53 protein-coding genes, 1 pseudogene and 1 riboswitch (2 of these 55 only partly in view) are annotated in these 57,671 nt (G+C 36.1%); of the genes and pseudogenes, 31 read left to right on the top strand and 23 right to left on the bottom strand.

Going from position 1 to position 57,671, the window contains the following annotated elements; translation table 11 throughout:
- The 4 genes from G551_RS0104290 to G551_RS0104275 form a co-directional block, all read right to left on the bottom strand.
- Positions 1-105 carry the start of a NupC/NupG family nucleoside CNT transporter gene (locus G551_RS0104290; protein WP_027884400.1) on the bottom strand. The gene continues 1,575 nt to the left of window position 1, outside the view, so only the first 105 of its 1,680 coding nucleotides appear in the window; its start codon is at positions 103-105; the stop codon falls past the left edge of the window.
- Between the two features lie 7 nt (positions 106-112).
- On the bottom strand, positions 113-751 hold the full coding sequence (locus G551_RS0104285) for a bifunctional nuclease family protein (protein WP_027884399.1): 639 nt from the start codon (positions 749-751) through the stop codon (positions 113-115).
- 99 nt (positions 752-850) lie between these two features.
- A complete protein-coding gene (locus G551_RS0104280) occupies positions 851-1,819 on the bottom strand; it encodes an electron transfer flavoprotein subunit alpha/FixB family protein (protein WP_027884398.1) in 969 nt (322 codons plus the stop codon).
- 42 nt (positions 1,820-1,861) lie between these two features.
- On the bottom strand, positions 1,862-2,608 hold the full coding sequence (locus G551_RS0104275) for an electron transfer flavoprotein subunit beta/FixA family protein (protein WP_027884397.1): 747 nt from the start codon (positions 2,606-2,608) through the stop codon (positions 1,862-1,864).
- A gap of 175 nt (positions 2,609-2,783) precedes the next feature.
- On the opposite strand from G551_RS0104275, the gene G551_RS0104270 reads away from it, so the two are divergent.
- From G551_RS0104270 to G551_RS0104255, 4 genes are all read left to right on the top strand, one after another.
- A complete protein-coding gene (locus G551_RS0104270) occupies positions 2,784-3,767 on the top strand; it encodes a pyruvate dehydrogenase complex E1 component subunit beta (RefSeq protein ID WP_027884396.1) in 984 nt (327 codons plus the stop codon).
- 62 nt (positions 3,768-3,829) lie between these two features.
- Positions 3,830-6,325, top strand: coding sequence for a DUF5686 and carboxypeptidase-like regulatory domain-containing protein (locus G551_RS0104265; protein WP_027884395.1), 2,496 nt, complete (start codon positions 3,830-3,832; stop codon positions 6,323-6,325).
- Positions 6,326-6,403: 78 nt separating this feature from the next.
- Entirely contained in the window at positions 6,404-6,913 is a 510-nt protein-coding gene (locus G551_RS0104260; RefSeq protein WP_027884394.1) for an inorganic diphosphatase, read from the top strand.
- Positions 6,914-7,079: 166 nt separating this feature from the next.
- A complete protein-coding gene (locus G551_RS0104255) occupies positions 7,080-8,117 on the top strand; it encodes an App1 family protein (protein WP_027884393.1) in 1,038 nt (345 codons plus the stop codon).
- Position 8,118: 1 nt separating this feature from the next.
- On the opposite strand, the gene G551_RS0104250 is transcribed toward G551_RS0104255, so the two are convergent.
- From G551_RS0104250 to G551_RS16170, 9 genes are all read right to left on the bottom strand, one after another.
- The gene (locus tag G551_RS0104250; RefSeq protein ID WP_027884392.1) at positions 8,119-8,784 is read right to left on the bottom strand and encodes a sterol desaturase family protein; all 666 of its coding nucleotides are present in this window, start codon (positions 8,782-8,784) and stop codon (positions 8,119-8,121) included.
- Between the two features lie 13 nt (positions 8,785-8,797).
- Entirely contained in the window at positions 8,798-9,412 is a 615-nt protein-coding gene (locus G551_RS0104245) for a deoxynucleoside kinase (RefSeq protein WP_027884391.1), read from the bottom strand.
- 5 nt (positions 9,413-9,417) lie between these two features.
- Positions 9,418-10,203, bottom strand: coding sequence for a hypothetical protein (locus G551_RS0104240; RefSeq protein WP_027884390.1), 786 nt, complete (start codon positions 10,201-10,203; stop codon positions 9,418-9,420).
- 9 nt (positions 10,204-10,212) lie between these two features.
- Complete coding sequence (locus G551_RS0104235) at positions 10,213-10,539, bottom strand: DUF6122 family protein (RefSeq protein WP_027884389.1); 327 nt, start codon at positions 10,537-10,539, stop codon at positions 10,213-10,215.
- On the bottom strand, positions 10,540-10,878 hold the full coding sequence (locus G551_RS15410; protein WP_036243265.1) for a DUF202 domain-containing protein: 339 nt from the start codon (positions 10,876-10,878) through the stop codon (positions 10,540-10,542).
- A gap of 1 nt (position 10,879) precedes the next feature.
- The gene (locus G551_RS0104225; RefSeq protein WP_027884388.1) at positions 10,880-12,640 is read right to left on the bottom strand and encodes an SLC13 family permease; all 1,761 of its coding nucleotides are present in this window, start codon (positions 12,638-12,640) and stop codon (positions 10,880-10,882) included.
- A gap of 21 nt (positions 12,641-12,661) precedes the next feature.
- Positions 12,662-13,591 (bottom strand): 2-hydroxyacid dehydrogenase, encoded by a 930-nt coding sequence (locus G551_RS0104220; protein WP_051191255.1) that lies wholly within the window; start codon positions 13,589-13,591, stop codon positions 12,662-12,664.
- Positions 13,592-13,597: 6 nt separating this feature from the next.
- Complete coding sequence (locus G551_RS0104215) at positions 13,598-14,959, bottom strand: acyl-CoA dehydrogenase family protein (RefSeq protein ID WP_027884386.1); 1,362 nt, start codon at positions 14,957-14,959, stop codon at positions 13,598-13,600.
- Between the two features lie 129 nt (positions 14,960-15,088).
- Positions 15,089-20,515 carry an HYR domain-containing protein gene (locus tag G551_RS16170; RefSeq protein WP_027884385.1) on the bottom strand — a complete coding sequence of 1,809 codons (5,427 nt, stop codon included), beginning with the start codon at positions 20,513-20,515 and terminating at the stop codon, positions 15,089-15,091.
- A 176-nt stretch (positions 20,516-20,691) separates the two neighbouring features.
- On the opposite strand from G551_RS16170, the gene G551_RS0104205 reads away from it, so the two are divergent.
- The 3 genes from G551_RS0104205 to G551_RS0104195 all read left to right on the top strand — a co-directional run bounded on the left by G551_RS0104205 (position 20,692) and on the right by G551_RS0104195 (position 24,886).
- Positions 20,692-22,815: a Tex family protein gene (locus G551_RS0104205; protein ID WP_027884384.1), complete on the top strand. Its 2,124-nt coding sequence runs from the start codon at positions 20,692-20,694 to the stop codon at positions 22,813-22,815.
- A 61-nt stretch (positions 22,816-22,876) separates the two neighbouring features.
- The gene (locus tag G551_RS0104200; RefSeq protein ID WP_027884383.1) at positions 22,877-23,308 is read left to right on the top strand and encodes a hypothetical protein; all 432 of its coding nucleotides are present in this window, start codon (positions 22,877-22,879) and stop codon (positions 23,306-23,308) included.
- Between the two features lie 306 nt (positions 23,309-23,614).
- A complete protein-coding gene (locus G551_RS0104195; protein WP_027884382.1) occupies positions 23,615-24,886 on the top strand; it encodes an NAD(P)/FAD-dependent oxidoreductase in 1,272 nt (423 codons plus the stop codon).
- A 1-nt stretch (position 24,887) separates the two neighbouring features.
- Here the strand turns inward: G551_RS0104195 and G551_RS0104190 are convergent, their stop codons facing one another.
- The 7 genes and pseudogenes from G551_RS0104190 to metK all read right to left on the bottom strand — a co-directional run bounded on the left by G551_RS0104190 (position 24,888) and on the right by metK (position 28,943).
- Positions 24,888-25,529, bottom strand: a complete 642-nt coding sequence (locus G551_RS0104190) for a MarC family protein (protein ID WP_027884381.1) — start codon at positions 25,527-25,529, stop codon at positions 24,888-24,890.
- A 65-nt stretch (positions 25,530-25,594) separates the two neighbouring features.
- A pseudogene (locus G551_RS16165) lies at positions 25,595-25,828 on the bottom strand (response regulator); the annotation flags it as partial.
- 134 nt (positions 25,829-25,962) lie between these two features.
- On the bottom strand, positions 25,963-26,340 hold the full coding sequence (locus G551_RS0104180; RefSeq protein ID WP_027884380.1) for a hypothetical protein: 378 nt from the start codon (positions 26,338-26,340) through the stop codon (positions 25,963-25,965).
- 94 nt (positions 26,341-26,434) lie between these two features.
- Positions 26,435-26,764 (bottom strand): hypothetical protein, encoded by a 330-nt coding sequence (locus tag G551_RS0104175; RefSeq protein WP_027884379.1) that lies wholly within the window; start codon positions 26,762-26,764, stop codon positions 26,435-26,437.
- 237 nt (positions 26,765-27,001) lie between these two features.
- Positions 27,002-27,205, bottom strand: coding sequence for a hypothetical protein (locus tag G551_RS16800; RefSeq protein WP_027884378.1), 204 nt, complete (start codon positions 27,203-27,205; stop codon positions 27,002-27,004).
- Positions 27,206-27,241: 36 nt separating this feature from the next.
- Complete coding sequence (locus tag G551_RS16795; protein WP_229797305.1) at positions 27,242-27,394, bottom strand: hypothetical protein; 153 nt, start codon at positions 27,392-27,394, stop codon at positions 27,242-27,244.
- Positions 27,395-27,686: 292 nt separating this feature from the next.
- A complete protein-coding gene (gene metK / locus G551_RS0104150; protein ID WP_027884377.1) occupies positions 27,687-28,943 on the bottom strand; it encodes a methionine adenosyltransferase in 1,257 nt (418 codons plus the stop codon).
- 766 nt (positions 28,944-29,709) lie between these two features.
- Here metK and G551_RS0104145 point away from each other — a divergent pair.
- The 10 genes from G551_RS0104145 (at position 29,710) to G551_RS0104100 (ending at position 41,887) form a co-directional block, all read left to right on the top strand.
- Positions 29,710-31,002 carry an O-acetylhomoserine aminocarboxypropyltransferase/cysteine synthase family protein gene (locus G551_RS0104145; protein WP_027884376.1) on the top strand — a complete coding sequence of 431 codons (1,293 nt, stop codon included), beginning with the start codon at positions 29,710-29,712 and terminating at the stop codon, positions 31,000-31,002.
- 3 nt (positions 31,003-31,005) lie between these two features.
- Positions 31,006-32,019, top strand: coding sequence for an alpha/beta fold hydrolase (locus G551_RS16790; protein WP_027884375.1), 1,014 nt, complete (start codon positions 31,006-31,008; stop codon positions 32,017-32,019).
- Positions 31,982-33,061: a homoserine dehydrogenase family protein gene (locus G551_RS16785; protein ID WP_027884374.1), complete on the top strand. Its 1,080-nt coding sequence runs from the start codon at positions 31,982-31,984 to the stop codon at positions 33,059-33,061. Before G551_RS16790 ends, G551_RS16785 begins: the two co-directional genes overlap by 38 nt.
- 9 nt (positions 33,062-33,070) lie before the next feature.
- The gene (locus G551_RS0104130) at positions 33,071-34,240 is read left to right on the top strand and encodes a trans-sulfuration enzyme family protein (RefSeq protein ID WP_027884373.1); all 1,170 of its coding nucleotides are present in this window, start codon (positions 33,071-33,073) and stop codon (positions 34,238-34,240) included.
- 31 nt (positions 34,241-34,271) lie between these two features.
- Entirely contained in the window at positions 34,272-34,691 is a 420-nt protein-coding gene (locus G551_RS0104125) for an OsmC family protein (RefSeq protein WP_027884372.1), read from the top strand.
- A gap of 69 nt (positions 34,692-34,760) precedes the next feature.
- A riboswitch (SAM riboswitch) is annotated at positions 34,761-34,873 on the top strand.
- Between the two features lie 55 nt (positions 34,874-34,928).
- Positions 34,929-35,936, top strand: coding sequence for a homocysteine S-methyltransferase family protein (locus G551_RS0104120; RefSeq protein WP_027884371.1), 1,008 nt, complete (start codon positions 34,929-34,931; stop codon positions 35,934-35,936).
- A 7-nt stretch (positions 35,937-35,943) separates the two neighbouring features.
- Entirely contained in the window at positions 35,944-38,682 is a 2,739-nt protein-coding gene (gene metH, locus G551_RS0104115; protein WP_027884370.1) for a methionine synthase, read from the top strand.
- 376 nt (positions 38,683-39,058) lie between these two features.
- A complete protein-coding gene (gene metF, locus G551_RS0104110; RefSeq protein WP_027884369.1) occupies positions 39,059-40,015 on the top strand; it encodes a methylenetetrahydrofolate reductase [NAD(P)H] in 957 nt (318 codons plus the stop codon).
- A gap of 22 nt (positions 40,016-40,037) precedes the next feature.
- Positions 40,038-41,141, top strand: a complete 1,104-nt coding sequence (locus G551_RS0104105; protein WP_036243261.1) for an acyloxyacyl hydrolase — start codon at positions 40,038-40,040, stop codon at positions 41,139-41,141.
- Entirely contained in the window at positions 41,138-41,887 is a 750-nt protein-coding gene (locus tag G551_RS0104100; protein WP_027884367.1) for a head GIN domain-containing protein, read from the top strand. Before G551_RS0104105 ends, G551_RS0104100 begins: the two co-directional genes overlap by 4 nt.
- An 88-nt stretch (positions 41,888-41,975) precedes the next feature.
- Here G551_RS0104100 and gldA read toward each other — a convergent pair whose 3' ends face one another.
- Positions 41,976-42,878 carry a gliding motility-associated ABC transporter ATP-binding subunit GldA gene (gldA, locus tag G551_RS0104095; protein WP_027884366.1) on the bottom strand — a complete coding sequence of 301 codons (903 nt, stop codon included), beginning with the start codon at positions 42,876-42,878 and terminating at the stop codon, positions 41,976-41,978.
- Between the two features lie 410 nt (positions 42,879-43,288).
- Here gldA and G551_RS0104090 point away from each other — a divergent pair, with 410 nt between their 5' ends.
- From G551_RS0104090 to rlmN, 11 genes are all read left to right on the top strand, one after another.
- A complete protein-coding gene (locus tag G551_RS0104090; protein WP_027884365.1) occupies positions 43,289-44,125 on the top strand; it encodes a prephenate dehydratase in 837 nt (278 codons plus the stop codon).
- Positions 44,109-45,260, top strand: coding sequence for a pyridoxal phosphate-dependent aminotransferase (locus G551_RS0104085; protein WP_027884364.1), 1,152 nt, complete (start codon positions 44,109-44,111; stop codon positions 45,258-45,260). Before G551_RS0104090 ends, G551_RS0104085 begins: the two co-directional genes overlap by 17 nt.
- Positions 45,257-46,105: a prephenate dehydrogenase gene (locus G551_RS0104080; RefSeq protein WP_027884363.1), complete on the top strand. Its 849-nt coding sequence runs from the start codon at positions 45,257-45,259 to the stop codon at positions 46,103-46,105. Before G551_RS0104085 ends, G551_RS0104080 begins: the two co-directional genes overlap by 4 nt.
- A 285-nt stretch (positions 46,106-46,390) precedes the next feature.
- Positions 46,391-47,473, top strand: coding sequence for a bifunctional 3-deoxy-7-phosphoheptulonate synthase/chorismate mutase type II (locus tag G551_RS0104075; RefSeq protein ID WP_027884362.1), 1,083 nt, complete (start codon positions 46,391-46,393; stop codon positions 47,471-47,473).
- A gap of 93 nt (positions 47,474-47,566) precedes the next feature.
- Complete coding sequence (rsgA, locus tag G551_RS0104070) at positions 47,567-48,514, top strand: ribosome small subunit-dependent GTPase A (protein ID WP_027884361.1); 948 nt, start codon at positions 47,567-47,569, stop codon at positions 48,512-48,514.
- 5 nt (positions 48,515-48,519) lie between these two features.
- On the top strand, positions 48,520-48,972 hold the full coding sequence (dtd, locus tag G551_RS0104065; protein ID WP_027884360.1) for a D-aminoacyl-tRNA deacylase: 453 nt from the start codon (positions 48,520-48,522) through the stop codon (positions 48,970-48,972).
- 1 nt (position 48,973) lies between these two features.
- Positions 48,974-49,303, top strand: coding sequence for a nucleotide pyrophosphohydrolase (locus G551_RS0104060; protein WP_027884359.1), 330 nt, complete (start codon positions 48,974-48,976; stop codon positions 49,301-49,303).
- On the top strand, positions 49,300-49,563 hold the full coding sequence (locus tag G551_RS0104055) for a hypothetical protein (protein WP_027884358.1): 264 nt from the start codon (positions 49,300-49,302) through the stop codon (positions 49,561-49,563). The genes G551_RS0104060 and G551_RS0104055 overlap by 4 nt, the downstream gene beginning before the upstream one ends.
- Complete coding sequence (aroA, locus tag G551_RS0104050) at positions 49,560-50,786, top strand: 3-phosphoshikimate 1-carboxyvinyltransferase (RefSeq protein WP_027884357.1); 1,227 nt, start codon at positions 49,560-49,562, stop codon at positions 50,784-50,786. Before G551_RS0104055 ends, aroA begins: the two co-directional genes overlap by 4 nt.
- A gap of 113 nt (positions 50,787-50,899) precedes the next feature.
- Positions 50,900-51,949, top strand: coding sequence for a tRNA preQ1(34) S-adenosylmethionine ribosyltransferase-isomerase QueA (gene queA / locus G551_RS0104045; protein WP_036243302.1), 1,050 nt, complete (start codon positions 50,900-50,902; stop codon positions 51,947-51,949).
- 236 nt (positions 51,950-52,185) lie between these two features.
- Positions 52,186-53,238, top strand: coding sequence for a 23S rRNA (adenine(2503)-C(2))-methyltransferase RlmN (gene rlmN, locus G551_RS0104040; RefSeq protein WP_027884355.1), 1,053 nt, complete (start codon positions 52,186-52,188; stop codon positions 53,236-53,238).
- A gap of 76 nt (positions 53,239-53,314) precedes the next feature.
- Here the strand turns inward: rlmN and G551_RS0104035 are convergent, their stop codons facing one another.
- Both G551_RS0104035 and G551_RS0104030 read right to left on the bottom strand, forming a co-directional pair.
- On the bottom strand, positions 53,315-54,322 hold the full coding sequence (locus G551_RS0104035; protein WP_169558808.1) for a T9SS type A sorting domain-containing protein: 1,008 nt from the start codon (positions 54,320-54,322) through the stop codon (positions 53,315-53,317).
- Between the two features lie 179 nt (positions 54,323-54,501).
- Positions 54,502-55,389: a T9SS-dependent choice-of-anchor J family protein gene (locus G551_RS0104030; RefSeq protein WP_027884353.1), complete on the bottom strand. Its 888-nt coding sequence runs from the start codon at positions 55,387-55,389 to the stop codon at positions 54,502-54,504.
- A gap of 102 nt (positions 55,390-55,491) precedes the next feature.
- On the opposite strand from G551_RS0104030, the gene G551_RS0104025 reads away from it, so the two are divergent.
- From G551_RS0104025 to G551_RS0104010, 3 genes are all read left to right on the top strand, one after another.
- Positions 55,492-56,469, top strand: a complete 978-nt coding sequence (locus G551_RS0104025) for a polyprenyl synthetase family protein (protein ID WP_027884352.1) — start codon at positions 55,492-55,494, stop codon at positions 56,467-56,469.
- 292 nt (positions 56,470-56,761) lie between these two features.
- The gene (locus G551_RS0104015) at positions 56,762-57,328 is read left to right on the top strand and encodes an RNA polymerase sigma factor (protein WP_027884351.1); all 567 of its coding nucleotides are present in this window, start codon (positions 56,762-56,764) and stop codon (positions 57,326-57,328) included.
- On the top strand, positions 57,315-57,671 hold the beginning of the coding sequence (locus G551_RS0104010; RefSeq protein WP_027884350.1) for a hypothetical protein. The gene runs 390 nt beyond the window's last position; the window shows 357 of its 747 coding nt (coding positions 1-357); it begins with the start codon at positions 57,315-57,317; its stop codon lies beyond the right edge, outside the window. The genes G551_RS0104015 and G551_RS0104010 overlap by 14 nt, the downstream gene beginning before the upstream one ends.

The raw sequence follows: 57,671 nt of genomic DNA, 5'->3' as shown, positions 1-57,671 counted from the left end.
ATTAGAATTTAGGGGAGTGGTTATTTTCCATTTTTGCTCGATCTCTTGAGCTTGAGTAAACGGGATAATTGCTAAAAAAGCAAGTAGGGTAAACAAGTTTTTCATAGCTTGTTTATTTACGTTTAGAAATTTCATCTCTTAATTGAGCAGCTTTTTCGTAATCTTCATTTTTAACTGCTTCATCTAACTCTTCTTCAAGTTGTTTAAGCGATTTTTTTGTTGAAGGATTACTCGTTTCGGTTTCTTCTGAAGCGTCTTTAAGAACATCTTCGATAATTAATTCTGTTCGTTTAATTTCTTCAGCTTCTTCTTTTGAAGTAGAAGATTCGGTTTCAGAATTTTTTAGGTAGATGCCTGCTTTGTCTAAAATATTTTGATAAGTAAAAATTGGCGCGTTAAAACGTAGTGCTAAAGCAATAGCATCGCTTGTTCTCGCGTCTATAATTTCTTCAATTTTATCTCTTTCACAGATAAGACTCGAATAGAAAACACCATCGACCAATTTGTGAATGATCACTTGTTTAACGATGATCGAAAATCTTTCTGAAAAACTTTTGAATAGATCGTGGGTAAGCGGGCGCGGCGGTCTTATGTCTTTTTCTAAAGCAATCGCAATAGATTGTGCTTCGAATGCTCCTATAACGATAGGTAATTGTTTTTCGCCGTCGACTTCACTTAAAAGAAGTGCATAAGCTCCATTTTGGGTTTGACTATAAGAAATTCCTTTGATGGTTAAACGCACTAAACTCATACTACAAATTAATCAAAATAGATAAAATAAAAAAGCGACCTAAATAAGAGCTTTTCATATTTAGGTCGCCCTAATTTCAGGGGCACAATTTATAAAAAATTATGCGTTATTCGCTTTAAATTCTTTTAATTTTTCGTTGAGCTGCGGAACCACTTCAAAAGCATCGCCAACAATACCATAATCTGCTGCTTTAAAGAAAGGAGCTTCAGGATCGTTATTGATCACGACTTTATATTTAGAAGCATTAATTCCTGCTAAGTGCTGAATAGCTCCAGAAATACCTACTGCAATGTATAAATTTGCAGCTACAGGTTTACCGGTTTGCCCAACGTGCTCGCTGTGTGGTCTCCAACCCATATCACTCACCGGCTTAGAACAAGCAGTTGCCGCGCCTAAAGTTTCAGCAAGATTTTCGATCATATCCCAATTTTCAGGTCCTTTTAAACCACGACCTCCAGAAACTACGATCTCTGCATCTGCGATAGTTACTTTATCGGTAGCTTTATCTACAGATTCTACATTTACGGAAAAATCGCTGGCATCTAAACTTGGAGAGAAGTCTTCTACAGCGGCAGAAGTTTCATTTTCTTTAACTCCGTAAGCGTTTTTAGCCACTCCTACAATTTTTACATCACTACTAATCGTTGTAAAATTGAAAGCTTTATTGGTAAACGCATTTCTTTTTACTGTAAATGGGGAAGTGCTTTCTGGTAACGCGACTACATTCGAAGCATAACCGGCTTCTAAGTTTACGGCAATAATTGGCGCTACATACTTATCGTTAGCGGTTTGCCCAAGCACAACAACTTTTGCATCTTCATTTTTTGCAGCTTGTGCGATCACATCTGCATAAGCATCTGCATTAAATTTAGAAAGCTGATCGTTATTGACTTGTAAAACTTTACTTACTCCGTAAGTGCCTAAAACTTCATTGTTTTCTGCATTAATCGTAACTGCTGTTACCGAAGCTCCCAATTGATCTGCCACTCCTTTAGCGTAAGAAGCAGCCTCGTAAGAAGCTTTTTTGAATTTTCCGTTTTCTGATTCTATATATACTAAAACTGACATAATTTTATTTTTTGGATTAATTTAATAGGTTAATAAATCTTATTAGATCGCTTTCGCCTCGTTGTGTAAAAGATTTATTAATTCATCTAAATTATCTTTATCGATAAGTTTTACGTCACCTTTTGGTGCCGGTTTCTCAAACTTATCTGCGCTTGTTTTTTCTTCAGCTCCAATAGGATCAACTACATTTAAAGGTTTTTTACGAGCCATCATAATACCACGCATATTAGGTATTTTAAGATCGCTTTCTTCTACTAAACCTTTTTGACCACCAATTACTAAAGGTAGAGAAGTGGTTAAGGTTTCTTTACCTCCATCGATTTCGCGAATCGCTGTAGCTTTATCTCCTTCAACCTCTAAACTTACACAAGTGTTTACAAAGTTTGCTTTTAATAATTTAGCTAACATACCAGGTACCATCCCGCCATTGTAATCGATAGATTCTCTACCTGCGATCACTAAATCGTAACCACCATCTTGTGCAACTTTAGCTAATTCTTTAGCTACTTGAAATCCGTCTTTTGCCGGAGTGTTCACGCGAATTGCATTATCGGCGCCAATAGCTAAAGCTTTTCTTAAAGTTGGTTCTGTATCTGCTTCACCAACATTTACAACATCTACAGATGCACCTTGCTTTTCTTTAAACCACATAGCGCGAGTAAGACCAAATTCATCATTAGGGTTAATTACGAATTGTACTCCGTTTTTATCAAATTTTGTGTCGCCTTCTGTAAAATTAATTTTAGAAGTAGTGTCTGGAACGTGACTTATGCAGACTAATATTTTCATTTTTCTTAGTATTTTCTATTTAAAAATTAGATTTATAAAATTCTTCATTGCGAATATAATGAATTTCATAATAAAATACTATGCTTGCATAATAATTTTTTTATTGATTTTTCTATAGGTTTTGCAACAGTAATCCTTATTTTTGTGGTTTGTAAAAAATTTTAGGCGAATAATAATGAGAACAATTCAATTTAGAGAAGCAGTAGCCGAAGCAATGAGTGAAGAAATGCGTCGTGACGAAGCGGTGTATTTGATGGGAGAAGAGGTTGCTGAATATAATGGAGCTTATAAAGCTTCTAAAGGAATGTTGGACGAATTTGGTCCTGAGCGTGTTATCGATACTCCAATTGCTGAAGCTGGTTTTAGCGGGATTGGTGTAGGATCTACCATGACGGGAGCTCGACCAATTATCGAATTTATGACCTTTAACTTTAGTTTGGTTGGTATCGATCAAATTATTAACAATGCAGCTAAAATTAGACAAATGTCTGGTGGGCAATTTAACTGTCCGATCGTGTTTAGAGGTCCAACTGCATCTGCAGGTCAATTAGGAGCTACACACTCTCAGGCTTTTGAAAGTTGGTATGCAAACTGTCCTGGTTTAAAAGTTATTGTTCCTTCTAATCCGGCAGACGCTAAAGGTTTATTGAAAGCTGCCATTCGTGATGATGATCCGGTTATTTTTATGGAAAGTGAGCAGATGTATGGTGATAAAGGTGAAGTGCCTGAAACAGACGAAGATGTTGTTATCCCAATCGGAAAAGCAGATATTAAAAGAGAAGGTTCTGATGTAACGATCGTTTCTTTTGGTAAAATTATCAAAGAAGCTTATAAAGCGGCAGACGAATTAGCGAAAGAAGATATTTCTGCAGAAGTAATCGATTTAAGAACGGTACGTCCTTTAGATTACGATGCGATCTTAGAATCTGTAAAGAAAACTAACAGATTAGTGATTTTAGAAGAAGCTTGGCCATTTGGTAATATTTCAACAGAGATCACGTATAAAGTACAAGAGGAAGCCTTCGATTATTTAGATGCGCCAATTATTAAAATTAATACGGCAGATACACCGGCACCATATTCTCCGGTTTTATTAAAAGAATGGTTACCAAGCAGCGAAGATGTAGTTAAAGCTGTAAAAAAAGTAATGTATAAGTAAAATTATACACCTATATTTACAACTTCATCTCCTGCTCTGGAGGTGAAGTTTTTTTGTTTTATATGAGATATTTTTACCTACTTTGCTTAAGCTTATTTAGCGTACTTTCTGCATTTTCACAAACCAAAGTAAGTGGTGTGGTGAATGATGAAAGCGGTAATCCTGTACCTTTTGCTAATGTGATTTTTGCAAATTCTTCCGTAGGAACAATCACTAACGACGACGGTAGCTTTTATTTAGAGTCTGAAGAAACATATAAAGCGATCAATATTTCTTTTGTAGGGTTTAAGTCTCAGGTTTTAGAGCTTACCAAATCTGCTACGTATGATATTGAAATTATTTTAGAAGAAGAAGCTAGCGCACTTGATGAGGTTGTGATCTATCAAGGAAAAACTTCTAAAAAAAATAATCCTGCGATCGATATTCTTCGAAAGATCTGGGAGAATAAACGCGAGAACGGGATTTATAAATTTGACCAGTATCAATATAAAAAATACGAAAAACAAGAATTCGATTTAAATACGATCGATAGTTCATTAATAAATAGTCGAATCTTCAACGGAATGGAGTTTGTCTTCGAGCAAACCGATACCAATAGCGTTACCGGTAAAACTTACTTGCCAATTTTTATAAACGAAGCGGTTTACCGTGTTTACGGGAATAACGAAACCAATAAAGAAAAAGAAGTTCTTTTGGGGAATAAAAACTCCGGTTTTAGCGATAACCAAACCTTGATCGCCTTTATTAAAGATCTCTATAAAGAGTATGATGTTTACGACAATTACCTGAAGTTTTTCGATAAAAGCTTCGTAAGCCCATTGTCAACTACCGGAATCAATGTGTATAACTATGTTCTGGCAGATAGTAGTTATGTCGATAATAAATGGTGTTACAAAATTGTGTATTACCCAAGAAGAAAAAATGAGCTTACTTTTAAAGGAGATTTTTGGGTAAACGATACTACTTGGGCAATTAAAAAAATAAATCTGGCTGCCACAAAAAGCGCTAACATTAACTGGGTAAGAGATATTTATATCGAACAAGATTTTGAAGTATTAAATGATTCAATATTCTTGATTACCAGAGATCATTTTATGTCTGATTTTGCTTTCAGAAAAAAAGATGATGCGCGTGGAGTTTATGGGAAAAGAACGACCTTATACGACGAATATTCTTTTGATATAGATCGTGGTGAAGCATTTTACAATAACGATCGCGAGCAATACATAGAGCAAGTTTATAACCGCGATAGCACATTTTGGGAGCAAAACAGAATGGAGTCGCTTAATAAAGATGAACGCCAAATTTACGATATGCTCGATACGCTTAAAACGGTAAAAGCCTTTCAGCGTCTTTATAATATTGGCTCGATCTTAGCTTCGGGTTATATCGAATTCGATAATTTTGATTACGGACCCATTTTTTCAACCTTTGGTTATAACGATGTGGAAGGAATTCGTGTTCGTGCCGGCGGAAGAACTTATTTTGGCAGAAATGATCCTTGGCGAATTGAAGGTTACACGGCTTATGGTTTTAAAGACAATAAATTTAAATACGGCTTATCGGGTAAAATTTTAGTCGACCAACGTTCCCGATTAATTTTAAGCGGAGGTAATCGAAGAGACATCGAGCAGTTAGGCGCAAGTTTAACCAATACCAACGATGTTTTAGGCAGAAGTTTAGCTTCTTCTTCTCTAATCACTGTAGGTTCAAATACGAGTTTAACCAATATCAATTTAAGTACGTTTGCGTTAGAGATTGAGCCGTTAAAGAATTTTGAAGTCCGTTTTGGAGGTTCTTACCGTACGTTACGTTCAGCTTCAGATCAATTCAGCTTAGATTATTATACCAATGAAGAGCGAACAGAAATTGCTTCAGAAATAGATCAGACAGAAATTTCTACGATGCTTACTTATTCTCCCGGAAGAAAAACTACCGGTTATGGTGTCGAAAGAACGGTAATTAACGATGGCGATTTTCCGCGATTATTTTTGAATTATGCCGTAGGAATAAAAGATGTATTCAGCAGTGATTTTGAATATGAAAAAGTTCAGTTTTACTATCGTCATCCGTGGCAATTGGGCGGAGTAGGGAAGTTAACCACTACGTTAGAGGCTGGTAAAACTTTTGGTGAAGTGCCTTTAGGATTATTAAATGTGGTTCCCGGTAACCAAACACTTTTTTCTATTTACGGAACATATCCTTTACTAGATTTTTACGAATTTGTGACCGATACTTATACGAGCGTTCATTTAGAACATAATTTTAACGGACGGTTTTTAGGAAGAATTCCGCTGCTTCGAGATTTAAATCTACGAGAAATCGTAGCAGTACGTGCAGTAACAGGAAGCATATCCGACGAAAATCAAGCCTTGAATGCTTCTTACTCTAATCCTGTGTTAATGGCGCCGAGCAATAAACCATATTGGTCGTATAGCGTGGGAATTGGTAATATTTTTAAAGTATTTCGATTAGATTTTCACTTTAGAGGAAATTATTTCGAAAATCCCGGTGCTAGAAAGTTCGGAATTACGGGATCTTTCGGATTTTATTTCTAAAAAAGTAGTTAATAATCAGGACATTTGTTAAATTTGCCATCTTGTTTAATTTGAAATAATAGATAATATTTTTATACAATGACGTTTGATGTTTTAATTGAAATCCCGAAAGGAAGCCGAAATAAATATGAATATGATTTTGAGCTTAAAAAAATAAGATACGATAGAATGATCTTTTCATCTATGATGTATCCTGCAGATTACGGTTTTGTGCCAGAAACTTTAGCATTAGATGGTGATCCGTTAGATGTTTTAGTGTTAGTTACAGAGCCAACTTTTCCTGGGTGTGTAATTGAAGTAAAACCAATTGGAGTTTTCCATATGGCCGATGAAAAAGGTCCTGATGAAAAAATTATCTGTGTTCCTGTAAGCGATCCTATCGGAAATAAAGTTGATGATCTTAGTGGTTTAAATCCACACTTAATTAAAGAGATCGAGCACTTTTTCCGCGTGTATAAAGATTTAGAAGAAAAGAAAGTAGATGTTGGTGATTGGGGAGATGCTAAAGAAGCTAAAGAGATCGTAGAGCAGTGTATCGAAAGATTTAATGGTAGTGATGTACCGTTAGCAGAAGTAAGTATCAAGTAATATTTACTTCACAAAATAAAACAAAGCGATTTCTATGGAAGTCGCTTTTTTTATGCTGAATTTTTACTGAAACCAATCGCTATTTCAGTACAAAAATCTTAAAGAATAGTGAAGTAGAAAGCAATCGCTGTAAAAACTATTATCTTTCAGTTTCAACAGCAAATAAATGATTCGAAGAATAAAAAAATTATTAGGTCGCTACAAAAACTACGAGCAAATTTTAATCACCCCTTATCGCAGTTATGCGACTCCTCATCATTTATATCTTAGTGGTCGTGTACTTGATAACGCACCTTTAAAAATTAAGCAAAAACAAAACTTTTTTAAAACTGTAAAGAACACTTACAAGCAGTTTGATAGTTTCGAGATACCTGAAGCAGAAATTGAATTACGCTTACCAAATGGTCAAAAATTCTCCACACAGACTAATGGTGAAGGTTATTTTGTGTTCGATAAACAGCTCAAAGAAAATTTAGCTGAATATTGTAATGAAGAAGGCTGGTTGCAATTTGAATTATACTATAAAGGCGAACTTTACCCGAAAACCAATTTAATTGCAGATCCTTTTGAGGGTGAATTATTAGTACCCGATGAAAAAGCAGAATTTGGAGTAATTAGTGATATTGACGATACGATTTTGCATACGGGAGTTACTTCATTTTTAAAATGGCGCTTGCTTAAAAATTCGTTATTTACTAACGCTTATAAGCGAATTCCGTTAAAAGGCGCGGCAGAATTATATCAAAAACTAGCAATCGGTTTACAAGAAACCTCTCGAAATCCAATGTTTTATTTAAGTAACAGTCCGTGGAATTTATATGAATACTTAAAACTATTTTTAGACCACAATCAATTCCCGAAAGGACCAATTCTACTAAGAAACTTACGTGGACCTTTTGATAGCACTTTAAAGCCAGAAAAACCGCATAAGCAGCGGCAAATTATTAATATTCTAGAAAGTTATCCGCACTTAAAATTTATCTTGATAGGAGATAGTGGGGAGCACGACGCTTCAATTTATACCGATATTGCGGCACAATTTCCTAATCGAATTTTATGTATTTACTTGAGAAGCGTTCAGCATAAAAAGCAAATGCAACGCGTAAAGGGAATTATAGATAATTTTGAAACCACTCCCGTGCTTATGGTAAATACTTCAGAAGAAGCAGAAGAACACGCACGGGAAAATGGGTATATTATTTAGACTAATCGTCTATACTTGTTCCTGTGGCAGCTCTTCTACCAATCGGGTTTTTTCTTGGCATAGTTCTAAAAATGTGATCCCAAAGAGGTGAAGAAACTCCAAATGCTCTGTCTGGCTCACGATAATGGTGAATACTGTGGTGATGCCATAAAATCTTTAAAAAGTTATTAGGCACTTTAAAAGCGTGTACCGAATAGTGTACTGCTAAATAACCTGCATAACCAATTAAAAATCCTGCTAAGAAACCAAATACATAATCACCTAAAACTACTCGGTAAATAATGAATAGTACCGTAGCGACTATTAGACTAAGTACAGGTGGCATCGCTAACCTAGATTTATCTTTTGGGTAATCGTGGTGTACACCGTGCATCGTGTAAGAAATTTTTTGTTTACGCTCAGAGGTAGCCGGAATATGGTACAAATAGCGGTGCATAATGTATTCTACAAAAGTGAAGAAAAACAAGCCGGCAAAGAATAACAAGATCATTTGCGGAGTTTCAAAACCTTTTTCGATAATTCCGTAATAAATTAAAGCTGCAGAAATTACAGAGAAAATAATTAACGGCATCGAAATATGCGTATGCGTTAATTTCTCTAAAATAGGGTTTTTAAAAAGTTGCGGTGAACCTTTGTGTTTTGGGCGTTTAAGTTTAGTCGATTCCATAGTCTTTTTTCATTTAAAATAATCCGTGTAATTCGCCATCAATTCTGTTAATAATTCCGCCTAAATCTTCAGGATTATCTACAAAATTAATATCGTCTACATCTATAATTAGCAATTTTCCTTTATTGTAATCGTGAGCCCAAGCTTCATAACGTTCGTTAAGCCTACTTAGGTAATCTATAGAGATAGAGTTTTCATAATCTCTACCTCTTTTTTGTATTTGCGCTACTAAGTTTGGGATGCTGCTTCTTAAGTAAATTAGCAGATCTGGACCTTTTGTAACGCTTTCCATCAAATCGAATAGTGATTTATAATTTTCAAAATCTCGATTGGTAAGCAAGCCCATTGCGTGTAAGTTAGGCGCAAAAATATAAGCATCTTCGTAAATCGTTCTGTCTTGAATAATGCTTTTACCGCTTTCTCTAATTTCTAAAACTTGTCGAAACCTGCTATTTAAAAAATAAATTTGAAGGTTAAACGACCAACGTTCCATCTGGTTATAAAAATCCTCTAAATAAGGGTTTTCTAAAACATCTTCGTATTGAGGTTCCCAATGGTAATGTTTAGCCAATAATTTAGTTAAGGTGGTCTTTCCGGCACCAATATTTCCGGCAATGGCAACGTGCATATTTGTTATTCGTTTGATAGATTAAGTCGATAATTACAAATAAAATTATCGGTGTAAAGATAAAGGTTTTCGTTATTCAAATAAAAATCTTTAACGGCATTTTCAGAAACTGCAAGCGCTTTTAAGCTAGTTTGTTTTCGTTCTAAAATATACCATTTTTCTTCGCTTTTTCCTACGAGAAGGTTATTACTTTCAGAAAACACAAAATTTTCGGGAGCTTTAAAACTGTTCATATAACTTCCGTAGCTATTATAATATTCTAATTTTTGCTCTTGCTGTAGCCAACAAAAATTGTAATTGCTTTGTTGTGCTGTAACTTCATTATTGATAGGTTGTGTGTGCGAAATTACTTTTAGTGTATGGTAATTAAATAGCTCTAATTGCTGCAGATCGATGTTGTAAATCCATAAGCTGCGATCCTTCCCGGTGGTGGCAAAACTCACATTCCTAAAATTCTGAATAGTAGTGAAATTAATTCTGCTTATCTCATTTAGACGATTATCGACAATTACCGCAGTATTGGTATTCCTGTAAAAAATGGTAATTTTTAACGGATTGAGTAAATCTACCGAAGAAATTTCACCCAACTGTAAATCTGCGAACTGATATTTTTTAGCGCCTTCTAACTTGTAAAACGTATTATTGGTGATTCCATAGAAATTATTAAACTTATCGACACCTACAAAACGCTCTAGGTTAAACGGAGTTTTCTCGACGAAAGTAGTCGTGATTTCTTGTGCTTGAAGCTGAAAAGAAATGAGAATAAACAGTAAAAGTGAGGTGATTTTCATAAGCTAAAGTTACCCAAAATTATTCCATAAACAATCAATAGCGTCGGTAAACATATGAAAACAAAGGCCAATACAAATTATTTTTATGATTTTATGCTGAATAAAAATAGCTCCAAACACATACAAAGCTATCGCTAAGTAAGAGTGCAACGGATGAAAATTAATGCTACAACGTTGCGGCTGAAAAATAGGATCTGCAAATACGTGATCTAGATCGACGAGCATGGTTGCCAGTAAAATAAGCCAATATTTTTTCCAATTCTTCTTGTCGAAAAGATAAGCAATAAGCCCAATTACGATGAAATGAAAAAAATAATGAATGAAATTTTGAAGCATTTACGACTCGATTTTCTCTTCAGCAGTTTCTTCTGAAGGATCATCGGGCAAAAGTAGATTTTTTAATTTTCTTTCTAAAGCAATATAACGCCAAACTCCCACAATAATAAATACCACACAAATGCAAAGCGATGCGTAACCAAGACCGTGAACTTCTGGATATTCTTCAATTTTAAGTAGCGCGATCCCACCAACCAATAAATATAAGGAGGCTCTAATATACGCCAAAAGTGTACGTTCGTTTGCGAGTTTGGTACGCTCTAATGCCAAATGCTCGCGCAATTTTTTCTCGTTGATTACTTTGGGCTTAAACGGGTTATGTAGTTTTACTTTCTTCATTTTAAAACGGGAAAAATAACGGAATTATAAATGATGCTGCCACCCAAATTATAAAATTTAGCGGAGTTCCTATCTTTAAATAATCTTTAAATTTATAATTACCCGGCGCATAAACCATCGTGTTGGTAGGATAACTTACCGGCGTCATAAAAGTTAACGAACATGCAAACATTACCGCAATTAAAAAAGGTTTACTGTTTACTTGCATCGCTGCGGCCAAACTAATTACGATTGGCGTCATTAACGCAGCGGCAGCTTTACTCGACAACACATTGGTAGATAAAAAGGTAACTAAAAATATTAAACTTAGCGTGATTCTCGGGTCAAAACTGCCCATAGAATCGTAAATAAGTTCAGATATTAAATCTGAACCGCCGGTTTTTTCTAAAGCCGCACCCATCGAAAGTACACCGGCCATCATAAAAATAACTTTCCATTCGATGGCTTCGTAAGCTTCTTTGGGTTTTAAAATGGTGGTCGTTACAATGAGTAAAGCTCCCACCAAAGCACTAATTAAAATGGAAGTGATATTTAAGGCGGCTGCCAAAATCACTCCGATCAAAATAAGTAATGTTGGGATCGCTTTTTTTAGATCGAATTTTTTCGCTTTGTATTTCGATAAAGTGACCACCAGTTTTTTTGAAACTAATTTCTTTAAACTTTCATCGGAAGTGTAAAGCAAAAGCATATCGCCTTCACGCAGTATAATTTTAGAAACTTCTCTCGTGATCATTTCTTTACGATGCCTAATCGCTAAAACCGAAGCGTAATAAATATTTCTGAAGTTAAGTTGTTGCAACGATTTGCCAGATAAAGACGAACCATACGGAATCATGACTTCATAAATTTTCTTATCGGCATCATCGTGAATAAGCTGTTCGTCGCCGTCTAATTTGTAGGTCGCATTCTGTTTTAATTTGGCTAAATGTTGCGGATTGATCATTACCTTCAACACATCATCTTTTCGTAAAATGGTTTCTTCGTTAATTTCGTAAACCCGATGATGTTTACGCTTCAGCATTAAAACCTGCGCAGAGAAATCTTGGTTAAGGCTAGAGTTCCCAATTTTTTTATCGATATCAGGATTGTTCTCTAACAATTCAATTTCTGCAATATATTTTTCAGCTTGTTTTTTTAATGAATTTTTTGTGCTTTTTCGCTTCGGAAGAAGTAGCGGAGAGGCGATTAATAAATACGCCATCCCAATGGTGAATAAACACAAAGCCGGAAGCGAAAACTCGAACATTCCTAAAGGTTCTAGTCCGCTTTTTTTAGCGTAACTACTCACTAAAATATTGGTCGATGTTCCAATAAGTGTACAAGTGCCACCAAATAATGCAGAAAATGAAATAGGAATTAATAATCGCGAAGGCTGAATATTGGTTTCTCGGCAAACCAATAACGCCATCGGGATCAATAATGCCACTACTGCCGTATCGTTGATAAATGCTGAAAAAACCGCTGCCGATAAGCAAAATATGATCAAAGCAAAAAGGTAATTGATCTTCGCTACCCGAATGATCTTACTCGACAAACCATCAATAAGTCCCGATTTAAAAATGGCAGCACTAATCACAAACATACAACCTAACGTAATCGTTGCCGGATGATTAAAACCGGCAAAACCTTCTTCAGGATTTAAAACGCCAGAAACGATAAACAGCGACATGATGATGATCGAGGTCGTGTCTATCGTGAAATAATCTTTAATGAAAAGAATTATCCCTATTGCAATAATTGCAAATGTGAGGTAGAGCGTCATTTATTTTTCAGTATTAACTCATCAATAACCTTTTTCTAGATCTACTTCGTCTTTTAGCGGCTCGTTGTTTTGCATACGCTGAAAGTTTTCAACCATCTTCGGCACAATTGTCGCCGGATTGGTAATGCTTGCGGTATGCGGCGTAATGGTAATTTTATCGTGATTCCAAAAAACATGTTCTTTAGGTAAAGGTTCTGTTTTAAAGACATCTAAAGCCGCTCCGGAAAGTTGCCCGTTGGCCAAAGCTTCTAGAAAGTCTTCTTCTTGCAAATGCGCGCCACGACCAACATTAATTAAATAAGTTCCTTTCGGTAACTCTTGAAATAATTCTTGATTCAGAATATCTTCCGTTTCCGGAGTGTGTGGAAGCATGCAAACCAAAACATTAGACTTCGATAAAAATGTATTTAATTCATCTTCTTTAAAGGTTTCAATGCCTTCAACATCTTTTTTTGAGCGAGACCAACCCAATACTTTAAAATCATTTTTCAACAATAATTTTCCGATAGCTTGACCAATATTTCCGAAGCCTAAAATACCAACTGTAACATCTTCCGGACGTTGGTAAGCTTGACGATCCCATATTTTTTCTTCTTGATGCTGAAAATACAAAGGCATATCTCGTAAATAATTCAGTAAAGCATTCAGCACAAAATAGCTAAGATCATAGTTGAGGTAATCGTCTTTAACGCGTGTTACTTTTACATTATTCGGTATTTTTTTTGAAGTAATATGTTTTACACCGGCCGCCATTGAAGCGATCACTTTTAAATTCGGAAACTTTTCAAAAGCATCGGCCGGCGGATTCCACGTCGCTACAAATTCTGTTTGCTCCCGATCGGTATCGTTCGGGTAAATTTCTACTTCTATGTTGTTATTTTCTTTCTTAAAACTTTCTACCCATTTAGAAACATCGTTTCTCTCTGGGCAGATCAATACTATTTTATTCATAAAATTTTATACAAATGCGCTATATCCTGTAATGGCGCGTCCTACAATTAATGAGTTAATTTCTTTGGTGCCTTCGTAGCTGTAAATGGCTTCGGCATCGGCAACAAAACGAGCTACGTCGTGTTCCAATAAAATACCGTTACCGCCCATAACTTCTCGAGCTCTACTTACAATATCGCGTGTTCGCATACTGCAATATACTTTGGCCAGCGAAGCATGTTCATCGGTTAAAATACCTTCATCTTGCATTTCAGAAAGTCTAAAAACCATCGTTTGCATCGCGGTTAAATTAGATAGCATTTCAACCAAATGGTTTTGTACCAATTGATAAGAAGCGATTGGTTTGCCAAATTGTTCTCGCTTTCTGGTATATTTTAATGCACTCTCATAAGCACCGCGGGCACAACCAACAGCTTGCCAAGCAACACCGGCGCGAGTCATTTTTAAAACTTTGGCCGTGTCTTTAAACGAATTGGCGTTTTGCAGACGGTCACTTTCGGGCACTTTACAGTCGGTAAGAGTAATGATAGCGTTTTGTACGATTCTTAACGCCATTTTATCTTCCATTTTTTCAGCTTCAAAGCCCGGATTTTCTTTTCTTACGATGAACCCCTTTACTTGGTGAGAGTCTACATCTTTTGCCCAGATCACAATCACATCGGCAAATGTGGCGTTACCAATCCATTTTTTTTGTCCGTTAAGGATCCAATTCTCGCCATCAAATTTACAAGTAGTTTCCATTCCTTGAGAAACGGCAGAACCTACATTAGGTTCAGTTAAACCAAAGGCTCCGATTTTCTCTAATTTTTGCATTTTTGGGAGCCAATCTTGTTTTTGTTCGTCGCTTCCGCAGAGATAAATAGACCCCATCGCTAAACCACTATGAACTCCGAAAAAGGTAGAAATTGAAACATCTACCCGAGCGATTTCTTGAGCGATGATCCCTTCCATTAAAAAAGGGAGATTTGGGCAGCCATAACCTTCGTAAGGAACTCCGGTAATATTCAGCTTGGCAAATTTCTCGATGATTTCAAACGGAAATTTGGCTTTGTTCCAATAATCATTAACTAAAGGTCGAACTTCATCTTCCATAAAGTTTCTCACTTTAAGTTGAAGTTCACGTTGTTCTTCAGTCAGTTTTAAATCGAGATTATAAAAATCACCATCGATTGGAGGGAGTTGATGTTGCCCTTTTTTACCTTGATGGTTGAGCATTTTCATAAGGCCTTTTATTTGCCTATCGTCGAGGTTACCTAAAGTATTCATCGCTTGTTTGAGATCGATCTTCTCATTAAGCTTTGCTAATTTATCTAAATCTACATCTTTTAGTAAACCAATGGTATTTTTTATTTTACTGAACAAGGCCATAATCCTAGAGTTTTAATTACTCTAAAATATAAATTAAATAGGCAGTGTATTGTTAAAGATTTCCGAAGAAATAAGAATAAAAAAGCCTTCCTAGATAGGAAGGCTTTGTAAACTGTAAGTGAAAGAATGTTATTTTCTAAGAATTCTTTTTACAACAACACCATTATTTGTTGACTTGATCATTGCGAAATACTGAGCCGCTTCAAGTTTAGAAATATTAAGCTGAGTATTATCAGTATAATTTTCTAAATCTAAGGTTAAGACTTTTCTTCCGTTTAAATCATAAATCACCATTTCTTTAAGTTGAAGGTGTTGTGGATTATCTATGATTATGAAATTTTCTGCCGGATTAGGGTATAAGTCTATTGATTTTAATGATATTTCAGGAGTTTTTACACTAAGGTCTCCAGTTTCTACGGTAATGGTAGAAATACAAACTGCGGTATTTCCGTTTTGATCTGTAGTTACAAAAGTAAAATCATATTCACCTTCTTCTAATAATGATCCTGCCGGTGGATTTTGAGAAATCGTAATCATTTCTCCATCACAATTATCTATAGCAGATACTTCTCCATTAGCAACAAAATCTGGTACTACGTAAAAACTTTCATCATCATTACCCATCACGGTTTGATCTTCTAAACACATAAATTCCGGATCAAGATCATCGATTACTGTAACCGTTGTAGTACAAGATGTCATATTTCCGCTAGCGTCTTGAGCAAAAATGGTAACATCAACAGGGTTTCCAATATCTTCACAATCAAAAGTGTCGATATCTAAACTTAAATTTTCGATTCCGCAATTATCAAAAGTATCGGTTACTAAATCTTCCGGTAAGATCGAAATGTTTCCGGTTTCATCTAAAGAAACTGTAATAGCTTCACAAGAGATCGAAGGGAGTTCGTTGTCTTCAACGGTTACGGTTGAAGTACAAGTAGAACTATTTCCATTCGTATCTGTAATAGTTAAGGTAACCATATTCATACCAACCATCGTACAATCGAAACTGTCAACATCAATTTCATAAGAATCGATCGCACAGTTGTCTGTAGAACCATTATCAATATCTGAAGCAGTAATACTTACATTTCCAGTATTATCTAGAATTACAGTAATATCTTGACACGTTGCTATTGGAGATTCATTGTCTTCAACAGTTACGGTAGTTGTACAAGTAGAAGAATTACCTGATGCGTCTGTCACGGTTAATGTTACTTGATTATCACCTACCATCGTACAATCAAAATCTGTAACATCAATACTCACTGAATCTACACCACAATTATCTGAAGAACCATCATTAATATCGCTTTCAGAAATTTGTGCGTTACCATTAGCGTCTAAAGCAATTGTAAATGGAGCAACACAGTTAGCAATAGGATTAGTATCATCAATTATAGTTACAGTTGTGGTACAAGTTGAAGAATTACCTGATGCGTCTGTAACAGTTAATATTATTTGGTTTTCACCTAGCATCGTACAATCAAGTTCTGTAACATCAATACTCACTGAATCTACACCACAATTATCTGAAGAACCATCATTAATATCGCTTTCAGAAATTTGCGCATTACCATTACCATCTAAAGCAATTGTAAATGGAGCAACACAGTTGGCAATAGGGTTAATATCATCAATTACAGTTACAGTTGTGGTACAAGTGGAAGAATTTCCTGATGTGTCTGTAACGGTTAAAGTCACATCATTCTCACCTACCATCGTACAATCAAAATCTGTAACGTCAATACTTATAGAATCTACACCACAATTGTCTGTAGAACCATCATTAACATCGCTCTCAGAAATTTGTGCGTTACCATTAACGTCTAATGATATTGTGAATGGAGCAACACAGTTAGCAATAGGATTAGTTTCGTCAACCACAGTTACTGTTGTTGTACAAGTAGAAGAATTACCTGATGCATCTGTAACAGTTAATGTTACTTGGTTATCACCTAGCATCGTACAATCAAATTCTGTAACATCAATGCTCACTGAATCTACACCGCAATTGTCTGTAGAACCATCATTAACATCGCTCTCAGAAATTTGTGCGTTACCATTAGAATCTAATGAAATTGTAAATGGAGCAACACAGTTGGCTGTAGGATTTTCATTATCTATAATAGTTACAGTTGTTAAGCAAGTGTCAATATTACCTGCAGCATCTTCGACTGTAAATACAATTGGATTAGAGCCTAGCATCGTACAATCAAAATCTGTCTGGTCTATAGTGTATGTAAAACAATCTGTATTGTCTGATGAATTATCATTAAAATCTTCAGGATCTAAAGTTACATTGCCATTTTCGTCTAAGTATGCAGTTACATCTTGACAACTTGCAGTTGGAGAAATGTTATCTTCAACAGTTACTGTTGCAGATCCAGTATTTTGATTACCACTTAGATCAGTTACAGTTAATGTCACATCATTCTCGCCTAACATTGTACAATCGAAAGAAGATTGACTAATTTGAAAATCAGAACAATTTAATGAATTTCCTGTAATATTTCTTCCAGCCGCGATACCTCTTATACTTCCAAAGTCTCCACTATATAAAACTTGTACTGGTCCAGAGCCATTTTTAGGAGCTTTAAAGATTACATCATCTAAATTAGGATCATTGAACTTAGTCCAGTATAAATCGTCACCATCTAAGTCTATGTGATACCCATTTCCAGATCCATAGGCAGAAATGTCATATAACAATTGTGGTGCGGTAGAGGCGTCTGCAGGAGATGAATATATATTTCCAGATCCAGAGTTCCAATATAAGGTTTGAGTAGATTCATCTATAGTAACACCTCTTGCATTTTCAGATGTTGGAATATAATTATAATCTTCATTGTTTCCGTCAATATCAACTTTACCAATTCCCCAAGAATTATCTTGAGCTATATAGTATAATGTGTTGTTAGTTTTGTCTAAAGTAATCCCTGCGATTACATCTCCAGTACTAACTATAGAAATAGCGGTTCCAGAATTGATACCTCCTTTATATAAATCTCCATCAGAAGTATAATATACATAACCGTCGTGAATTTCAAAATCGTGTCTTTCACTACCCGAAGTAGAGCCCGGTAAAATTGAATTTGTAGTTTGTCCTATTTCAAAATATTTAATACTATGAAAATTACCGCCTCCGTAATATATTGTATTAGACGTTAGGTCGACCTCTATACCTACTGGTCCTGCAGTTTCTGAATCTGTGAAAATTAATTCAGGAGTTGTACTGCCATCTTTACTAGCTTTCCAGATTTCTCCTTCAAAAGTTCCTGTAAAATAAATATCATTAGAATCATTACTACAATTATCGTATGAACCATCATCAAGGTCACACGATTCTATAGATGCTAATCCATTTTCATCTAAATATACCGTAATGTCTTGGGTCTGAACGATAGGAATAATTTCGTCAACTACAGTTACAGTCGTAGTACAAGTAGAAGAATTTCCTGAAGCGTCTGTTACTGTCAGTGTAACTTGGTTATCGCCTAACATCGTACAATCAAATTCTGTAACATCAATACTCACTGAATCTACACCACAATTATCTGAGGAACCATCATTAATATCGCTTTCAGAAATTTGCGCATTACCGTTTTCATCTAAATAAACAGTAAATGGAGCAACACAGTTGGCTGTAGGATTTGTATCTTCTAAAACTGTAACTGTTGCAGTGCAACTATCGCTATTTCCGCTTGTATCGGTGACGGTTAATGTTACTTGATTATCGCCTAGCATAGAACAGTCGAAAGTAGATACGTCTATTGAATATGTTAGTTCTGAACATTCATTAAATTGACCGGATGCTACATCTAGCGTGTAGAAAGTTTTAAGAGAGTCGTCATCAGTAAATGTTACATCTCCATTAATGATCGACAAGTATTTCTCTACCCCGTTAACTAAAAATGTAGACTTAATCGTATATGGTAAATAAGGATTTAGTAAATCTCCGCTTACTTTTCCAGATTGCTCTATTGAATAAATATTTCTGAAATTTGAACTTTCCCAAGTTACATCCGTTTCCGCATTTCCAATTCCTCTCCATTGTATAGTTCTATCTAAATATGTAGGGTTTGAGCCTTTGTAATTGATATGCAGTTCATCACCAATTCTTACTTTATCATCTAAACTGTTAGCTGGGGTAAAATAAATAGGTTCTTTTGTAGACACTACAAAACCAACAGTACCACCGGTACCATTTCCAAAACCTTGATCATCACTATTAACACTGTAATATGTAGATGCGTCTCCATAATTTAACCAAATGCTTTGATCATAAGATCCATTGTTTATGTCTTCAGGTAAAATGGTAACTTCATCGTTACTGTCTAATTGTACTGTGATATCATTACATATCGCAATTGGGGCTTCATTATCAACAGTTAAAATTGAAGTTGAAAAAGTTTCAGTACATCCCTTTATATCAGTAACAGTTACGTTATAGGTTCCTGATTCAAGACCAGATAGATCTTGAGTTGTGGCAGAATTACTCCAAACGTAAGCATATGGTGGGTTACCACCGATTACAGTTAAATCTATAGATCCATTATTGTCTGAACAAGAGGTGTTTGTAATATTTGCACTTATAGTTAAATTGATTGGTTCAAAAACATCTACAGATTCTGTAGTAATACAACCATTTGTGTCTGTAACCGTAACATTGTATGTGCCTGCAGCTAATCCTGAAAGATCTTCTGTAGTTGCAAAATTATCCCAAGCATAACTATAAGGTGAAGTTCCTCCAGTAACGGTTAAATCTATAGATCCATTACTGCCACCATTACAGCTTACGTTTGTAGCAACTCCATTGGCTTCTAAATCTGCAGGTTGAGTAATTGTAGCACTTGCCGTAGCAGTACATCCATTAGAATCTGTTACCGTTACTTCGTATGTACCTGCTGTAAGATTTGTTGCAGTTGCTGTAGTTTGTGCAGAACTATCATTCCATAAATAAGTATATGGTGCTGCACCTCCTGACGTTGCTACTGTAGATGAACCATCTGAACCTCCGTTACAAGAAATATTAGTTTGCGAAGTGATAGAGGCAGTCATAGAACAAGAACCCGCACTGAAATTAGAAATAGTAAGAACTCCTGCGCCGCAACAATTATCATAATTATAAATCCTAAATGCAAAAGTATCTCCTGCTGTTACCGGCACCGATAGACTACCATTACCATTAATGGTTACCAATGTTGCTGTACCATTTATGACATAATAAAAATCATCCAAATCCGGGTTACTATGATTGTAGTCAAAATTTAATGATGTAGTTGAGGTTACTGTAATTTCGAAATCATCGTATAAATCACAACAACCTCCACTTCCAGAGTCACTACCAGTAAAAATGAATGAATTTGGTGCTCCACTCAAATTTACTGAAGCATCAGAACTAGGATTATTGTTAGTTAAAGTCCAATTGCTTAAGTTATATGCTCCCGTAAATTGAGCATTTGCAATGCTTGCAAATAGCACGAAAATAGCAGCAAGCCAATACACTTTCTTGTAATAGGCATTGCTACTTCGTTTAGAGTAGTTTTTCTTCATACTTGGTTAGTTTTAAATGAAAAAATTAAATTAACAAATGTTTAGTAAATGTAATACAATATTGTATATCAAAGCAATAAAAAGTTAAATAAAAAAGATTTAGTAATATTTAAGCTCATCTTCTGGATGTTTTATAACAATAGCTTTATTTTGTTTTAGAAGTATAAATACAGATTATGACGATTCAGCAATATATTCAGCAGCAAACGCAGCTTTTTGAGACCTCGATAAAAAATACACTTCAACTTTTAAATGAAGATTGCACCATCCCTTTTATCGCGAGGTATCGCAAGGAGATGACCGGGAATCTCGATGAAGTGCAAATAGAAGAAATTCTTAAAGCAAAAAACTATTATGAAGAGCTTGAAAAGCGTAAAGCATCCATTTTATCGAGTATTGAAGAACAACAAGCCTTAACGACTGAATTAAAATCTAAGATAGAAGCCGCCGATACGCTAACTGTGTTGGAAGATCTGTATTTGCCTTATAAGAAAAAGCGAAAAACTAAAGCCGATCAGGCTCGTGAGCAAGGTTTAGAACCTTTAGCGAAGATCATTATGGCACAAAATGCTCAGGATTTAGAGAATGTAGCTAAAAAATATTTACGTCAAGTTGTAAAAGATTCCACTGAAGCTTTAGCGGGAGCGCGTTTGATTATTGCAGAATGGATTGCTGAACGAACCGATATTCGTGACTATATTCGATATCAATTTAATAATTATATCAATATAACTGCTTCGGGTATAAAGTCGAAAATTAAAGATGAAAAAGCTCAAAAATTCAAAGATTATTTTGATTGGTCAGAATCTTTAAAGCGAATTCCATCCCATCGATTTTTAGCAATTCAGCGAGCAGAAAAAGAAGGTGTTATTCGGGTGAAATTAGAAGGCGATGAAGATCGTATTCTTCAGCATATACAACGTAAACTTATAAAATCTTCCGGTGCTTGTGCCGAACAAATTGAACTGGCTATCGCAGATAGCTACAAACGATTATTGAAGCCTTCTTTAAGTAATGAGGCAATTCAGCAAGCAAAAGAACGTGCCGATAACTCGGCGATCAAGGTTTTTGCGAAGAATCTAATGCAATTATTATTAGGAGCTCCGTTAGGCGAGAAGCGTGTTTTAGCCATCGATCCGGGTTTTCGAACCGGTTGTAAATTGGTCTGTTTAGATGAAAACGGTAGGCTTTTGCATAACGAAACTATTTTCCCGCATCCACCACAAAAAGATCAGAAAACCGCCATCAAGAAAATTAGTACGCTTTCTGAGGCTTATAAAATTGATGCAATTGCCATTGGTAATGGTACTGCCTCGAGAGAAACCGAGGCTTTGGTAAGAAAAATTCGGTTTAAAAATGAAATTCAGGTGTTTGTTGTGAGTGAAGCCGGAGCTTCGGTTTATTCGGCATCTTCTGTGGCGCGGGAAGAATTTCCTAATTACGATGCAACCGTTAGAGGTTCGGTTTCTATTGGTCGGCGATTGCAAGACCCGTTAGCAGAATTGGTGAAAATCGATGCGAAAGCGATTGGAGTAGGGCAATATCAGCACGATGTAGATCAAACTCAGCTCAAATTAGCGCTCGATCGCGTGGTAGAATCTTGCGTAAATGCAGTTGGGGTAAATATAAATACGGCGAGTAAATCGCTGTTGAGCTATGTTTCTGGAATAGGAGAGAAGTTGGCTGAAAATATTTTGGAATACCGAACTCAACATGGCGCTTTTGCCACTCGAAATGAAATTAAAAAAGTGAAACGTTTAGGTGAAAAAGCCTTTGTGCAGAGTGCCGGATTTTTACGTATAAAAAATGCGAAAAACCCGTTAGACGATTCATCGGTGCATCCTGAACGTTATGCTTTAGTAGAGAAAATGGCGAAAGACGACGGCACAACCGTTGCGGAATCTATAGGAAACAAATCATTATTAGAAAAAATAAACTTAGAGAAGTATATTTCTGCGGAAGTAGGTTTGCCAACACTAAAAGATATCGTTGCTGAATTGAAAAAACCGGGTTTAGATATTCGAGAAAAGGCTAAAGTATTCACATTTAATCAAAACATTAAAACAATAGACGATCTGCGTGAAGGTCAGCTATTACCGGGAATCGTGAATAATATTACCAACTTCGGATGTTTTGTAGATGTAGGCATCAAAGAAAGCGGACTCATACACGTTTCTAATCTAGCTAACGAATTTGTAAGTGATGTAAACGATTATGTGCATTTGCATCAGCAAGTAATCGTAAAAGTATTAGAAGTTGATGTTACCCGAAAGCGAATTCAATTGCAGTTGCATAAGTAAAATTGTGAATCTGTGATTAAAAATTGAATTCTAATTGATTTAAAATGAAATTTATTTTTGTATGGCGATGAAATTAACGATTTACCAATTAGAAGAATCAGCTTATATTTTTGAAAAGGCTAATGGTTATTCTCATTCAGCATATGAGAAAAAAATCATTTCAGAATCTCAATTAAAAGATATAAATGTTGCTGAATTAGAGCATATAATTGTCGATGGTCTTAATTCGAGATTATACAAAATAGAAAATGAAAGAATTAGTGCATATTGGAGCTTGCTTAAAACAGGAAATCATCTTCTTCTGGTCGACAATTTTGTAAAATGGCTTGAGTATGAGTTGAAATACGAAAATAAGAACACCATTTTTCAAATCTTAGTGGCTTTAGATGCTTTTGGAGAACCTGTATTTCATAAAGACCGTTTTGGAAGAGATGCTCGTGAATTTGAATTAAATATTCGAGATGCTAAGCATTATTTGAGTTCGTTTCATTAATAATTTAAGGGAATAGCTCTTCTTTTTAGATTCAATAAATAGATCTTAGAGTTGATTATTAATTCTCTTGAATTACTTTGCGCAAGGGATTACTCACTTATTCAGTTTTTATTGAGTTCGTGAATATATTTAAAGCATTGTTGGAGCTCTTTTGAGATTTCTGCCTGAGCAGGAATTGAAAAAAGCGACTGCCGAAAGCCCGACCCGATAGGGTTGCGCCCAAAATGTTATAAGTAATTTAAAATTGAGCCTTCTTTGTGGCGGTCGTGAGCAAATCGATTAAATTTAAGAAATTGAAAAATGCTCATGAAGAAAAAAGTAGTGATTGTTGGTGGTGGTTTTGCCGGGACAAACGTGTTAAAACGTTTGATGAAAAACGATGCTTTTGAAGTCACCCTGGTCGATAAAAATAATTACAACTACTTTACGCCACTTATCTATCAGGTGGCGACAGGATTTATAGAACCTTCATCGATAAGTTATCCTTTTAGGAGTTTAATTTCCGGGCGAAAAAATGCGCATTTCTGGTTAGGAACCTTAAAGAAAATTTTACCCGAAGAGCAAAAAATTATTCTCTCTAATGGCGAGCTCGAGTACGACAAACTCATCCTATGTACGGGAACGCGAACCAATTATTTTGGGATAGAAAATATTAGAAAATTCGGTATTCCAATGAATTCTTTAAACGATGCGCTCAATATGCGTAACGTTTTGTTGCAACGTATCGAAAAAGCTACTCGTGCTGAAACAGCTGCCGAAAAAGAAGAATGGTTAACGATGGTGATTGCCGGTGGCGGACCTACTGGGGTCGAGGTTTCCGGGATGTTTGCAGAGCTTCGAAAACAGGTGATTCTCGAAGAATATCCGGAGTTAAAAGAGGTGAAAGCAAAAATTTATTTGGTGAATAGTGGTGATCATTTACTGAAATCGATGAGTGAGAAATCTCAAAAATTTGTCTATAAAAAATTAAGTAGCACATATGTAGATGTGTTGCTGAATAAACGCGTAAAAGATTTTAATGGTCGCGAAGTATTTCTGAATGATGGCAGTAGTATTAAAAGTCGAAATCTTATTTGGGCAACCGGCGTGAAAGGCCGAGTGTTTGAAGGTTTACCGGAAGATTGGTATGAAGCAGGAAATCGATTGTGGGTAAATGAATATCATAAACTTCAAAAAGCCGATCACATTTATGCTATTGGCGACGGAAGTATTATGTTTTCTGATAAAAATTTTCCTGAAGGGCATCCGCGTCTGGCGCAAGTAGCTATACAACAAGGAAGAAACTTAGCCAAGAATTTAATTGCTGTTGAAAAGGGGAATACTCCAAAAGCTTTTCAATACAAGGATAAAGGTGCGATGGCTGTTATTGGTAAGAGTAATGCGGTGGCAGATTTACCCAATAAAATTCATTTTCAGGGATTTGTCGCCTTAATGATCTGGGGATTTATTCATTTATTTTCCCTTATCGGAAGAACCGATCGCATTCGTACTTTTTTTAATTGGAGCGTTTCTTATTTAGCTAAAAAAGAAGATCTACGAATGATCATTAGACCAAAACACAATGTCGATCGAGAATAGTTTAGGCTATCTTTAAAATCTCCTGAATTATTGGTTTTAATCCGCTAAAGAAAAATTCTACCGCAATTACCATTACGATAAGTCCCATTAAACGCATAAGCACGTTCTTACCGGTATTCCCTAAGATTTTTAGGATTTTAGTTGAACTCAGTAGGATTAAATACGTAAGAAAAAGCACTAAAAAGATTGCGCCAATAAGTACCGCTTTCGCTTCGACTGTGTGTGCATCTTCCATCATAATAATGGCGTTAGTAATCGAACCGGGACCGGAAATCATGGGGATTGCTAAAGGAGTGATCGAAATATCTTCAATGTAAGTTTTCTTGGCAGCCTTGTCTTTTACTTTTACACTGGCCAAACGAGCTTGAAGCATATCCATACCCATTTGAAAGAAAATCACACCACCTACCAAGCGAAAACTGTTAACAGAAATTCCGAAGAAATTAAATAGAACCTGTCCAGAAAATGCAAAAGCAACAATGGTGATAAATGCAGCAATCGTCGCTTTACGTGCTGTTGCGTTGCGATGCTCTTTGTCTAGCTCAGAAGTCATCGTCATAAAGATCGGCATCGTTCCAATAGGGTTAATCAACGTGAAAAACGAGGTAAATACCAATAATCCGAAGCCAAATAAATCGCTCATTGCTGAAATTTTTTGCAAAGAAATAGAATTATACGGAAATGGAAAAAATTAGAATGAAATATTAACTACCCTAAAATTAATTCTTGTAATATTTTCCTTGAAGGAGGCTTGGTTTGATAACTAATTACCTGCGGGAAGTCTTTGGCTTTCTCTACATCTGCAGGATCAACGCTAGAAGTTAAAATAATTACTTTACTGGTAAAACGTTCTTTTATATTTTCTAAAAATTGCCAACCGTTAATGAGTGGCATGTTTAGGTCTAAAAAAATATATTCCGGAGAATATTCTTGTAAAGCTTCTAGTGCATTTTTAGGTTCTTAGAAGGCTAAAATATCGCATTCTACTCCGCTAGTTTCGATCATTTTTTTTGTGATCATATTGGCGATACGTTGATCGTCAACTAAAAAAATTTTCTTTTTTTCTTGCATGATAGTTACTGTGGGGATTTGCTTGAGAAAAGTTCAATGGCTTTAGCGCTGCGTTCGATGACGTCTTTTAGCGCTTTGTCTAGATCTTCAGAAGAAGTTTTTAAATGATCTAGCACTTCTGTTTTTAATTCTTCTGCAGAGTAATAATCTGAAATTTCGATAAGTCCTAATATTCTTGATAAAGGCTCTCGAACTGTATGAGCGTTTAGCTGAGAAATTTCAGCCAACTCTTTATTTTTTTCTTTCAGCTCTTTTGTTCTGTCATCAATCACCTCTTTTTGTTGATCTACAATTTTTGAAATTTGTGCTTTCTGACTATTAATTACGTTAAGTGCAGCTAAAAGGTTTTTATTGGTCTCAGAAATGGGTTTAAAACCCTGCAATTTTATTGCAGTACTTTAGTAATGCGAAAAAATATGTGTAAGTTGCTTGAAATATTTCGTGTTGACAGTTTTTAAATAATAGGACTTTCAGTCCTTAGTCAAGACAAACCTCTGCACTTTTAGTGCAGAGTGATTTAGTTTGATGATTTAATTCTTCTCGTAATATAAGTAGCTGATATTTAGTGATAAAATTATCAATAAGTAAGTTCACTATTTCTACATCTCTGGTTACAGAAGGTTTCTCTAGAGAAGAAATAAGAGAAACGCATAGCTCATTTTTACCATATTTAAAATACCAAGCCCATAAATCGCCCTCCATTTTTTTACCCAAGATATGCTCGGTGCTATTTCCGTCTGAAAAAAAATGAAGGGGAATATTTTTTTCTAGTAAATTCTCTTCATTATCTAAAGGTAGACACTCCACAATTTCTTCCGGATGAATAGAATTAGAAATAACATTGATCGAATTGGATTCACTATCATTTTTTATAATTATTCTAAAAATTTAAAGGTGAATAAATACTTAAGGTTGCTCTGCAGCACCACAGCTAATTATTGGGTGCCTTCTGCCTTGCTTATTCTGGCAGAAAATTTAGAAAAAGCTTCATAGGTAATACGATATTTATTTTCATAAATATTCATAAGCTACCTAAAAATAAAGTTAGGCGGTAGCTTCTAAAAGTTCATTGTCAATTTTAATAACTGAAACATCGGCAATTGTATTTAGCATATTCAATAAATCTGCCTGCGCCATTAATTCTTGAATTTCATCTAAATTAAATCCGATGTTTTTTAGTTTATCAAAATCTACATCACGAATATTTTGGTGGTCTAAAGCGGCTTGTGTAACTACTTCGATAGCCACTTTGTAACTTTCAGGAATAATTGGAGAGTCTAAATTTTAAGTAACACGAAAATCTTCACGCTCGCTACTCATAGCACTCATACTATCGGCATATACTCCGTGCGCGTGTGCACAGTAGCTGCAGTTTCTTTTTTTAGAAACGTTGTAGATAATAATTTGTTTAAGCACGTTGAGAATATCTCCCATCATTAAGGTAGATTTTAATTTTGCTCAATTACCTTTTAAAAGGTGGGCATTACTACCTTGGCATTTAAACCAATTTAATACAAATGGAAGTTGAAGCGTTTCATGGTATCTTCATAAATCGCTTTTATTTCTTCAGATGCTTCTTCGTGAGTAACAATTGGAAATCTTGTTAAAAAAGTACTATCACTCATAAAATGACTTTTTTTAATAAATATTTGTGCAAATATATAGTCAAATTACAAGTGATAGTTTATTTTGGGAAATTAATAAATGTAAATTCTTTTAAATGAAATAATTACAGATTAAATACCGTCTTTACACGATCAACGTAATCTAATTTTTCCCACGTGAATAACTCGACATCTTTAGTTATTTTACCCGAATATGGGCTTTCGAAAATTTTCGTTATAGTTTTCGGTTCTTTACCCATATGTCCGTAAGCCGCAGTTTCTCGGTAGATCGGGTTTCGAAGTTTTAAGCGTTCTTCAATCGCTGCCGGGCGCATATCAAAAATCTCTTTTACTTTTAAAGCAATTTCCCCGTTCGATAAATCTACTTTAGAAGTTCCGTAAGTATCTATAGAAATAGAAGTCGGTTCTGCAACACCAATAGCATAAGAAACTTGTACTAAAACTTCATCGGCCACACCGGCTGCAACCAAGTTTTTAGCAACGTGCCTGGAAGCATAAGCAGCAGAACGGTCTACTTTACTAGGGTCTTTACCAGAAAAAGCGCCACCACCATGAGCTCCTTTACCACCGTAAGTGTCTACTATAATTTTTCTACCGGTAAGTCCGGCATCACCGTGAGGACCACCGATCACAAATTTCCCCGTTGGATTAATGTGATAGGTAATATCGTCATTAAATAATTTCTGAACATACTCAGGCAATTGCTCAATCACACGAGGCATCAAGATATTAATAATGTCATCTTTAATTTGCTGAAGCATCTTTTCATCATCTTCCATAAATTGATCGTGCTGCGTAGAAAGTACGATCGCTACAATTCGCTGTGGAATATTATCATTGCTATATTCAATAGTCACCTGGCTTTTAGCATCAGGTCTTAAATACGTAAGATCTTTGTTTTCTCTTCTTAGCTTCGCCAATTCGATCATCATTTTATGAGAGATGTCTAGCGCTAACGGCATATAATTTTCAGTCTCTGTAGTGGCATAGCCAAACATCATTCCTTGATCACCGGCACCTTGTTCTTCTTTACTTTCACGATCTACTCCCTGATTAATTTCTGGCGACTGTTCGTGTATTAAAGAAATTACCCCACAAGAATCTCCGCTAAATTGGTAAGCTCCTTTCGTGTATCCAATATCATTGATCACATCACGAGCAATTTGTTGTACATCTAAATAAGTATTCGATCGTACTTCACCGGCAAGAACTACTTGGCCGGTAGTTACTAAAGTTTCACAAGCAACTTTAGACTGCTCGTCAAACGCTAAAAAGTTATCTAATAAAGTATCGCTAATCTGATCTGCGATTTTATCTGGGTGTCCTTCAGAAACACTTTCTGAAGTAAATAAATAAGCCATTCTTTTTATTTTAGTAGGGAGTAAGCCTGATTGAAGGTCAATCTAAAGAAGTGAAGTACTGCTTTAGCATTTTTAAGGGTTGCAATCAGTCAAATTTTTCCCTGTAATTTTAAGGCAAAGGTATAAAAAAGCCATAAATGCAACACTATTTTAACGACATTTTAATTTATAGAGAATTTATAATCATGGCGTTTCCCTCATTTAAAAATTCGGGTCAGGCTTTCACTACTCGCTTTTTAAATTGCGGCTTAAGCCTTCATTTAAAAGAGCTCAGACAAACCGTTCAATCCTTAACGCAAAAAATAAATATCGATTTGTTTGCATATTAAAAAAATCTACCATTATCTTTGTAGTCACAAAACAAGACAAAATGAAAAATTTAATGAGTATGATGAATATGATGATGTGGCGAAAGCCCACAGCGTGTTCTATTGCATAAATTTTTTAGCTATAAATGTATAGAGCCGCTGTAAACAACAGCGGTTTTTTTATGCCTTGTTTTTAATAAAATCCTGTGTTTGCAGGTGCTATGAAAAAGAAAAATAAATTAGAATGAATTTCAATTTGGTAACTAACGTAATGATGATGGCTATGCCGATGATGATGTGTCGTATGATGCACCATCCAATACGTTATTGCCGTAAATTGTGATTTAAGCGAAATTGTTTTCAAACTTAAAGTCCCTTTGGTGATAGCGATCCAAAGGGACTTTTTTTATGTCTAAAAGTTAAAAAGATAAAATGTTCAATAATTAAAACTTAGAGAAATGAGTACACTTAAAAATGCCACCAATGCTTTGCACGCCGGTCACGATGTAACAATTAATAAAGGAACCAGAGCCGTTCCTTTGTACCAATCGACTTCCTATGTGTTTGATGATTCTCAACACGCAGCCGATGTTTTCAGCTTGGCTAAACCGGGATTTATTTACACCCGATTAAACAATCCGACCAACGATATTTTAGAACAACGTTTGGCAGCGATCGAAGGCGGAATTGGCGCTGTTGTCACCGCATCGGGAACGGCTGCAATTAATACCACACTATTAACTTTGCTAAAAGCCGGAGATCATATTGTTGCATCGAGTAGCCTTTACGGCGGAACTTACAATTTACTAAACGTAACGCTCCGCAGATTAGGAATTACCACCACCTTTGTCGATCCTTCAAATCCTGAAGATTTTGGTTATGCCATTCAAGAAAATACAAGAGCGATATTTGTAGAGTCTTTAGGTAATCCTAAACTCGATGTGTTAGATTTAGAAGCAATTGCTGCGGAAGCTAAACTAGCAGAAATTCCACTAATTGTCGATAATACGGTAGCGACACCAAGCTTATTAAACCCGATCCAATACGGGGCCGATATTGTGATTCATTCACTTACCAAATATATTAACGGTAACGGTACAGCCTTAGGCGGAGCGATTATCGACGCCGGAAACTTTGATTGGGCAAATGGTAAGTTTCCTGAGTTTACCGAGCCTTCACCGGGTTATCACGGCTTAGTTTACCACGAAGCTTTGAGAGAAGCCGCTTTCATTGCAAAAGTTAGGGTAGAAGGTTTGCGAGACCACGGAGCAGCTTTGAGTCCGTTTAACGCTTTTCAAATTATTCAAGGTTTAGAAACGCTTGATGTTAGAATTAAACAACATTCTCGAAGTGCGCTTCAACTTGCCGAGTGGCTTCAGCAACAAGAAGAAGTAGCTTGGATAAATTATCCCGGTTTGCCAAGCAGTGATTATTTCCATTTAGCTGAAAAATATTTACCAAAAGGAAAAAGCGGACTCGTAACTTTTGGTGTAAAAGGCGGTTTCGAAGCAGCTAAAACCATCGCAGATACCACGAAACTACTTTCATTATTAGCCAATATTGGTGATAGTAAATCACTTATTATTCATCCGGCAAGTACCACGCATCAGCAATTAAAAGAAGAAGAACAATTGGCGACCGGCGTTACCCAAGATCTAATTCGGTTGAGTGTGGGCTTAGAAGATCTGGAAGATTTGAAAACCGATTTAAAAACGGCTTTAAAGAAAGCTCACGAATTAGTTCAGCAATAAGTTATGGCGAGTTTAAGATATATCACGGTTGAAAATTTTAAAACTGAAAATGGTTTTACACGAGATATCGATTTGTCGTACCAAACTTTTGGCCTACCATTAGGAGAAGCTCCGATCGTTTTAGTGAATCACGCACTTACAGGTAATTCAACTTTAATAGGAGAAAATGCTTGGTTTGATCAAATTGTGGGAGAAGAAAAGACGATCGATCTAAACAGATTTGCGGTGTTGGCATTTAACATTCCCGGTAACGGTTACAGTGGCGAAGTAGAAGATCTAATTTTTAACTACAAAGATTTTACCTTAGATGATGTCGCAAGAATTTTTATTGAAGGTCTTCAGTTATTAAAAATAGATAAATTATACGCCATTCTAGGTTGTTCGATTGGTGGCGCGCTTACTTGGCATATCGCCGTCAATCAGCCTGATTTGGCAATTCATATTATTTCGGTAGCGGCGCATCATACGGCGAACGATTGGGTGTTGGCCAATTGCAGTATTCAGGAGGCTATTCTTAATAATTCTTCAGCACCTATTGAAGATGCTCGTCGGCATGCCATGACGTTTTACCGCACGCCGGCATCGCTAAATCAAAAATTCAACAGAGAAAAACAGAATGGGAATTTTAAAGTTCAAGACTGGTTAGATTTTCACGGAAAAGCTTTAAAAAATCGCTATAAACTTCCGGCGTATCGATTGCTAAATCATTTATTAAGCACGATCGATATTTCTAACGGAACCGGCGATTGGTTAAAGGCCGCTCAGAAAATAAGATCACAAATTCATTTGATAACAGTCAATTCAGATAAATTTTTTCTGGCGGAAGATAACTGGAACACTTATGTGCAATTAAGTGAAACGAATACAAATATCACGATTGGCGAGATTAAATCGATTCACGGTCACGATGCATTTTTAATTGAACATCAACAACTCGCAAATTTATTACAACCCATATTTCAAAATATAAAAACTAAAAATGAAAAAAATACAGCTCATCTTGTTTGGCATAGGTAACGTAGGAAGTACGTTTATCAATCAAATTATTCAAGCGCAAAAAGTCTTTCAACAGCAAGGTTTAGAGATCGAAATTCCGATCATTTTAAATTCATCGACCGCATTTATTAAAGATGAAGGGGTCGATGAAAACTGGAAAGCCAATTTTGTAGATTTCGGTCTTCCGTATCAAGTAGAAGAAATTATCGATTATGTAAAAACGAAAAACTGGCAACATATCGTAGCGATCGATGCGACGGCTTCTTCAGAATTTGTAAATAACTATACCAACTTGGTAGAAAACGGTTTTCACATTATTGCGGCCAATAAAGTTGCCAATACGTTAGCTTATGATGATTACGAATTCTTTAGAGAGATCTTAAAAGAAAACAAGAAACAATTTTTATATGAAACCAATGTGGGAGCAGGTCTTCCGGTGGTTGAAACAATTAAAAACTTGCATCAATCAGGAGAAAAAGTCACTAAAATTAGAGGTGTTTTTTCAGGATCGCTCAGTTATATTTTCAATACTTTTTCAGAAGAAAATAAAAATTTTAGTGATGTAGTCGCGCTTGCCGAAGCAAAAGGTTTTACAGAACCCGATCCTCGAGTCGATCTTTCAGGAACCGATGTGGCTAGAAAACTGCTCATTTTAGCGAGAGAACTTCAGCTCACTTATAATTTAGAAGATGTAAAAGTGAAAAGTTTGGTGCCGGCGCATTTAGCTGAAACTACTTCCGTAACTACTTTTCAAGAAAATATAACCGATTTAGATGAAGAATTTCAATTGCTGAAAGCTGAATTAAACGAAAATGAAGTCTTACGTTACATTGGTGAGCTCGATGTGGAAAAAGAGATTTTAGAAGTGAAATTGGTCAAAGAGCAAAAAGAAAATCCACTCGGAGCTTTACAAGGAGCCGACTCTTTATTCGAAATTTATACGGAATCTTACGGTAATCAACCTTTAGTGATTCAGGGAGCAGGAGCGGGAGCCGCGGTTACTGCCAGAGGCGTGGTGAGCGACGTGATCAAATTAGCCGAACGAATCGATTGTTGCAACTAAACTAAAATTATGAGTCAATTTCATTTAGAAACCGAAATTATACGAAGCCAGATCGAGCGTTCGCAACACCAAGAACATTCGTCACCTTTATACTTAACCTCAAGTTATGTGTTCGAAGATGTTGAAGAAATGCGAGCTTCCTTTTCAGAAGAAAAACAACGAAATATTTATAGCAGATTCAGCAATCCGAACACTTCAGAATTTATCGATCGCATCGCTAAAATGGAAGGAGCTGAAGGCGGTTACGCATTTGCTACGGGGATGAGCGCGGTTTTTTCAACTTTAGCCGCTTTATTAAATAGTGGTGATCATATGATTTCATCGCGTTCGGTATTTGGTTCAACCCATAGTTTGTTCACTAAATTTTTTCCGAAGTGGAATATTTCACATTCTTATTTCAAGGTAAATGAAGTTGAAACCATTGAAAAATTGATCACGCCAACCACTAAAATCATTTTCGCTGAATCGCCTACCAATCCCGGAGTCGATATTTTAGATTTAGAATTGTTGGGTAAAATTGCTAAAAAGCATCATTTAATTCTGGTGATCGATAACTGTTTTGCTACGCCTTACTTACAAAATCCAATAAATTTTGGAGCAGATTTAGTGATTCATTCAGCCACAAAATTAATCGATGGGCAAGGTCGAGTTTTGGGAGGTGTAACGGTGGGTCGTGCCGATTTAATTCGGGAGATTTATTTATTTTCCAGAAATACCGGTCCGGCACTGAGTCCTTTTAACGCTTGGGTATTGTCAAAAAGTTTAGAAACACTTCCCGTAAGATTAGAAAAGCACTGTGAAAATGCTTTAAAAGTTGCGCAGTTTTTAGAGGAAAGTGAATTTGTTGAAAACGTAAAATATCCTTTTTTGAAATCGCATCCGCAATATAAAATCGCTAAAAAGCAGATGAAATTGGGCGGAAATATTATTTCTTTTGAAGTAAAAGGCGGTTTAGAAGCTGGAAGAAAATTTATCAATTCGGTGAATTTATGTTCTCGAAGTGCCAATTTAGGCGATACCAAAACCATTGTGACGCATCCGGCTTCCACAACACATAGCAAATTAGCGGAAGCAGATCGATTGGAAGTTGGGATCACCGATGGTTTAGTAAGAATTTCAGTAGGGTTGGAACATCCTGATGATGTAATTTCAGATTTACAACAAGCCTTGAAAAATTAGAATGCTTATCTTTGAATAAAAACTGAAAAAGATGAAAGTACACTTAAAACGCCTCAATAACGATTTCCATTTTGTAACCACTAACGAGCGTGGCGACGAAGTTCATTTAGACAACAAATCTGCTGAAAATCCGCAAGGCTCAAGTCCGATGGATTTACTACTTCGTGGGATTGCCGGTTGCAGTGGGATCGATATTGTTCATATTCTAAAAAAGCAAAACCTAGAATTAACCAATCTAGAAATGGAGGTTGAAGGCTATCGTGATCCAAACGCTATCCCAAAAGTTTTTGAAAAAATAGATTTGCAAATAAAATTAGAAGGTGATTTACCCGAGAATAAAGCACGTCGTGCCGTAGATCTTTCGTTAGAAAAATATTGTTCGGTAGCTAAAATGCTAGAAAAAACTGCCGAAATTAAATATGAAGTTTTGTTAAACGGAACTCAGATTTAATCATATTAATTTGTCTATTATTGGCAGACGCTTATATTTGTAAGCGCAAGTTCATATTTAAATTGAAATAAGTTATCAAGAAAGGCAGAGGGACTAGACCCAATGAAGCCTTAGCAACCCTTTTTCTGTGAAAACAGAAGGAGAAGGTGCTACATTCTACTGCAAAAGCAGATAGATAACCCATACAGAATTCTTTCCTTCTGTTCCTTTTTTTGATAGCTGTTATATAAATAAGCTATGAGTAAATTAAAGGAATTATTAACGCAAAAAATATTGGTTCTCGATGGCGCAATGGGCACAATGCTACAACGCTATCAATTTTCTGAAGAAGATTTTCAGGGAGAACGTTTTAAAAATTGGGAGATTCCCGTGAAGGGAAATAATGATCTCTTGTCCTTAACGCAACCCAAAGCGATTGCAGAAGTACATAAAAAATATTTTGAAGCCGGCGCCGATATTGTTGAAACCAATACGTTCTCCGGCACCACCATTGCGATGGCCGATTACAAAATGGAACATCTGGTCGATGAACTCAATTATGAGTCGGCTAGAATTGCCAAAGAAGTCGCTCAGAAAGTGACTTTAGAAAATCCTGAAAAACCACGTTTTGTTGCCGGTGCGATGGGACCAACCAATAAAACTGCCAGCATTTCTCCAGATGTAAATAATCCCGGTTTTCGAGCGATTTCTTTTGATGAATTACGCATAGCTTACAAACAACAAGCATTAGCTTTATTAAAAGGCGGAGTCGATATTTTATTAGTCGAAACGGTTTTTGATACGCTCAACGCCAAAGCTGCCCTTTTTGCAATTGAAGAAATTAAAGAAGAACAACAAATCGATATTCCGGTGATGTTGAGCGGTACGATCACCGATGCTTCCGGTAGAACTTTATCTGGGCAAACCGCTGAAGCTTTTTTAATCTCCGTATCGCATATTCCGTTGTTAAGTGTTGGATTTAATTGTGCGTTAGGTGCCAAACAACTCACGCCACATTTAGAAGTTTTAGCCAACAGAACTTCGGCAGGCGTTTCCGCTTATCCCAATGCCGGATTGCCAAATGCTTTTGGAGAATACGATGAAACGCCCAAAGAAATGGCAAGCCAGATCGAAGAATATCTTCAGAAGAATTTAGTGAATATTATTGGCGGTTGCTGCGGAACCACGCCAGAGCATATCAAAGCTATTGCAAACGTAGCAGCCAAGTATTCCCCAAGAAAATTGGAAGCTCCACAATTAATTTAATACAAAAATGAATTTATCTACAGCGATAGAACATAAGCATAATACTGAAACTGACTCAAATTTTCGTCCGCTAAAACTATCCGGTTTAGAACCTTTGGTCATCACTCCCGAAAGTAATTTTGTGAATGTCGGTGAGCGAACCAATGTAGCGGGTTCCCGAAAATTTCTAAGACTCATTAAAGAAGAAAAGTTCGATGAAGCTTTAGCCATCGCCCGCGATCAGGTAGAAGGTGGCGCACAGATTATCGATATAAATATGGACGATGGTCTGATCGATGGGAAAGAAGCGATGGTAAATTTTTTAAATTTAATCGTTTCAGAACCCGATATTTCTCGTGTGCCGATCATGATCGATAGCTCTAAATGGGAAATTATCGAAGCCGGTTTGCAAGTAGTTCAAGGAAAATGTGTGGTGAATTCAATTTCGCTAAAAGAAGGTGAAGAAGAGTTTTTACTTCACGCCAAGAAGATCAAACGTTACGGAGCTGCGGTAATTGTGATGGCTTTTGATGAAGTTGGGCAAGCCGATAATTATGACCGTCGCATCGAAATTGCACAACGATCTTACGATCTATTGGTGAAAAAAGTGAACTTCCCTCCGGAAGATATCATCTTCGATCTAAACATTTTTCCGGTCGCAACGGGAATGGATGAACACCGAAAAAATGCGATCGATTTTATTGAAGCTACGCGTTGGGTAAAAGAAAATCTTCCGTATGTGAGCGTCAGCGGCGGCGTGAGTAATATTTCTTTTTCTTTCCGCGGGAATAATACTGTTCGGGAAGCAATGCATTCGGTATTTTTATACCACGCCATCCAAGCCGGGATGAATATCGGTATCGTGAACCCAACAATGCTACAGGTTTACGACGATATTCCTAAAGATTTATTAGAACACGTGGAAGATGTGATGCTCGACCGTCGCGATGATTCTACAGAACGTTTATTGGAGTTTGCAGAAACGGTAAAAAATAATAAGTCAGAAAAAAATAAGGTCGATCTGTCTTGGCGAGAAGAGGCTTTGCAAGACCGAATCACACGTGCTTTAGTTAAAGGGATCGACACCTATATTTTAGAAGATGTTGAAGAAGCTCGGCAGCAATCAGAAAAGCCGATTCAAGTGATCGAAGGTCATTTAATGACGGGAATGAATGTCGTAGGAGATCTCTTCGGAAGCGGAAAAATGTTCCTTCCGCAAGTGGTGAAATCTGCTCGAGTAATGAAAAAAGCCGTTGCCTATTTATTACCTTATATTGAAGAAGAAAAATTGAAAAATCCGCCTTCTGAAGATGAAAAAAGTGGTGCCGGGAAAATTTTGATGGCGACCGTAAAAGGCGATGTACACGATATCGGGAAAAATATTGTAAGCGTGGTTCTCGCTTGTAATAATTATGAAATTATCGATTTAGGAGTTATGGTTCCGCCGGAAAAAATCATAGCTGAAGCCAAAGACCAACAAGTCGATATTATAGGTTTAAGCGGATTGATCACGCCTTCATTAGACGAGATGGTTTTTCTTGCCAAAGAAATGCAGCGCCAAGATTTTGAAGTTCCTTTGTTAATTGGTGGCGCGACAACCTCAAAAGCACATACGGCGGTGAAAATCGATGCAGAATATCAGCACGCAGTCGTTCACGTAAACGATGCTTCTCGTGCCGTAACTGTGGTAGGGAATTTACTGCAAAAAGAAACCGCGACAAAATATAAAACCGATCTAAAACTTGATTATGCTGAATTCAGGGAGAAGTTTCTAAGCCGAACTAAAAAGAAAGAATATTTAACGATTGCTGAAGCTCGAGAAAACAAATTTCAAATTGATTGGAAAGCTGAAGATATTATTCAACCTCATCAATTAGGTGTTCAAGTGATTGAAGATTTCGAGTTGAACAAATTGAAGGAGTTTATCGATTGGACGCCTTTTTTTAGAAGCTGGGATCTTCACGGAAAATTTCCGGAGATTTTAGAAGATGAGGTCGTTGGTCAACAAGCCACCAATTTATTTGAAGATGCTGAAAAAATGCTTACAGAAATTATTCAGCAGCAACAATTAAAAGCGAAAGCAGTCTTTGGTTTGTTCCCGGCAAATACAGTAGAAGACGACGATATTTCAGTTCAAGATCCTGAAACTTCAGCAGAAATTATTCGGTTTAGAACGCTGCGACAACAGCTCAAAAAATACAAAGGCAAACCTAATTTTGCGCTAGCCGATTTTATAGCGCCAAAAGAAACTGAAATTCAAGATTATATCGGATGTTTTTGTGTAACCACCGGCTTCGGAACTCAAGAATTAGCGAATGAATTTGAAAAGAATTTAGACGATTACAATTCGATTATGGTAAAAGCGTTGGCCGATCGTTTGGCAGAAGCTTTTGCAGAATATCTGCATTGGCAAGTCCGTACACAAAATTGGGGTTACGCAAAAGACGAAAATCTGTCGAATGCTGAATTGATCAAAGAATCGTACAAAGGTATTCGTCCCGCACCGGGCTATCCTGCATGTCCCGATCATTTAGAAAAATTGAGCATTTGGAAACTGCTGAGCGTGGAAGAAAACATTGGTGTAAAGCTTACCGAAAGTTTAGCGATGTGGCCGGCAGCGAGTGTGAGCGGTTATTATTTTGCGCATCCTGAAGCTCGCTATTTTGGATTAGGAAAAGTAAAACCCGATCAGGTAGAAGATTTTGCGAAACGAAAAGGAATCACTTATCAAGAAGCTGAAAAATGGTTAAGCCCGAATTTGGCTTAGAAAATTTATTTAAAAGGAACGTCATGCTGAACTTGATTCAGCATCGCATCTAGAGCATTAGTGAGAAATTTAAATTTAAAAAAGGATGAGATCCTTGGATCACGTCCGGGATGACGATTTAGAAAAGCGCAAGGGATAGCAGCGGCATCCTTTTTTAGATTCCTGCCTTCGCAGGAAGTTGAAAAAGATATAGCGAATAGCCCGACCCGATAGGGATGCGTCCAAAAGAACAAAACTATATGCTGAACTTGATTAACTAGGTTGAATTTTAGATTTCAGCATCGCATCTAGAGAATTAGAGTGAAATTTAAGTTGAAAAAATAGGATGAGATCCCGGATCAAGTACGAGATAACGAGATAAAAAGTAAAACCAAAAATGAAAGTAGTAGACCATATAAAAAAAGCAGCAGAAAAAACCTTATTCTCTTTCGAGATTTTACCGCCATTAAAAGGGCAAAATATTCAGTCGATTTTTGATCATATCGATCCGTTAATGGAATTTAAACCTCCGTTTATCGATGTTACTTATCATCGGGAAGAATATGTTTATAAAGAGCTTTCGGGTGGTTTACTGCAGAAAAAAGTAGTGCGAAAACGACCGGGAACCGTTGGGATTTGTGCCGCGATACAAAATAAATACGAAGTCGATGCCGTGCCACACATTTTATGTGGCGGTTTTACCAAAGAAGATACCGAGAATTTTTTAATAGATCTCGACTTTTTAGGCATCGATAATGTCTTGGCTTTACGTGGTGATGCGGTAAAAAATGAAACTTATTTTTCCGCAGAAAAAGAAGGACATACGTATGCAAAAGATTTGGTAAAGCAAATTGTGGGGTTAAACAAAGGTGAATATTTAGATGAAGAATTATTAAATAAAAGCAAAACCAATTTTTGCATTGGCGTTGCCGGTTATCCTGAAAAACATATGGAAGCGCCAAGTTTAGATCAGGACGTGTTACGTCTAAAAGAAAAAGTAGATGCCGGAGCTTGTTATGTGGTCACGCAAATGTTTTTTGATAATAAAAAGTATTTTGAATTTGTCGATAAATGCAGGAAAGCAGGAATCACTGTTCCTATAATTCCCGGACTAAAACCTTTGGCTACAAAAAAGCAACTTTCAATTTTGCCGCATCGTTTTCACGTAGATCTTCCCGATGAATTAACGCTAGAAGTGCTTAAATGCAAAAGTAAAGAAGAAGTTCGTCAAGTCGGAGTAGAGTGGTGCATACAACAAAGTAAAGAACTCATTAAAGGCGGCGCGCCGGTATTGCATTATTATTCGATGGGGAAAAGTGATAACATTCAGAAAATAGCAGGAGAGTTGTTTTAATAATTCTGCTATTTTTGCGGATATGATCAACAAAATTTTAGGTGTGTTTTTAGGTTTGAGCTGTTTTTTAGGGCAAGCTCAGGAAGAGGCGAATCCCAAAAAATATGACCTAGATTTTAATTATTTCTACGGAAATATTGTAGAGCACAACAAAGATATTGGTCATTTAATCACCGGTCATCCGCAAGGATTTATTTTTAGTTATAATCAGAAAACCTTTGGCGAAAAAGAGTGGCAGCGACATTTTAATTTTCCAGATCTCGGTGCTTCGTTGATCTATCAAGATATGGCGAATCCTAATTTAGGAGATCACATCGGGATTTATGCGCATTACAATTTTTATTTTCTAAATCGCTATTTACTCTTGCGCGTTGGGCAAGGAGTTAGCTATAATACCGATCCGTACGATCCTGATGCTAATTATGAAAATATCGCTTACGGAACGCATTTGTTGGCCTCGACTTATTTGCTGCTCAACTTCAGTAAAAAGAATTTGTTTAAAGGTTTTGGCGTGCAAGGAGGCATTAATTTAATTCATTATTCTAACGGAAATTTTAAAGCGCCCAACACTAGTACCAATACGTTCTCCATTAATTTAGGATTGAATTACCAACTTGATCACGACGAAGAATTTCATTACCAAACCGAACGTTCAATTACGAATTATTCAGAACCTATTCATTTAAATTTTACGTTGAAAGGTGGCGTTCAAACCAGTGATGTGATTGGGATGGATCAATTTCCGTTTTATATTTTAGGAACCTATCTCGACAAACGCGTTTCTTATAAAAGTTCAGTGCATTTAGGGAGCGAGGTTTTTCTTTCACCGATGTTAGAAGAACTCATTTATTATCGTTCGATCGCTTATCCTGAAGATGGTTTACAAGGCGATGAAAGTTCAACACGTGTTGGCGTTTTTACCGGTTATCAATTACATTTAGGGAAAACTTCTATTTTCGGTAATTTAGGATATTACGTGTATTATCCTTACGATTTTGAAGGGCGAACTTATTTAAGAGCAGGGATTCAGCGAGAATTATTTAAAAATTTCTTCGGAAGTGTTTCTGTAAAATCTCATGCGGCAAAAGCAGAAGCGGTCGAATTTGGAATAGGCTATCGATTATGAAAAAGCTTTTTTTCTATATAAGTATTATTTTCTTTTTTTCCTGCGATTCGGAAGAAGCGAACGATTGTCTTCAAGTCGAAGGAAGAAGTGTAATTAAAGAAATTGAATTGGAAAATTTTGAAGAAATTACCGTTTATGGCGGAATCAAACTTTTTCTTACTTATGGCGAAACGCAAGAAATACGTTTAGAAACCGGAGAAAATTTAGTGAACGATATTTCGTTTGAAGTCCGTGAAAATCGGCTTCATCTTAAAAATAACAATACATGTAATTTCTTTCGAGAATATGATGCGACGCGAGTTTATGTAACACTTCCGCAATTGAGTTATTTAAGAAATGGTAGTCAGTTTACCGTAGAAAGCACCAATGAATTGCCATATTCCAACTTAACTTTAGTTTCTGAAGATGCTGAAGGAAACAGCGATTATTATACGAATGGCGATTTTCAGCTTCAACTCAATTCAGAGCAAATCACCATAGTGAACAACAATTTAAGCGACTATTTTTTATCGGGCCAAGTTGAAAATCTACAAATTGGTTTTTACAATGGCGACGGGCGTTTTGAAGGAGAACATTTAATCGCGCAACACATTAATGTTTATCACCGCGGTTCAAATAAAATGATCGTCAATCCGCAGCAATCCTTAACGGGAACACTCTACAACACCGGAGATCTTATCGCGAAAAACCATCCTCCCGAAGTTGAGGTAGAAGAATTGTATACTGGAAGATTGATCTTTGAGTAGCGGTTTTAGGTTTGATTAAAATCTCTGTAATAATCGATAATGAAGCTGGCGTCACCCTGAACTTGATTCAGGGTCTCATCCTTAAGATTTATTCCTGTTTCTTCGTCAAATCTCTAAACAATTCTTCTAAGTTTTTATGCTTTTGGTGAAGCTGAAGAATTTTAAGTCCGTTATCGTGAGCAAAATCAAACACGACAGAACGCATATCTTTAGAAGTTTCAAAAGTGATTTCGTACACAAAACCAGCCGGGTTTTTTACCTCTTTAATTTGGGGTAAACGCTGCAAAGCAACAGTTTCTACACGATAATCAAACTCTACAACCACCACTTGTTCGTTATCTTCAGTAAGTTCTTTCAGTTTTTTATCGGCAACAATTTTACCGTTATTAATGATTATTACGCGATCGCAAACCGCTTCTACCTCTTGCATAATATGCGTCGATAAGAAAATGGTTTTTTCTTTACCGATTTTTTTGATGAGTTCACGAATCTCTATTAATTGATTCGGATCTAAACCTGTGGTTGGTTCATCTAAAATAAGTACGCTGGGATTGTGTAATAAGGCATTCGCCAAACCTACTCGCTGGCGATAACCTTTAGAAAGTTCGCCGATTTTTTTATTGGCTTCCGGAGTTAAACCGGTTAATTCAATTACGTTTTCAATTTCTTCTTTGGGCGTTTTGTACACTTTGGCATTGAATGCTAAATATTCTCGCACATACATTTCTAAGTATAATGGGTTGTGTTCCGGTAAATAACCAATTTGTTGCTGAAGTTTAAGTTTATCGGTCGTAATATCGAGTCCGTTAACTTTGGCGATCCCTTCTGAAGCCGGTAAATATCCGGTTAAAATTTTCATGGTCGTCGATTTTCCGGCGCCATTCGGACCTAAAAAACCTACAATCTCGCCGGTATTAATTTCAAAAGAAATCTCTTTTAGCGCCTGCTGCTCTCCATAAAATTTAGAAATGCCATTTACTTCAATACCCATAGTTATTCAATTTAATCTCAAAAATAAATAATTCTTACTGCTAAAGTTGTTTTTCAGTTTAAAAGTTGAATTGTTTTCATTGATACAACACTTCAACGAGCTCAGCGTGACATTCTAAATATGATAATACATAAGAAAGATGAAAATATTCCGGCGTCATTATGGACTCGATTCGGAATTTCATTATCAATTTTCAATAAAAACCAAAAAACATTTTGTTTGTAAAAATTAAATTATAATTTAGTCGAACATTTAAGACAAGATGAAAAACGTATTTACTTGGAACGCTTATTTTTACTTTTATTTCTTTATTAGAAATAGAGTCGGGAGCGCTATGTAAATACTTCAACATTATAAAGTAATACTTGAAATCCCGATAAATTTTTATCGGGATTTTTTTTTGATAAAAAATGAATAACGAAGTGATTGCAATTCAAGGCATAGAAGGTTCTTTTCATCATCAGGTGGCGAGAGAATATTTTGGAGAACAAGTTCAGGTTTCGATGTGTTCCAGTTTTAAAGAATTGGCAGAACAAGTTGCTAAGCAATCGGTGACAAAAGCGGTGATGGCGATAGAAAATTCTACAGCAGGTTCAATTTTGCACAATTATGCCTATGTAGATGAATATGAATTAGAAGTAGTCGGTGAGCATTACATTCCCGTAAAAATGAATTTAATGGCGTTACCTGGTGAAACTTTAGAAAGCATTACTGAAGTTTATTCGCATCCCATCGCGTTGTTGCAATGCAAAAACTTTTTTAAGCAATACCCGCATATAAAATTAATTGAAGATAATGACACGGCAGAAGCAGCCAAAAGAATTGCAGAACAAGGATTAAAAAATACAGCGGCGATCGCAAGTGCAACAGCTGCTGAAATTTTTAAGCTGAATTTGTTAGCACAAAATATACATTCAGAACAAACCAACACGACTCGTTTTTTAATCATTTCGAAAAAGGGCGAAAAAGTTGAACAAGCCGATAAAGCTTCATTAAAGTTAATTCTGAAACACGAACAAGGAAGTTTACTAAAAGCCTTGCAAATTCTAGATCGTTACGGTTTAGATATGACGAAAATACAGTCGTTACCCATTGTCGATGAACCTTGGAAGTATTCATTTTTTATTGACGTAACCTTTAAAGAGCTCCCTGTTTTTGTTGAAGCAATGAAAGCTTTAGAAGAGGTTTCTGAAGCGCATAAAATATTAGGAATCTATAAAAATAAAAACCATGAAACCCGCCAATAGGTTAGCGTTTATCAAGGAATACTATTTCAGTAGAAAGCTGCAAGAAATTAAAGAAATGCAGCAAAACGGAATAGACGTGATCAATTTAGGAATTGGTAGTCCAGATTTGCCGCCGCCTTACGATGCGGTAGCGCAAATGCAATTGGCTGCCAAGCAAGAAAACGCGCACAAATATCAAAGTTATCGTGGTGCCGATGAGTTGCGGGAAGCTTTTGCCGATTTCTACCAACGAAAATTTCAGGTAGAAGTTAATGCGGCAACAGAAATTTTACCCTTGTTAGGAAGCAAAGAAGGGATTATGCATATCTCGATGGCGTTTTTAAATGAGGGTGATGAGGTGCTTATTCCGAATCCGGGTTATCCTACGTATACGTCAGTGACGAAATTGGTGGGCGCAAAACCGGTTTTTTATGAGTTGAAAGAAGAAAACGAATGGCAGCCTAATTTTAACGAGTTAGAAAAACAAGATTTAAGCAAAGTGAAAATTATGTGGCTCAACTATCCTCATATGCCGACGGGCGTAAAAGCGAGTCAGCATCTTTTTCATGATGCGATCGCATTTGCTAAAAAGCACGATATTTTGTTGATCAATGATAACCCGTATAGTTTTATTCTGAATGACAATCCGGAGAGTTTATTGGCCTATCCCGGAGCTAAAGAAGTGGGATTAGAACTCAATTCGGTGAGTAAAACTTTTAATATGGCCGGTTGGCGAGTAGGAGCGGTTTTAGGAAGTCAAGAGAACTTACAACACATTTTAAAGGTAAAAAGCAATATGGATAGCGGTATGTTTTTACCTCTTCAGTTAGGCGTTGCGGTTGCGTTGAAAGAAAATGAAGATTGGTTTAAAAACTTAGATTTTTTATATAAAAACCGAAGAACTAAAATTATCGAATTAGTAGAAAAACTGGATTGCCAATTAGAAGATCGTGACTTAGTAGGGATGTTCGTTTGGGCAAAAATCCCTGAAGCTTATCAAACTTCAGAAGAATTTTCTGAACATATTTTACAAACTCACCATTTGTTTGCCGCACCGGGAACGGTTTTTGGCAGCGGGGGTGAAGGTTACATTCGGTTTTCTCTTTGTGTAGATGAAGCCACGATCGAAAAAGCCATAAAACGAGTAGAAGCATGAAAATAGCAGTAGTAGGAATAGGTTTAATTGGCGGTTCGATGGCATTAGATATAAAAACTGCTTTCGAAAATGTTGAAATTATTGGCATCGATAAAAATGAAAATAATGCCCAAAAAGCGAAAGATTTACAGCTAATCGACGCAATTGGAGAGTTGAAAGATTTGCAGGCTGCAGAAGTGGTGATCGTATCGGTTCCGGTAGATGTGAGTATACAAGTGCTTGCTCAAGTTTTGGATCACGTGGGTGAAAATACCTTGGTGCTCGATACCGGTTCTACCAAAGAAAAAATATGTGAGTCGGTAAAAGATCACCCGAAGCGAAGAAATTATTTAGCGGCGCATCCCATTGCGGGAACCGAGTTTTCGGGTCCGGAAGCGGCAATACAGAATTTATACAGAAATAAAACAATGATCGTTTGTGAAGTTGAAAAAACAGCTTTCAAGTTGCAGGAAGTTGCTTTTGAGATTTTTCAGCGTTTGGGAATGCGAATTCGGTATATGGATCCGAAATCTCACGATAAACATATTGCGTATGTTTCTCATCTTTCGCACATCAGTTCGTTTATGTTAGGAAAAACCGTGTTAGAAAAGGAGAAAAACGAAAAGGATATTTTTGACTTGGCAGGCAGCGGATTCGCCTCAACGGTACGTTTAGCAAAAAGTTCACCAGCAATGTGGTCGCCCATTTTTAAACAGAATAAAGAAAATGTGTTGGAGACGTTAACGGAATATATTCAGAATTTGAATGAATTTAAAAACCTGATGGAACAAGATAATTTTGAAAAATTATATGAAGAAATGGCCAATACCAACCATATTAAAAATGTTTTAAACGGAATAAACTAACTAAAGAAAATATGTTGCGTTAGGGATAGTAGCGGCATCCTTTTTTAGATTCCTGCTTTCGCAGGAAGTTGAAAAAGATATAGCGAATAGCCCGACCCGATAGGGAAACGCCCAAAATAACCACCCCGCCCATTGGGCACCCCTCCTTAAAAAGTAGGGGGAACAAAATTTTAAAAAAATAAATTAGAACAAATAGAAAAACCTCTATCTTGATTACAAAAAGTTTCTCCCCTTTAAAAGGGGAGATGCCAAAGGCAGAGGGGTAAACACAGAAAACAAACACCTATGGAAAATAAAAAAGAATTAAGAACGTGGTTAGATAAATTTAATTTGGACCATCCGTTAGTGATCGCGGGACCTTGTAGCGCCGAGACAGAAGAACAGGTTTTAAAGATCGCGCACCAATTAAAAGAAACCGATACCAGCGTGTTGCGCGCCGGAATTTGGAAGCCAAGAACGCGCCCGGGAAATTTTGAAGGTGTTGGCGCTTTAGGTTTAAAGTGGTTGCAAAAAGCCAAAGAAGAAACAGGTTTATTAACGACGACTGAAGTAGCAAACCCAATTCACGTAGATTTAGCGTTGAAGCACGATGTAGATATTTTATGGATTGGAGCGAGAACAACGGTTTCTCCATTTATTATTCAGGAGATCGCAGAAGCTTTGAAAGGAACAGATAAAACGGTACTCATTAAAAATCCGGTGAATCCAGATTTGGCATTATGGTTAGGAGCGGTAGAGCGTTTTTACAAGCAAGATGTAAAGAATTTAGGCGTGATTCACCGAGGATTTTCAACTTACGAAAAATCGAAATACAGAAACAATCCAGAATGGCAAATTGCGATCGATCTGCAAACTAAGTTTCCAGACTTGCCGTTAATTTTAGATCCATCACACATCGCGGGAAGAAGAGATATTATTACCGATTTATGTCAGACAGCTTTAGATCTTAACTACGACGGAATTATGGTTGAAACGCATTACGATCCCGACAATGCGTGGAGTGATGCCAAACAGCAAATTACTCCGAAAGCTTTAGACCAAATGACGAAAGATCTAAAGATTAGAAAAGAAGTTTCGCAGAGTCAGGACTTTCAAGAAAAGTTAGCATCGTTACGTGCTAAAATTGATGTGATCGATAATCAATTGTTAGACGTTCTGGGAAAACGAATGAAAGTTGCCGATGAAATTGGAGAAGTGAAAAAAGAGAAAAACGTTGCGATCTTGCAATCTACCCGTTGGAATGAGATTTTAGGAAAGATGATCTTAGACGGGAAAGAGCATAACTTGAGTGAAGAATTTATACTGAAGATCTTTAAAGCCATTCACCAAGAATCGATTAATCACCAAGAGAAAATTTTAAGTGAGTAATCAAAAGCTTGTAAACAGTTTGTTTTTGTTACTTTTGTAAAAAGTTAATTGCTCAATTATCTAGGTAGTTGAGCAATTTTTTCAAAAATGTAAATGAAAGGAATCGTCTACAAATCGACCGGAAGTTGGTATACCGTTAAAGCCGAAGATGGTAAGTTCTACAATTGCCGCATAAAAGGTAAATTCAGAATTAAAGGAATTAAAAACACCAATCCGGTAGCGGTAGGAGATTATGTAGAATTTGATCTGGAAGAAAATATTGATGAGGTAATAGGCGTGATCAAACATATTGAAGAGCGTGAAAATTATATCATTAGAAAATCGGTTAACCTTTCTAAGCAAACTCATATTATTGCGGCTAATATCGATGTAGCGTTTTTATTGGTCACCTTAAATAATCCGCCAACCTTTACGACTTTTATCGATCGTTTTTTAGTAACAGCAGAAGCTTATGGGATTAAAGCCGTTTTGCTTTTTAATAAAGTAGATGCCTATTCCCAAGAAGAAAAAGACGAGATCCTGTATTTAATGGCGATGTATCGAGAAATTGGTTATACGTGTATTCCTATTTCAGCAAAATCGGGTAAAAATATCGATAAGGTAAAAGAATTGATGATCGATAATACTTCGCTTTTTTCAGGACATAGCGGTGTAGGAAAATCGACTTTAATTAATCAATTAGAGCCGAGCTTAGATTTGAAAACTTCAGCAATATCAGAACAACATTTGCAAGGGCAACACACCACTACTTTTGCAGAAATGTTCGATCTTTCTTTTCATGCAAGAATTATCGATACTCCGGGAATTAAAGGTTTCGGGATCGTAGAAATTGAAAAAGAAGAATTAGGCGATTATTTCCCTGAATTTCTTGAGCGTAAGAGTGAATGTAAATTCAATAATTGTTTACACGTCGAAGAACCGAAATGTGCCATTAAAGAAGCTTTAGATGAAGATGAAATTTCTTGGTCGCGATATAAATCTTATTTACAAATGTTAGAAGGTGAAGACGAGCATTACAGAGTAGATATTTATAAAGAATAGAAATTATGAGAGTGGTATTGCAGCGCGTAAGTGAAGCAAGCGTAATGATAGATGGAAAAGTAAAATCTTCCATCGAAAAAGGTTTTTTGATTCTGGTTGGGATTGAAGCTGAAGATACTCAGGAAGACATCGAATGGCTTTGTCGAAAAATTATCAATATGCGAATTTTTGGTAATGAAGATGATAAAATGAATTTATCGCTGAAAGATATTGATGGCGAAGCATTAATTATAAGTCAGTTTACCCTTCACGCGAGCACAAAAAAAGGCAATCGACCAAGTTTTATAAATGCAGCCAAACCTGATTTGGCTATTCCGTTATACGAAGCTTTTATCAAAGAATTTGAAAAGCAATTTGAAAAAGAAGTAGGAACCGGAGAATTTGGAGCAGATATGAAAGTAAATCTCCTTAACGACGGCCCGGTAACGATAATTATAGATTCTAAAAATAGAGATTAAAATGAACATTCAAGACGCTCAAAAAGCGGTAGATCATTGGATTAAAGAACACGGCGTTCGTTATTTTAACGAGCTTACCAATATGGCACAACTTACCGAAGAAGTAGGCGAAGTTGCCAGAATTATTGCTCGTCGTTATGGCGAACAAAGTGAAAAAGAAAGCGATAAAGCTAAAGATCTAGGAGAAGAATTAGCCGATGTTGTTTTTGTGGTTTTGTGTTTGGCTAATCAAACCGGGATCGATTTGCAAGCCGCTTTCGATAAAAAATTAGATCTAAAAACAAAAAGAGATCACGATCGCCATCATCAAAACGAAAAACTAAAGTCATGAGTTTTAAAGAAGTTGTTGAGGTTAAGGGTTTTTGGAAATCAGTAATTATTCTCGGTTTTGCTTTTATGCTTATTTATAACGCGATCGATTTATTGTTCTCTTACGGATTTAGTTTCGATGAATTTATTGCTGAAAAATTAGAAGGAAAAATGCTTATCAGATTTCTTATCGCTAATATTATTGGTGGTTTTATCTATGGTTTTGTCGTAACTTTTCTTCAATTTAGAGGAAAACTGAAAAGAGAAAAAGTAAAACAATGACCCTCGAATTAGTCGCAAAACATAAAAACCTTAAGGGAGATTGGCAAGTAACCGGTTCAAAAAGCGAAGCTAACCGTTTACTTATTTTACAAGCCTTGTTTCCGCAGATAGAAATTGAAAACCTATCTAATAGTGACGATACAGAAGTTTTGCAGAAAGCTTTAAATTCTTCAGAAGAAGAGATCGATATTAATCACGCCGGTACGGCCATGCGTTTTTCTACTGCCTATTTTTCAATTCAAGAAGGTCGAAAAACCATTCTTACCGGTAGCAAACGAATGCAAGAGCGCCCAATTAAATTATTAGTTGATGCCTTAAGAAGTCTAGGCGCCGATATCGAATACCAAAAAGAAGAAGGCTATCCGCCATTATTGATCAACGGAAAAAAAATTACCAGATCTAATGTAAGCTTAGCAGCAAATGTTAGTAGTCAATATATTTCTGCCTTAATGTTAATGGCACCATCCTTAGAAAACGGACTAGAAATTAAGCTTGAAGGTAAAGTCACTTCAACTCCTTATATTTTAATGACGCTTTCACTGCTGAAAAATCTAGGTGTTACTGCTTCCTTCGAGAATAATAATATTAAAATAGAACCTTTTCAACTTCAGCAACCAAAAAAAATTGTAGTTGAGTCAGATTGGAGTTCTGCTTCCTACTTTTATAGTTTAGTCGCATTAAGCGATTCCGCAGAAATTACGATTAGCAATTACAAAAAAGAAAGTCTTCAAGGCGACTCTTCTTTAGTTGAATTGTATAAAAGCTTAGGGGTGAACACAACTTTTTCAGAAAATTCAATTCAGCTTAAAAAAGATCATTCGGTTAAATTACCTCAAGTTTATAAAGCAGATTTAGTTTCATCTCCAGACTTAGCGCAAACCATTGCAGTCACTTGTTTAGGCTTAGGGATAGGTTGTGAACTTACCGGATTACATACGTTAAAGATCAAAGAAACCGATCGGTTAGTTGCTTTACACGACGAGATGTCGAAATTCGGTGCTCGGGTAGATATTACTAACGATAGCTTAAAACTTTATCCTTGCGTAAATTTAATGGAAAATGTCTCTGTAGCCACGTATAACGATCATCGTATGGCGATGGCATTTGCTCCACTAGCTTTAAAAACAACTTTAAAAATTGAAGATGCCGGAGTGGTTTCAAAATCTTTTCCGGACTTTTGGCAAGCGATGAAACACTTCCATATTCAGCAAAAAGAAGTATAAAATTCTTTAAAAACTTCAGCCTCAAAAATCTATTTCTTAAATAATTGCTCATTTACTTGACAACCCCTATGTTGAGGTTGTATATTTGCGCTTCTAAAAATTTTAGTATGGGAATGAAACTTTCACAGTTCGATTTCGAACTGCCAAAAAAACTATTAGCAGAATATCCTTCAGAAGATCGTGATGAAGCGCGATTAATGGTTTTAAACCGTAAAGAAAATACAATAGAGCATAAAAAATTTAAAGACCTAATCGATTATTTTGAGCCGGAAGATGTGATGGTTCTTAATAATACCAAGGTTTTTCCTGCGCGTCTTTTTGGTAATAAAGAGAAAACAGGAGCTAGAATCGAAGTATTTTTATTGAGAGAATTAAACTCAGAAACACGTCTTTGGGATGTGTTGGTAGATCCTGCAAGAAAAATTCGTATTGGTAATAAGCTTTATTTTGGCGATGATGAAAGTTTAGTAGCAGAAGTGATCGATAATACCACTTCTAGAGGAAGAACTTTACGTTTTCTTTACGACGGTTCTTACGAAGAGTTTAGAAAGAAATTAAATGAACTTGGTGAAACTCCACTTCCAAAATATATCAAAAGAGAAGTAGAGCCGGAAGATGCCGATCGTTACCAGACCATTTATGCTAAAAATGAAGGAGCTGTAGCTGCGCCAACTGCTGGTTTACACTTTTCGAAACACTTATTAAAACGTTTAGAAATTAAAGGAGTAGATTTAGCCGAAGTGACTTTACACATTGGTTTAGGAACCTTTAATCCGGTTGAAGTAGAAGATCTTTCTAAACATAAAATGGATAGTGAAGAAGCAGAAATTACAGAAGATTCTACCCAAGTGATCAATAATGCGATCGAAAACAGAAGAAAGATCTGTGCAGTAGGTACCACGGTAATGCGTGCTTTAGAAAGTTCAGTTTCATCAAACGGTCGTTTAAATGAGTTTAGAGGGTGGACCAACAAATTCATCTTTCCTCCATACGATTTTAGTATCGCCAACTGTATGATTACCAATTTCCATACGCCAAAATCGACCTTGTTAATGATGGTTTCTGCCTTTGCGGGTCACGATTTAATGAAGCGTGCTTACGAAGAAGCGATCAAAGAAGAATATAAATTCTATTCTTATGGAGATGCGATGTTGATCATCTAATTTTCGTAAAGAAACAAATCAACGAAGGCTGCGCAATTTTGTGTAGCCTTTTTTGTAAATAATATTTTGGGCGTTACCCTACGGGTCGGGCTGTACGCTATATCTTTTTTGCTTGTCACTTCGAGCTGAGTCGAGAAGTCTTTGATCAAGCAAAAAAGGATGCCGCTTCCATCCCTAACGCATCAAGACCTAAGAATAACATTAAACAACTCCGTTTAGTTTTATACCTTTGCAACGTGAAAGATAAGAAAAGAGACATACGCGCATTAAGTAAAGAGCAACTACGAGAATTTTTTGTTTCCGTAGGCGATAAATCCTTCCGAGGAACACAAGTTTACGAATGGCTGTGGAGCAAAGGCGCTCACAGTTTTGAAGATATGACCAATATCTCGAAGCAAACCCGCCAAATGCTCGACGATAATTTTGTGATCAATCATATCAAGGTCGATCAAATGCAGCGCAGTAATGATGGGACGATTAAAAATGCAGTAAAACTGCACGATGGTTTTACGGTTGAGTCTGTTTTGATTCCGACCTATTCAAGAACCACTGCTTGTGTATCTTCACAAGTAGGATGTAGTTTAGACTGTAAGTTTTGTGCAACGGCGCGGTTGAAACGCATGCGAAATTTAAACCCAGATGAAATTTACGATCAAGTAGTTGCTATCGACAACGAAAGTAGATTATACAATAATATGCCACTTTCAAATATCGTTTTTATGGGAATGGGAGAACCCTTAATGAACTATAAAAATGTGCTCAAATCTATCGAGATGATTACCTCTCCAGAAGGTTTAGGGATGTCGCCTAAGCGAATTACAGTTTCAACTTCCGGAGTACCAAAAATGATCAAAAAATTAGCCGATGATGAGGTGAAATTTAATTTAGCGGTTTCTTTACACGCCGCTATCGATGAAGTAAGAACGCAGATTATGCCTTTCAATGCGACTTTTCCTCTAAAAGATTTAGCTGAATCTTTAATTTATTGGTACGAGAAAACAAAACGAAGAGTTACCTACGAATATTTGATTTGGAAAGGTATTAACGATCAACAAAAAGATATCGATGCTTTGGTAGAATTCTGTAAGATCATTCCGTGTAAAGTAAATATCATTGAATATAACCCAATTGATGATGGCGAGTTTCAGCAAGCCTCAGCAAGTGTTACCGATCGTTACCAATATCATTTAGAAAAAGCAGGATTTACCGTTACCGTAAGAAGATCGCGAGGAAGAGATATCGATGCCGCTTGCGGGCAATTGGCGAATAAATCTTCAGAAGCAAATTAATCGCAGATTAAAAATCAAGTATAAAAAAATCCCGAATCGAAAGATTCGGGATTTTTTTATACTTGATCAAGAATGATTATTTCTTGATGAATTTGAAAGTTTTAGTTTGTCCTTCAATCTGTACTTGAGCTAAATAAACTCCGGCATTAAAAGAACTAATGTTAAGCTTTCCGCTTGTAGCATTTAATTCTTGAGCTAAAACTTCTTGACCTAAGATGCTGTATAATTTAACACTAGATACAACTTTATCTGAAGATAAAACTAATGAAGAATTGTTGTCTATATAGTGATCAAAAGTAACTGCTTCAAAATCTGAAACATTCAATTCTCCTGCTGTCGTAAATGTCCAAACCTCTACATCAGAAGGTGTTCCTCCTAAGTTAGTAGGGGTTACTGTCCAATAGTATGTGGTGTTTTCCTCAAAATACTGAGCTCCAGGTAAGTATAATTCGCTAAAATCTGTTGTAGTAGCAGGGAAATTACCAGATATAGTAAATGTTTCAGTTTCTGTATTGGCAGGGAAAGTAATATCATTACTAATAACAATTCTATATGTTTCTGGAGCATCACCAGTCGTTGGCGCATCAAATGCAAAATCTACAGCGGTTACAGTATTGTCATCTGCATCTTGTAACGTATTTACCGGAACATCCGTTGCGTTATCAGCTGGTGTTGGGTTACTTGCTACCCCAGGAGCTGTAACAATAGAATTAAATGTAAAATCTGTAGTTCCTGCATCACCATAATTATTAGACCAAGTTAAGGTAAATGTATCTACTTGACCATCTACAACAGTATATGACCCAGTAGCGTTAAAAGAATCTCCACCAAACACTACATCTGGAGCATCGGTTACTGTAAGGGTTTGATTATCGCTATCTACAACTATAGTAGCTTCGTTACCCATTGGTGCTCCATATCCTTGCACATATAATCCTCCAGTAATATCAGAAATGATAATTTCATTTGTTTCTTCGCCTAAAGAAATACCTACTTGGGAGGTAAGAGGGATATCCGATCCTTCTGGATCACAATTTCCTTCTCCATCTCCTGCACAAACAGTGGAGCTAGAGTCGAATACCATACCGTTAACAAATGGATTTTCTTGTGCACTTAATGCGATAGCAGCAAAAAAAGCAAATAAACTAAACGTAATTTTTTTCATATCAAATTATTTAAAGGTTTTAATTAATCGTTAAATATAAGTAAAAAATAAAATAATCTCAAAGATTTAATAAAAATTAATTAATAAAATTTTATTTATTAATTAATGACAAACTTAAAACTACTTGTTTTACCAGCTATTTGTATTTGAGCAATATAAATTCCAGAGTTTAAGCTTTCTAAATTTACGGCTTCACTATTTTTATTTTCTAAAACTATATTTTTTATCTGTTTTCCTGTATAATCGTAAATTTTCAAATTTTCGAGTGTTTCGTCTGATTGAAGGTTTAAGGTTTTGTTCTTTACAAAAAAGTTAAAGTTAGTTTGTATTTCTTTATCAACTCCTAAAGTGCCATCTATAACAATATCATCTAATAAAAACGAATTTAGATCTGTAGATTCATAATGTCGAAAAGTTAAATAAACTGTTTGACCGTCATATTCAGAAATATCGATGGTGATTTCTGCAAAAGAGTCAGATCCGTCTGGAGCTTCAGCAGTAAGGTCATCACTTAGAAGTCGAGTAGTCACTGCTGGAGCATTAACGATATTTTCAATCTCATTGAATGATGTTAAATAAACAGAATATCTTTCTCCTAGGAAGTTAGGATTTACCTGATAAGTAGCTACAGTAAAACTTAAGGTTGCTCCGCTAACATTCGTTAGATCTATAGGGTTTGAAGTGATTAAAAAATTATCAGGAGTTAAAGCGCCCGTTCCTGCCTCCCAAGAATCAGAATCTACGGCCATACCGGAAAGTGACCAATTCATAGGTACATCAAAGGTGCCATCGTCGTTTAGGTCTACTAGATTAGAGTCAGCATCAAAGACCTCAAAGTATCTCCCGTCTCCGTCAGCATCTATAGCAACCCAATTTTCATAGGTGAAAGAATTGATAGTTTCATCATCAAAGTCTTCAGAAAATATTTGAGCACTCAAAAGCATGCTGTTGGCTATAAGTACAATTAAAAAAGTAATTTTTTTCATATGCAATTTTTTATATAATGTATCAATAGATAAAAATAACGAAAAAATAAATCTCTAGGGCAATATTTTAAATAAAACACTTTAATTATATTTGTGGTCTAAGTGAAACCCATCGCACAAATAAAAGCCCCGATTAATTTTGAGATGGAACTTTTCGAAAAAAAGTTCTTGCTCTCGATGTCTTCCAAGGTGGCTTTACTCAATCGTATTACTCATTATGTGGTGAACCGTAAAGGAAAACAAATGCGACCTATGTTCGTGTTTTTGGTTTCTAAAATGGTAAGCGATGGCGAGGTGAACGATCGTACGTATCGCGGAGCATCGGTGATAGAACTTATTCATACGGCGACTTTGGTACACGACGATGTGGTCGACGATTCTAACCGTCGTCGAGGTTTTTTCTCGATCAACGCGCTTTGGAAAAATAAAATTGCCGTTCTCGTCGGCGATTATTTATTATCTAAAGGACTTTTACTTTCTATAGATAATAATGATTTCGATTTACTGAAGATCATCTCTGTTGCAGTTCGAGAAATGAGCGAAGGCGAATTATTGCAGATTGAAAAAGCTAGAAAACTCGATATTACCGAAGAAGTTTATTACGAAATAATTCGGCAAAAGACGGCAACTCTTATTGCGGCTTGCTGTAGTTTAGGAGCTGCATCGGTAAAACCGGATTCTGAACACGTAGAGCGAATGCGCAAATTTGGAGAGCTTATTGGGATGGCTTTTCAGATAAAGGATGACTTGTTCGATTATGGCGAAGAGAAAATCGGGAAACCAACCGGAATCGATATTAAGGAGCAAAAAATGACCTTGCCGTTAATTTATGCGCTTAACAATTCTTCAGAAAAAGATAAAAGATGGCTTATTAATTCGGTTAAAAATCATAATAAAGACAAGAAAAGAGTCAAAGAAGTTATTCAGTTTGTAAAAGATGCCGGTGGTTTGTCTTATGCAGAAAATAAAATGAAGAGCTTTCAACAAGAAGCTTTCGACCTTATTCAACATTATCCCGATTCTCCATATAAAGCTTCTTTGGAGTTGATGATGACTTATGTAATTGATCGTAAGAAATAAATCTTTCAATTATACCGTCCTGAAATTCATTCAGAATCACCACTTATTTATTACCCTTACCCAAAAGCTTACTAGCTACAAAAATTCTTTTAAAACCTACAATGCTTAAAGTTCGTTAAATCAATTTTTTCCTTTTATAATATTCGAGGTAAGAGATTTTTTTAAATTATTTTCATTATTAAAACGCTGATAATTAATATTTTTTAAGATTTTTTCAAAAAAAATACAAACCCAGGCAACCATTTTTAGTTTACTTTCGTCTATGTAAATAGAAAGTCTTTAGAGATTAATTGTGAAAGTAATTCAGTTACATCAAAACGAAAAACGTCTTATAAAAAAGGCGATGAAAAAAGATCGTAAAGCTCAGCAGAGTTTGTACGAAACTTATTCGCCAAAGATGTTGAGCGTTTGCAGAATGTATGTAAAAGATCTGCAATTTGCAGAAGATGTAATGCTTAAAGGCTTTATGAAGGTATTTGTGAATCTTTCAAGCTACAAAGCAGAAGGTAGTTTTGAAGGTTGGATACGCAGAATTATGGTGAGAGAAGCCATCGATTTTTTGCGAAGCCAGAAGAAAGTTCAGTTTTCAGAAGAATTAGAAAATGATTCAGCATTAGCCTCAGAAAACAGTTTTGGCTCTGTAGAAGAAGTAGATTTTCTTCAGCAAAAAATAGACGAATTACCCGAAGGTTATAAAGCAGTATTTATGCTTTACGCAGTAGAAGGTTACAAGCATCAGGAAATTGCAAAAATGTTGAATATTTCTGAAGGAACCTCTAAATCGCAACTTTCTAAAGCCAGAAAGTTGTTACAACAAAAAGTAGAACCTCATAGAAAAGAGAATCATGGCGGTAGATAATTTTGATAAAAAAATTAAGCAGCAGTTAGAAGCGCGAAAAATTGAGCCATCAGCAAGAGCTTGGGATCAATTGGCTGCAGAGTTAGAGGTAAAAGAAGAAAAATCGACCAAAAAATATTGGTGGTTAGGGATCGCGGCAAGTTTTTTAGGCGGTATTTTAATTACATCTTTCTTTTTTGATCAGCAACAAGTAGAACCTGTGAAGGTGGTGAATCAAAATACTATTGAAGCGCCAAAAAATAATTTAGTTGAAGTGGAAGCTGAAGAAAACTCGCAAGAAATCAATAAGAATGAAGAATTAAATGCTGTTGAAAAGTCTTCGATCGCTCAAACAGAAAGTAAA

Source organism: Mesonia mobilis DSM 19841, assembly GCF_000423405.1.
Classification (GTDB): domain Bacteria; phylum Bacteroidota; class Bacteroidia; order Flavobacteriales; family Flavobacteriaceae; genus Mesonia; species Mesonia mobilis.
The sequence above is the reverse complement of the archived record's forward strand: the minus strand, read 5'-3'. Positions and strand labels throughout refer to the sequence as shown.

Excerpts from the sequence above, each read along its gene's own strand:
- G551_RS0104275 (WP_027884397.1), bottom strand. The coding sequence starts at position 2,608 with ATGAAAATATTAGTCTGCATAAGTCACGTTCCAGACACTACTTCTAAA.
- G551_RS0104060 (WP_027884359.1), top strand. The coding sequence starts at position 48,974 with ATGAACATTCAAGACGCTCAAAAAGCGGTAGATCATTGGATTAAAGAA.
- G551_RS0104205 (WP_027884384.1), top strand. The coding sequence starts at position 20,692 with ATGACGATTCAGCAATATATTCAGCAGCAAACGCAGCTTTTTGAGACC.
- G551_RS0104125 (WP_027884372.1), top strand. The coding sequence starts at position 34,272 with ATGAAAGTACACTTAAAACGCCTCAATAACGATTTCCATTTTGTAACC.
- G551_RS0104090 (WP_027884365.1), top strand. The coding sequence starts at position 43,289 with ATGAATAACGAAGTGATTGCAATTCAAGGCATAGAAGGTTCTTTTCAT.
- G551_RS0104080 (WP_027884363.1), top strand. The coding sequence starts at position 45,257 with ATGAAAATAGCAGTAGTAGGAATAGGTTTAATTGGCGGTTCGATGGCA.
- G551_RS16785 (WP_027884374.1), top strand. The coding sequence starts at position 31,982 with ATGAAAAAAATACAGCTCATCTTGTTTGGCATAGGTAACGTAGGAAGT.
- G551_RS0104120 (WP_027884371.1), top strand. The coding sequence starts at position 34,929 with ATGAGTAAATTAAAGGAATTATTAACGCAAAAAATATTGGTTCTCGAT.
- G551_RS0104200 (WP_027884383.1), top strand. The coding sequence starts at position 22,877 with ATGGCGATGAAATTAACGATTTACCAATTAGAAGAATCAGCTTATATT.
- G551_RS0104145 (WP_027884376.1), top strand. The coding sequence starts at position 29,710 with ATGAGTACACTTAAAAATGCCACCAATGCTTTGCACGCCGGTCACGAT.
- G551_RS0104055 (WP_027884358.1), top strand. The coding sequence starts at position 49,300 with ATGAGTTTTAAAGAAGTTGTTGAGGTTAAGGGTTTTTGGAAATCAGTA.
- G551_RS0104250 (WP_027884392.1), bottom strand. The coding sequence starts at position 8,784 with ATGGAATCGACTAAACTTAAACGCCCAAAACACAAAGGTTCACCGCAA.
- metF (WP_027884369.1), top strand. The coding sequence starts at position 39,059 with ATGAAAGTAGTAGACCATATAAAAAAAGCAGCAGAAAAAACCTTATTC.
- gldA (WP_027884366.1), bottom strand. The coding sequence starts at position 42,878 with ATGGGTATTGAAGTAAATGGCATTTCTAAATTTTATGGAGAGCAGCAG.
- G551_RS0104130 (WP_027884373.1), top strand. The coding sequence starts at position 33,071 with ATGAGTCAATTTCATTTAGAAACCGAAATTATACGAAGCCAGATCGAG.
- G551_RS0104190 (WP_027884381.1), bottom strand. The coding sequence starts at position 25,529 with ATGAGCGATTTATTTGGCTTCGGATTATTGGTATTTACCTCGTTTTTC.
- dtd (WP_027884360.1), top strand. The coding sequence starts at position 48,520 with ATGAGAGTGGTATTGCAGCGCGTAAGTGAAGCAAGCGTAATGATAGAT.
- G551_RS0104265 (WP_027884395.1), top strand. The coding sequence starts at position 3,830 with ATGAGATATTTTTACCTACTTTGCTTAAGCTTATTTAGCGTACTTTCT.
- G551_RS0104220 (WP_051191255.1), bottom strand. The coding sequence starts at position 13,591 with ATGAATAAAATAGTATTGATCTGCCCAGAGAGAAACGATGTTTCTAAA.
- G551_RS16795 (WP_229797305.1), bottom strand. The coding sequence starts at position 27,394 with ATGATGGGAGATATTCTCAACGTGCTTAAACAAATTATTATCTACAAC.
- G551_RS0104270 (WP_027884396.1), top strand. The coding sequence starts at position 2,784 with ATGAGAACAATTCAATTTAGAGAAGCAGTAGCCGAAGCAATGAGTGAA.
- metH (WP_027884370.1), top strand. The coding sequence starts at position 35,944 with ATGAATTTATCTACAGCGATAGAACATAAGCATAATACTGAAACTGAC.
- aroA (WP_027884357.1), top strand. The coding sequence starts at position 49,560 with ATGACCCTCGAATTAGTCGCAAAACATAAAAACCTTAAGGGAGATTGG.
- G551_RS0104035 (WP_169558808.1), bottom strand. The coding sequence starts at position 54,322 with ATGGTATTCGACTCTAGCTCCACTGTTTGTGCAGGAGATGGAGAAGGA.
- G551_RS16790 (WP_027884375.1), top strand. The coding sequence starts at position 31,006 with ATGGCGAGTTTAAGATATATCACGGTTGAAAATTTTAAAACTGAAAAT.
- G551_RS0104280 (WP_027884398.1), bottom strand. The coding sequence starts at position 1,819 with ATGTCAGTTTTAGTATATATAGAATCAGAAAACGGAAAATTCAAAAAA.
- G551_RS0104245 (WP_027884391.1), bottom strand. The coding sequence starts at position 9,412 with ATGCACGTTGCCATTGCCGGAAATATTGGTGCCGGAAAGACCACCTTA.
- G551_RS0104030 (WP_027884353.1), bottom strand. The coding sequence starts at position 55,389 with ATGAAAAAAATTACTTTTTTAATTGTACTTATAGCCAACAGCATGCTT.
- G551_RS0104085 (WP_027884364.1), top strand. The coding sequence starts at position 44,109 with ATGAAACCCGCCAATAGGTTAGCGTTTATCAAGGAATACTATTTCAGT.
- G551_RS0104225 (WP_027884388.1), bottom strand. The coding sequence starts at position 12,640 with ATGACGCTCTACCTCACATTTGCAATTATTGCAATAGGGATAATTCTT.
- G551_RS0104195 (WP_027884382.1), top strand. The coding sequence starts at position 23,615 with ATGAAGAAAAAAGTAGTGATTGTTGGTGGTGGTTTTGCCGGGACAAAC.
- G551_RS0104240 (WP_027884390.1), bottom strand. The coding sequence starts at position 10,203 with ATGAAAATCACCTCACTTTTACTGTTTATTCTCATTTCTTTTCAGCTT.
- rsgA (WP_027884361.1), top strand. The coding sequence starts at position 47,567 with ATGAAAGGAATCGTCTACAAATCGACCGGAAGTTGGTATACCGTTAAA.
- G551_RS0104215 (WP_027884386.1), bottom strand. The coding sequence starts at position 14,959 with ATGGCCTTGTTCAGTAAAATAAAAAATACCATTGGTTTACTAAAAGAT.
- G551_RS0104235 (WP_027884389.1), bottom strand. The coding sequence starts at position 10,539 with ATGCTTCAAAATTTCATTCATTATTTTTTTCATTTCATCGTAATTGGG.
- metK (WP_027884377.1), bottom strand. The coding sequence starts at position 28,943 with ATGGCTTATTTATTTACTTCAGAAAGTGTTTCTGAAGGACACCCAGAT.
- G551_RS0104285 (WP_027884399.1), bottom strand. The coding sequence starts at position 751 with ATGAGTTTAGTGCGTTTAACCATCAAAGGAATTTCTTATAGTCAAACC.
- G551_RS0104100 (WP_027884367.1), top strand. The coding sequence starts at position 41,138 with ATGAAAAAGCTTTTTTTCTATATAAGTATTATTTTCTTTTTTTCCTGC.
- G551_RS0104075 (WP_027884362.1), top strand. The coding sequence starts at position 46,391 with ATGGAAAATAAAAAAGAATTAAGAACGTGGTTAGATAAATTTAATTTG.
- G551_RS15410 (WP_036243265.1), bottom strand. The coding sequence starts at position 10,878 with ATGAAGAAAGTAAAACTACATAACCCGTTTAAGCCCAAAGTAATCAAC.
- G551_RS0104260 (WP_027884394.1), top strand. The coding sequence starts at position 6,404 with ATGACGTTTGATGTTTTAATTGAAATCCCGAAAGGAAGCCGAAATAAA.
- queA (WP_036243302.1), top strand. The coding sequence starts at position 50,900 with ATGAAACTTTCACAGTTCGATTTCGAACTGCCAAAAAAACTATTAGCA.
- G551_RS0104255 (WP_027884393.1), top strand. The coding sequence starts at position 7,080 with ATGATTCGAAGAATAAAAAAATTATTAGGTCGCTACAAAAACTACGAG.
- G551_RS0104105 (WP_036243261.1), top strand. The coding sequence starts at position 40,038 with ATGATCAACAAAATTTTAGGTGTGTTTTTAGGTTTGAGCTGTTTTTTA.
- G551_RS16170 (WP_027884385.1), bottom strand. The coding sequence starts at position 20,515 with ATGAAGAAAAACTACTCTAAACGAAGTAGCAATGCCTATTACAAGAAA.